Source organism: Burkholderia sp. BCC0322 (genome assembly GCF_902833045.1).
Classification (GTDB): Bacteria; Pseudomonadota; Gammaproteobacteria; order Burkholderiales; family Burkholderiaceae; genus Burkholderia.
Genome location: NZ_CADFDU010000005.1, coordinates 287487 through 344996 on the forward strand (window position 1 = coordinate 287487; position 57510 = coordinate 344996).

The following is a 57510-nucleotide window of genomic DNA, read 5'->3' on the forward strand; positions in this document are numbered from 1 at the left end:
CGTACATCAGGTAGGGCGCGGCGTGCGTGAACAGCGCCTGCAGGCGGTGCAGCAGCGGCGTCGCGAGATGGCCGCCGGTATTCGCGAAGCGGCGGATCCGCGTGCGCGCCGAGTCGCTCCAGCCGGCGGACGCGAGCTGCATCCACAACGGCGGCACGCCGGTGATCGACGTCACGCCGAACGCGTCGCAATGGCGCGGCACTTCCGCAGGCTGCAGGAAGTCGAGCGGTGCGTAACACGCGCCGGACGCCAGCGCGGTCGTGAGCTGGCTCAGGCCCGCGTCGAAGCTGAGCGGCAGCACGCCGAGCACGACGTCGTCGGCGGCCAGCCCCTGGTAAGCGGCAACGCTGTACGCGCCGGACACCAGGTTGCGGTGCGACACGACCACGCCTTTCGGCTTGCCGGTCGAGCCGGACGTGTAGAGCAGCGCGGCGGGATCGTCGTCCACCGGCCGGCCGGCGAGCGCCTGCGCCGGCGTATCGGCGCCGGGAGCGTCGATCGCATCGGCCAGTTCCTCGATCAGCATCGCGCGCTCGCCGACGAGCGCGGCGAGCGCCGGCAGGCGCTTCAAGCGCTGCGCGCCGGTGATGAACAGCGCCGCGCCGCTGTCGACGACGATGTGTTCGATCTGCGCTTCCTTCAACTGCGGATTGACCGGCACGAAGATCGCGCCGAGCGTGTTGGCCGCGAGCATCGCGACCACGGTTTCAATGCGTTTCGGCGCGTAGATGGCGACGCGCTCGCCGGGCTGGACGCCGCGCGATGCGAGCGCGGCTGCCGCGCGCCGAACCGCGCGCGCAAGCTGTTCGTAGGTCATCGTGCCGGCGCCGTCGGCATACGCGGGATGCTGCGGCCAGCGCGCGGCGCCGTGTTCGAGCAGGTCGGCGACGCTGATCAGGGCGTTCATGATCGGCTCCTCTGTCTGGGTGGTCTAGGCGGGCCGCACGTACACGTGCGCGGCGTCGTGGGACAGGAAATGCGCCATCGAATACGTGCGGTGATACGCGCCGCAGCGCGCGAACACGGCGATGTCGCCCACCTGCGGCGGTGCGCCCGTGTCGTCGCGGCCGATCACGTCCGCGCGGCTGCAGGTGCTGCCGACATAGATCGTCGGCACGCCGCGTACCGGCGGCGCTGCCGTGCGGCGCACGAGCGATGGCGCGGCCAGCCGGCGCATCACCGATTCGGTCTGCGCAAGCAGGAACGCATGCGACAGCCCGCCGTCGCAGACCGCGATCGTGCGGTCCTGCCACGTCTTGACCGCGACGACGCGCGTCGCGAACACACCGGCATCCGCGAAGATTGCGCGGCCGGATTCGTGTGCGAGCGAGTACTGGCCGGCCAGCGGGGCGAGCGCGGCGGCATAGCGTTCGAACGCGGCGTCGCCCGGATGATCGTCGGCAAAGCCGCCGCCGAGGCTCAGCGACGCGAGGGGGGCGCCGTTGGCGGGCGCGAGGTCGCGGGCCAGCGCCGCGAGCCGTTCGGGCAGCACGAGCGTGTCGGGCTGCGTCGCGTCCTGGCGGATGAACGAATGCGGGCCGGAGAACACGTGCAGCCCGGCCACGGCCAGGCCGGCGGCGGCGAGCGTGCGCACCGCGCCGTGCGCCTCGTTCGGCGTCATCCCGAAGTGGTCGTGCCACAGCGCGCGCGCATCGTCGCCGGCCAGCGCGCCGGCGTTCACGCGCAGCAGGACCGGGCCCGGCGCGCTGCCGCCGGCCGCCGCCTCGCGCGCGAGCGGCACGAAGCGGGCGACCGCGTCCGGGTTGTCGAACACGAAATGACAGCGCGACGCGAGCCCGGCGCGCATGAACATCTCGTCCATCGACGGGTTGTTCAGGTAGCGCGGCGTCTTGATCCGGCCGATCACCGCGTCGAGTTCGCCGCGGCTCGCGAGTTCGACGCCGTCCTCGTACGCATGCGCGCAGCGGGCGAGCATGTCCTGGTTCGGGTTCGCCTTCAGCGACACGATCAGCCGGGTGCCGAGCCGCGCCTTCAGCGACCGGTAGCGCGCGATCGCGACTTCCGGCTCGTACACGTAGCACGGCGTGCGCAGGTCGGCGATCCACGCGTGGTCGCCGGCGGGCGGAAGCGGGCGCTCAGGCGTCATGGCGACCCACCGGATGGAGCGTCGCGGCCGCGTACGCGCCGCAGTTGGACTGCATCACGCCGAGCACGCGTTGCCCGCGCGCGACCGCGTCGAGGCCGACGTCGGCCAGGTTGATCGGGAAATCCGAGCAGCACGCATGGCCGCGCGCATGGATGTTTTCCGCATAGAGCCGCTCGGCCGGCACGCGCATCGCGCGGCACAGCGCATTCCAGCCGGGCAGGTCGGCGTTGTGCGGCAGCACGAGTTCGTACGCATCGAGCGCATGCGGCTCGAGCGCGACCGCCGCGTCGATCGCCTTGCGCGTGTACGGCCACTCCATCATGATCAGGTCGGCCTCGTTCGCGGCGACGGTATCCGAGCCGCGATGCCATTTCGCATGCGTCTCGATCGCGATGCCGCCGAGCCGGTTCTTCGTGCTGTTGCGCGCGATCAGCATCGCGGCCGCGCCGTCGCACTGCACGCCGGTCATCTGCCGCATCCGGTAGTCCTCGCCGTACACGCGGTCGGACGACACGATGAGCGCCGCGTCGAGCTGCGGATGGCGGCGCATCAGCGCGCGCACCGTCTCGATGCCCGCCGCGACCGACACGCAGTTCAGCTGCGCGACCGAGCCGAGCCACAGCGGCTCGATGCCGAGCTCGGCGGCCAGCTCGTGCGGCAGGCTGCGCGGCGCGGGCGGCACGCTGAACTGCTGTGTGTGCACGTGCACGATCGCGCCGATGTCGGACGGATGCACGCGCGCGGTGTCGAGCAGGCGGCCGGCCGCCGCGATCGCGAGATCGGTCTCGCTCGTGTCGAGCGCCATGTGGAAATAGCGGCTGCCCGAGTGTGCGATCGCCGCGGCCCGCTGCGCCGGGTAGTCGCGCTCGGCGGCCCAGGCCTCGATATCGACGGGCAGGCCCGGCAGCTCGTAGGCCGCCGCGTCGATGCCGATCCAGAAGCCGGCGTCGCGGGATGCTTGGGAGGCGTTCGTCGTCATGGTTCAGTTGAGCGGCATCGCCGCGTAGTCGAGGACATCGAGTTTTTCGAAGGTCGCCTGCACGGTCGGCGTGAGCAGGCCCATCTCGCGGATCGTCGGCACCAGGCGCCGGAAGATCGAGCGGCGGATCGAGCTGGACACCGGCGATTCGCGCACCATCGCGCTGCATTCGCGTTTCGACAGCCCCATCGGTTCCCAGATGTCGTCCGCGCACAGGTGCTCGTACAGCACGGCCGCGCCTTCGCAGACGAACTCCTCGCGTTCGCGCAGCTCGACCGCGCTCATCTCCGCATACACGCGGCACAGCGTGATCCGGCCGACCGCGAAGTGACGGGATTCGTCGCGCTGGATCCGCACGAACAGGTCCTTGATGAACGGATCGGTGCTGTACGCGACCACGCTCTGGAAGATCGACAGCGCGATACCCTCGACGAGCACCTGCATCCCGAGGTTCGTCATGTCGAGCGCGCTGCTCGTGATCGTGTCGTGCAGCAGCCCCTTCAGCGAGCGGCTCATCGGGTAGCTGACGTCGAGCTTCTCGTTGACGAGCTTCGCGTACGCCTCGACGTGGCGCGCTTCGTCCATCATCTGCGCGGCGGCGCACAGCCGCGCGCTCAGGCCGTTCTCGGCCGACGCGAGCTTCGACGCGCAGATCAGCGCGGCCTGCTCGCCATGAAGGATCTGTGACAGCAGCCAGCCCTGCGCGTGATGACGCACCTCGCGCTTGTCGGCATCGGACAGCTTGCCCCACAGTTCCGTGCCGTAGATCAGCAGCGTCGGGTCGGGCATGCCCAGCGGATTCGCCGGATCGAGGTCGTGACTCCAGTCGACGTCGGTCGCGACGTCCCACTGCGCGGCCTTCGCCTTTTCGTACAGCCGGTTCAGCGCCTCTTCGCGCAGCGCGTAATCGTTCGACATCAGTGCGTCGACGGGCATCGACCAGCGGATGTCGGCCGTGTCCTGCATAACGGTGAGCATGTCAGTCATTTCAAGGTCTCCCCGGCCGCGCGGCGGCGCCGGAATCATGGGCGGAATCGGTAAGCGTCGTGACGGCGCCGCGTGGCGTGGCAGGGTGCGGGTCGAGGCGAATCGCATACGACGGCCACGGGCCGCGCAACTGCGCGTCGAAGGCGTCGGCGAGCCGCGCGGGCCAGATCGCGCAGCACACGCGGTTGTCGCCGGCGAACTCCGCATCGCGCAGGATCCGGTCGCCGATCCACACGACCGGTGCGCCGCGCGCGGCATCGCGTAATGCTTCGTCGTACAGGTGCACGCCGAGCAACACGTGCGGCGCGAGCAGTTCGGCGGGCAGCGCACCGAAGTACGGTGCGCAGACTTCGATGAACACGCGCGCGTCCGGATGCACGGCATCGCGAATGCGCGCGGTGACTTCCGCGAGGAACGCGAAGTACTGGACGTGGTCGAGGAGCACGCGGCGCTCGCCGCCGAGCGCATCGCCCGCGTCGTAGAGGTCGCCGGCGCTTTCCGCGAGCGCGGCGCGCGCATAGTCGGCCGGTGTCTCGAGCGGCATCCGGTACGCGCTTGCGGCGACCGCAACCGGCTGCCGCGCATCGCGCGCGATCCGGTAGGTGAAGTGAACGGGTCGCACCATGTCACGCCTCGTCGTCGAGAGAGAACGTCGCGTCCGGCGCGAACGCGACGTCGGCGACCGCGTAATAGCCGTTCAGCGCGAGCGAGCAGACGGCCGCGCGGCGCGGCGTGTCGCCGTCGCGATGCGCGAGCAGCACCGACAGCCACGGATCGCTGCCGAACGCATGGCCGAACAGCCCGTGGCCGTCCGGCAGCAACGGCGTCTTGCCGACCGACGCGAGCAGCGCGCGGCGCGACGTCGCCGGAAAGAACGGCAGCGCCGCCTGCAAGCCGGGGCGGGCCGCGCAGAAAGCGCGGATGTCGCGGCCCAGCCGCACGACCGCGCTGGCCGGCGGGGCCGCATCGGCCAGCACCGACGGCGCCGACGGCGACGCTTCGCGGCCGACGTCGACGAGCAGCGTGCACACGCCGAAGCCCGAGCGTCCCCATGCGGGGTTGCCGTGCCAGTACGTAAAACCGTGCACGTCGACGTCGACGATCTGCAGCAGCAGCGTGCGCGGCCCGGTCTCGGCTGCGGTCGCGAGCGTGCGGCGCAGCACGTAGCCCCAGCCCGCGCATTCGTACGAGCAGGTCATCCAGTCGGGCGTGTAGTCGTTCGCGCCGGCGAGTGCCTGGGCGAACACGCGATGCTGCGGCGAATCGTTCATCAGCAGCATCGACAGGATCGTCGAGCTGACCACGTAGTCGTCCGCGCCGACCGCGCCGCACAGCCGCTCGCGTTCGGCGCACGCGAGCATGCCGATCGCGCGGGCAGTGCCGTCGAGCGGCACGGCCGCGCCGTCGCGCGACGGCGCGACGCGCCGGTACGCGAGTGCCTGCACGGTCAGCGCGGTCGCCGGGGCCGGCTGGGCGGCGGGTGCCGCCACGGTCGCAAGGGGCGCGAGCATCGTCGTATCAGGCGGCGTGCTGCTGGCGGCGCAGTTGTGCGTCGAGCTGCTGCAGCGTCGTGTACTGCGTGATGTTCAGCGCTTCCGGGTCGATCGAACCGTAGAGCTGTTCGCAGAACACGATCAGCTCGACGATGTTCAGCGAATCGATGCCGAGCTCGCCGATGCCGGCGTCGGTATCGACGGTTTCGACATTGAGGATCTTCGCGACTTCGCGGGACAGGATGTCGAGCGCGTCGGCCGGAACGTTCTGGGTCGTCATGAGAGGAGCTCCTGAAAATGAAGTGGGTTGATCGGGATCGATCGGCCTGTCGCGTGGGTCAACTGCCGGCTTCGCAGCGCAGGCTCTTGCGAAGCTCGTGATAACAACGGTACGAACTGCCTTCCATCTTCGAAAACGCCAGCAGGTCGCGCTGGTCGTCGAAAGCGGCGACCCTGCCGTCGCGCACGAGCGCCGTCAGGAACTCGTTCGACAGCAGCTTGATCGCGAGCACGCGCTGCACCTTGCCGAAGCTGTAGTGCGCGTCGTCGGTCTGGCTGCGTGCGGCGTCCGCGATGAACCGGTGTACGGCGCGCGCGTCGGCGTCGAGTTCGACGCGGCCGGTGCGTTCGAGCCAGCCGATGTGTGCCATCAACGCGCGGACGAAGTAGGGGCGCACGACGGTCAGGTACTTGTTGAATACGGTCGGGCCGCCGATCCGCAGGCGATCTTCGGCACTCACGCGCACCTGGCCGCCGACGTTCGCGAGCTGCAGGTTGCCCGCGAGGAACGGTGCGCCGCAGGTCGTGCGCGTGAGCTTCCGGTATTCGTCGGGCCACACGAGGTAGGCGGCCGGGAACATCACGCCCGGCAACCGCGCGGCGACGACGGCCATGCAGTCGCGATGCGCTTCGATGCCCCACACCTTGTCGACGGTGAGCGCGAGGCCGTTGTCGTCGCTGCGCACGACCGTGCGCCATGCGGCGAGCGTCGGGCCGCCGCCGTCGCTCATCAGGAACGCGAAGTTATGGCCGCTGTCGATGCAGTCGCACGCGCGACGGTTCTGGTCGTCGGAGAAGAACAGCCCGAACATGATGCGGATGAAGGCGCGCATGAACGGCTTGAACAGGTGATGGAAGCCTTCGCGGCCGATCTGGTCGAGCAGCGCTTCGGTGAGCGGCGCCTCGTCGTGCCGCAGCGGCGTCGACGCGGACGAATCGGGCAGCACATCCGGCGTGGAGGCGTGCAGCGCGATCACCATTTCGCTGTCGAGCAGCCGCACGGCGGCCGCTTCGACGAGCCGGGCCGCCGCGCGCGGCGGCGTGCCGAGCGACGCGATCGTGTCGAAGTGGCGCAGCACCGGATACGCGGCCTGGTCGGCCACGCGCGGCAGCAGCGGCGGGGTCGCGAGCGGGACGGTGGACGAAGCGGGCATGGAAAGCGTGGACATGGGGCAGGGTTCCTGTCAGAAGCGCACGCGCACGGCGGCGTCGATACGGGTGCCGAGACCGACCATCCGGTACTCGGAGTGGCTGTCGGAGAACGCACGGGTGACCGCGACATCGACGCTGACGCGCCGGTTCACGTCGGCGACGACTTGCGCGATGGCGAGCAGGCCCTTGTCCTGCGGCGAATAGACCCCGCGCAGCGAATACTCGACGCGGCCGATCTTCTTGCCGAGCCGCGCGAACAGGTAGTCGCGCAGGTTGCCGTCGACGCTCACGAAATCGGCCGTGCCGCCGAGGCCGGCCAGCGCCGCGCCGGGTGCGACGGGCAGCAGCGCGTTGTTCGCGCGGACTGCCCCGACCATCTGGCGCCACTGGCTCGCGTCGTAACGCGCCTCGTCGTGCGACCACTCGACGATCAGCGACAGGTTGCCGGGCAGCGCGCTCTGCATGCCGACCGCGCTGCGCCACATGACCTGGCGATCATTGCGGCGATCGACCGCGTCGTAGGCGGCCGGCGAATCGAGCGGCGTGCCGTTCGCGATGAAAGCGGGCAGCGGCCGTGTCGTACCGCGTTCAAGCCACGCGCTCGCATAGACGGTGTTCGAGCGCGCGACGTCGAACGACAGCGTCGCGCCCGCGCCGCCGCGGCCCGCATGACGGCCGGCAAGCAGCGCCGCGGAGCCGCCGGCCCAGTTGTATGCGCCGCGCACGAGCTGCGTCGCGCCCTGCACGTCGCGGTTGTCGACGTCGCTGCGCAGCGTGCGGTTCTCGCCGGCGATGAACTGCAGCGTGGTCTGCTCGCCGGCCCATTTCGCCTCGACGAGCGGCGTGCCTTCGACATCGCCGTAGCGGTCGTAGATGTCGGCCGTCGCGGCGCGCTTCTGGAAGAAGCCGAGCGGAAAGAACGCCTGCGACGTGTCGAGCGGATCGATCCGCTTGCCGGCGGTGAGCGTGATGCCGTTGTCGAACGCATAGCGCACGCCGGCCTCGTTGAAGCGGGTGGCTTGCGCGCCGAGCGAATGGGTGCTGGCGACGGCGCGCGCGTTCATGAACAGGTTCTCGCCGTCGATGCGCGCGAGCAGCCCGGCTTCCTGCTGGTTGCGCGGTTCGTCGCCGATCAGGCTGCCGAGCAGCGCGTGGCCGTCCATGCTGTCGACCGAGCGTGCGTACGCGATGCCGTTCAGCGTGCTCAACTGTTCCATCAGCGATGCTCCGTGCGCGAGCGTGCAGCCGAGCGCGAGCGGGATGGCGAGCGCGACGGCGGGCCGGATGCGGCCGGGTGATGGACGGAGGCGGTCACGATGGGCGTCGACATGGGCGTCGTGGTCACTGGCCATCGGCAAGCGTGTCGGGATTGAACCAGCCCGACGGAATCTTGCGCGGCTGGCCGTCGAGGATGTCGACGACACTTGCGCGCTGCTTCTCGATCTCGTTGCGATACGTGATCTTGCGGATCACCTTGCGCCCGTTCGCGTCGACCGGCGCGGAAAAGTCGGCGCTGCGGAACAGCAGGCCGCTGGCGAGGAAGAACTGCGCGCGCACCGGCACGTCGGTGTCGGGCGTGACCCACAGCTTGATCGTCGGGTAGACGTTGTCTGGGTCGGTCGCGGTCAGGTCGAGCTCGGTGGCCGGCTTGCCGGCGATCGTCGTCGGGCCGGCCGCGGCCGATGCGCGATAGCTGTCCGCCCAGTGGGTGCGCGTGATGTCGCTGATCACGACCTCGCCCTGCAGCCGTTGCATCCCGTTGATGCGGACCGCGCTGCGCGTGTTCGGCACGTAGAACCAGTGGCCGCGCGTCGTCGCGAGGTATTTCTGGCCATCGTTCTCGCCGCTGCGCGTCAGTGCGAGCGTGTCGCCGTTGCCGCGCGTATAGACGAGATAGCGCGTCGCGTCGCCGGACTGTCCGCCGACTTCATTCGTGATCTGGATGTTCGTCTGCGTATCGGCGGCCGTGCTGCGGTATGCGTCCGCCCGGGCGAGCATGGCCTGGGCCGTCGGCGTGTCGGCGGCATGAACGAGCGGCGCGCACGCGACGAGCGCGGCGGCCAGGTGGCGAATGCGAATCATGGGGCGAGTCCTTCGAGGATGTTGCGTTTGGCGAGCCCGAGCGTCGCGAGCAGCGCGGCGGCCACCCCGAGCGCGACGAACGCGCCTTCGACGGCGGCCACGGCGGCCGGCGAGACCGTGAATTCGAGCAGGATCGGCTTCACGCGGCCCGGCGGCGGCGGCAGGTGGATCTGCGCGTGATTGAGCGCGACCATCGTCAGCAGCGCCACCGCGATGCCGGCGGCCGCGCCGAGCAGGCCGAGGAAGGCGGTTTCCTGGATCAGCACGCCGCGCACCGTAGCAGCCGGCACGCCGAGCGCACGCAGCGTCGAGATCTCGCGACGGCGCTCGACGATGCTCATCAGGATCCAGTTGCTCATCGACAGCAGGATGGTCAGGCAGAGAATCGCGCCGAACACCGAGAACTGGTTCTTGTACAGCGCGACGACCTGGTGATAGAGCGACACGAGCTGGTCCCAGGTCTTCACGTCGAGCGTCGGCAGCGCGGCGCGCAGCGTCGCGGCGGCGGCCGGCGTGTGCGCCGTGTCCGACAGGAACACCGCGATACGCGACGCGCGGTCGGTGCGCAGCAGCGCCTGCGCGGCCGTGAACGTCACGTTGACGATCCGCTCGTCGACGTCCTTGTTGCCCGTGCTCATCACGCCGACGATCTGTGCGTCGGTCGCGTTGATGCCGCCGTGCGCGGTCGACGCCATCAGTTGTACGACCGAGCCGACGTGCACGCCGAGCTTGCGCGCGAGTTCGGCGCCGACGACGACTTCGGTGCCGACATTGGTCGGCGACAGGTAGCGGCCCGACAGTACCGTGTGATAGTCGAAGAAGCCGGGCGGCTCGCGGTTCGGCTCGATGCCTTCGCCGACGAAGCCGTCGCTGAGGTCGCCGTTCGAGATCAGCCCGTCGAAGTCGATGCCGCGCGCGGTGGTCGCGACGCCGGGCAGCGCCGCGATCGCGTGCGCTGCGGTGGCCTGCTCGTCGGCGCTCAGCCCGTACTGCAGCGGCCGCTCGCCGATCAGGTCGAGATAGCCGTGGTGCAGCACCTGCACATGGCCGACGCCGCTGTCGATCGACCCTTCGCGCACCGCGTCGAAGGTTGCGATCACGTAGCCGAGCGCGAGGCTCGACGCGAACGCGGCAACGCCGATCATCGCCATCGTGAGCACGGTGCGGCGCTTGTTGCGCCAGAGGTTACGCCACGCAAACGTCGACCAGTTCACGATTCACTCCCGGTACGCCGTCGCGCATCTCGATGCGGCGCGGCAGGTGCGCGCACAGACGATCGTCGTGCGACGCAATCAGAAAGGCGGTGCCCAGCGTGCGGTTGGTGTCGAGGATCAGTTCGGCCACCGCCCGCGCGTTGGTGCTGTCGAGGCTGGCGGTCGGCTCGTCCGCGATCACGATCGCCGGCTCCTTGGCGAGCGCGCGGGCCAGCGCGACCCGCTGCTGCTCGCCGCCGGACAGCTCGCCGGGGCGGTGGCGTTCGCGCGCGGCGAGCCCCACCGCGTCGAGCATCGCGCGGGCGCGCTCGCGGCGCGTGCGCGGCGTGCCCCATGCGAAGCAGCCGAGCTCGACGTTCTCGAGCGCGGACATCACCGGTATCAGGTTGAACTGCTGGAACACGAAGCCGATGCGCTCGCGGCGGATCCGTTCGAGCGTGTCCGGTGCGTCGTCGATCCGGCGGCCTTCGAGCCAGCGTTCGCCGCTGCTCGGCACGTCGAGAAAACCGGCCAGGTTGAGCAGCGTGCTCTTGCCGCTGCCCGACGGGCCGACGAGCGCGACGACGTCGCGCTGGCCGATCGAGATCGTCGCGCCGCGCACCGCGACGACGCGGCCCGCGCCCTCGTACACACGGGTGACGTCGCGCAATTCGAGCACCGGCGTGAGCGTGGCGGTCGTCATGCGTACGCTCCCTGGCCGGCTTCGGCGGCGGCCGCTGCGTGGATGACGGACAGCGCGCCGTTCGCATAGAGGTCGCGGCACTTCAGTCGCTGCAGCTTGCCGCTCGTCGTGCGCGGCAGCGAGCCGGGTTCGACGAAGCACAGGTCCTGCGCGGCGAAGCCGATCCGGGATGCGAGCAGTTGCTGGCACTCGGCGCGCGTCTGCGGCGTCGCATCGACGGGCCGTGCCTCGATCGCGACGACCAGCCGTTCGGTGCCGGTCTCCGGGTCGGGCAGCCCGAACGCGATGCAGGTGCTCTTGCGCAGCGTGCGATGCGACGCAAGCGCCTCCTCGATTTCGTGCGGGAAGTAGTTGCTGCCGCGAATGATGATGACTTCCTTCTTGCGCCCGAGGATATGAAGCTGGCCGTCGGCGACGTAGCCGATGTCGCCGGTGCGGAACCAGCCGTCGGCCGTCAGCGGCGCGGCGATCGAGCCGTCTTCCGGATTCAGGTAGCCGAGCATCACCGACGTGCCGCGGATCGCGACTTCACCGACGGCGCGGTTCGGGAGCGCATGGTCGCCGTCGTCGAGGATCCGGAACGCCATGCCGTCGATCGGCGTGCCCATCGCCAGCACGGTTTCGGTGTCGGTGTCGGCGCCGTCGTTCGCGGCGGCCGGTTGCGCATCGCGGCGCTCGATCAGCGCGCGCCGGTCGAGCGTGTCGGCGATCACGTACGGCGCGCCATCGACCGCGCCGTCGTGCCACGCGCGATGCATCGACACCGCGAGCGTCGATTCGGCCATCCCGTAGCACGGCTGCAGCGCCGAGGCCGCGAGACCGTACGGGGCGAACGTCGCGGCGAAGTCGCGCAGCGTCGCGTCGTCCACGCGTTCGCCGCCGATGAAGATGTTGCGGCACGCGGACAGGTCGACGCCCTCCATCGCGGCGGCGTTGAAACGGCGCACGCAGTAGCGCAGCGCGAAGGTCGGCACCGACGTGGTCGTCGCGCGCGCCGACGCGATGCGCTTCAACCAGCCGAGCGGATTACGAATGAAGCTGTTCGGCTGCATCATCAGCAGCGGCGCGCGGTAATGCATGTTCGACAGCAGCGTGAGCAGCCCCATGTCGTGATAGAGCGGCAGCCACGACGCGGTACCGTCGCCGGCCGCGAGGTCGAAACGCACCGACCCGCCGATGCCGAGCACGTTCGAGATCACGTTCTCGTGGCTGAGCACCGCGGCCTTCGGGTGCGACGTCGAGCCCGACGTGAGCTGGACATGATGCGGATCGCGGCCGTGCTTCGCGCTGATCAGTGCGCGTGCGCCGGCATCCGCCGCGAGCGACAGCGTCTCGAGATCGACGACGCGCGTGGACGAGGCGGGAAACGCGTCGTCGCGCCATGCGGCGGACCGGGCATCCGCGGCGATGACGAGGCGCGGCCGGTACAGCTCGCATGCGACGTCGATCACTTGCCGCCCGGCGGTGGCGCGGCGCGCGGGAACCGGCACGGTGCAGGGCAGTGCGCCCGTCATCACGCAGGCCATCATCGCGGCCGCGTGCTCGATCGACGCGGGCAATGCCAGCATCACCATGTCGTTTTCGCGCACGTCGAGTTCGCGCAGCGCGCCGGACTGGCGAAACACTTCTTCCGCGAAGCGCCGGTACGTGATGCTCGCCTCGTTGCCGGCGTCGTCGACGAACGTCATGCGATGCATGGCGCCGGCGACGTCCTCGAGCGATTCGATCAGGCGATGAATGGTGGATGCGTACTTCGTCACGAGGATTCTCCCCTTGAGGAACACGGCCGCTCGCGCCACGGTGCCGGCGGCGCCGTTCGTCGAGTGAGGGGATTCTTGCCGGATCGACAGGGCGCGACAAACGGAATATTTGCAGGCTATGCATGAGCAGCACGCATCCACTCGGCATGGCGATATACGTGAGCACGTGCGAGGTGACTGGTCGGTACGCATTCGACCGGTCGTCTAGTTCACGATGTGGGGCGCTCATGCGCGGGCGTCATGCAATGCGTTCGGAAAATTCGTTTGTCCGAAGCATCGACTCACAGAAGAATTGCAACCCGGCAGCGCGCCAGCGTCGCCGCGTCATCGTGCCGGGCAAGGTCCGGCTCAAGGAGAGCGTCTTGTCCGTCACCTCATCGCTTGTCGCCCGCCCGAAACCGGTTGCAGACCTGAAGAGCCGCCCGAGCGGCGTTGTCTTCTCGCTGAAGCTGGCGGTCTACGTCGCACTCATCGCGCACGGCATGCTATTCGCGCTGTCGACGTATGTGGTCCTGAAGATTGTCGGCATCCTGCTGATCGGCGCGATGTACGCGCACGGCGTCGAGCTGCAGCACCAGGCGCTGCATTACCAGGGATTCAGGAGCAAGCGGCTCAACATGGTGTTCGGCGTGCTGCTTGGCATGCCGATGCTCGTGTCGTTCCATGCGTACCAGGACAGCCACCTGCGCCATCACCGGCTGCTCGGCACGCCCGGGAACAAGGAGTTCTTCGACTACGGGGACCAGTACGGCGCGAGCCCCGTCGTCAGTCTCGGCCTGTGGGCGTGGCGGTTGTCGATGGCCGCGCACTATATCCAGTTCGCGAAGAACGTCGCGAAACTCGTCGTGCCGGGCGCACGCTTCGGCGACAATCCGCTCGTGTCGCGCGCGATCCGCCGCGATCACCTGCTGATGGTCGCGGTGATTGCGCTGCTGGCCGCCGTGTCGTTCGTGCTGCACACAGGGTTCGTCGTGTGGGTGTGGGTCGTGCCGCTCGTGTTCGTGGCCGCGCCCGTGCATGCGCTGGTCGAGATGCCCGAGCACTACCGCTGCGACCTGACGAGCACCGATCCGTTCCGCAACACGCGGACGATCGAGAGCAATGCGTTCATGACGTGGTTCACGAACGGCAACAACTATCACGTCGAGCACCACATGATGCCGAACCTGCCGATCGAGCGGCTGCACGATCTGCATGGCGCGATCGGGCCGCGCATCCGCTACTACCACCGCACGTATCGCCAGTTCTATTACGCGCTGCTGCGCGGCAGGCTGTCGCCGCGCACGGTGGAAGACGACGCGGACGACCGCGCGCCCGACGCCGACGCGGCGGCGCCGGTATCCACGCAATCGGCATGACCGCGACGGTGGTGGCCGGTGCCGCGCCCGAAAGCTTTTCGACGACGGTGACGACGATGCTCTATCCGGAACTTTTCAGGTCGCTGGAAGCGGTGCGCTGGGACATGGAGAAGGACATTCCGTGGGACACGTTCGACGCTTCGCTGCTCACCGACGAGCAGGCCGAGACGATCAGGATGAACGCGATCACCGAATGGTCGGCGCTGCCCGCGACGGAAATGTTCCTGCGCGACAACCGGCACGACAGCGACTTTTCCGCGTTCATGAGCGTGTGGTTCTTCGAGGAGCAGAAGCATTCGCTCGTGCTGATGGAATACCTGCGCCGCTTCCGGCCGGAGAGGGTGCCGACCGAAGAGGAACTACACGCGGTGCGCTTCGAATTCGATCCGGCGCCGCCGCTCGAGACGCTGATGCTGCACTTCTGCGGCGAGATCCGCCTGAATCACTGGTATCGCTGCGCGGCCGACTGGCATACCGAGCCGGTCATCAAGCACATCTACGAAACGATCTCGCGCGATGAAGCACGCCACGGCGGCGCGTACCTGCGCTACATGAAGAAGGCGCTGAACAACTGCGGCGACGTTGCGCGTGCCGCGTTCGCGAAGATCGGCGTGCTGATGGCGTCGGCGCGCCGCACCGAGAAGCCGCTGCACCCGACCAACCTGCACGTGAACCAGGCGCTGTTCCCGCGCGACACGGTGCAGTCGCGCCTGCCCGATCCGGAATGGCTCGAGCGCTGGCTCGACGAGCAGATCCGTTTCGACGGCGAGTGGGAAAAGAAGGTCGTCGAGCGGATCCTGCACAACCTGTCGATCCTGTTCGAGCGCACGTTCGCGACCGCGCAGGAGCTGAACCGCTATCGCCGCGAAGTGACCGCGCGGACGAACCGGGTGGCCGACAGTGGAGCGGACAGCGTATAGCGACACGCGTTCCGTCCGGTAAAGGGAGGAACCGATTCCGTATGGTGCGCTGGCGCGACGTACGCGGGTTGCCGCGTCCGGTCGGCGCAATATTCATTTCCGGACATAATTGGTTCATCAATTTCCGGGAATTGCATGGTGCAATTAAATTTCATGCGTTTAGTATATTTTAATAAACATGAAATTGAATATTTAAATAGTATTCCGCATGTATGTTGAGATGCGTATTCTTTTCGTAATCCGGGAAGGGAATAAAAATGTTTGGTGAATGAAATTATATTGTAGGAATCGGGGTGCGGCTCTGCTCTGGCATCAAGGTGGCTAGTGGAGCGCGGGTTTGTGCCTGAAATGTCCTGTTCTTGGGTGCCGTTGTCGACCGTTCTTCGCGTCGTTCCAGGTGCTGGCTTATTTACAAAATCACTACTTCATAATGTTAATGTAAGAATATCGGATTGATGAAAAAAGATAGATAAATACGAATGTCACGATTGAAAATAAGAATGATCCGCATCCATGCTTCAATATAAAATCGTTCCCGAATCCAAATAGGAGAAACGATTCAGGGAGACGAGCGGCGATTTGCCTGTCGGTGGGTGCAACTTTGAGGCGGCGGTATGGCTAATGTGAGATTGGCAAAGCGATTGAGAAGTATGCCTTCGCTGGATTTCCTGAGAGGTTTCGAATGCGCGGCGCGTCATTTGAGCTTTACGCGTGCCGGGCAGGAACTGAACGTCACGCAATCCGCCGTGAGTCGGCAGGTCAAGGCGCTCGAGGAGCAGCTCCGGATCGAGCTCTTTCACCGGCACATTCGTTCGCTGACACTGACCGACAAGGGGCGGGAGCTGTACGACGCGATCTCGTTCGCGTTGTCCGACCTGGAGTCGGTGATCGGCAAGCTGTCGTCGAGTGTCGGCCAGCGCGCGATCTCGTTGTCGACCACCGTTTCGTTCGCGGCGCTGTGGCTGATTCCGCGCCTCGGCTCGTTCCGAGCAAGCTACCCCGACATCGACGTACGCGTATCGGCAACGAGCGAAATTGAAGATCTTAAACGCAAACGTTTGCACCTGGCCGTGCGATATGCAGGGCCGTATACGTCGACGGACGAGACGGACGTGCTGTTTCGCGAGCGTGTCGTGGCGGTCTGCAGCCCGAGCCTGATGCCGGCGGCGGGCGATGCGGCGGCGATGAAGCCGGCCGACCTCGACAAGCACGTGCTGCTGCATCTCGACGATCCGCGCGGCGAGTGGCCGTGGCACGGATGGAGCCATCTGCTGAAGGAACTGGGCGTGCCGCGCCTGCGGCCCGCGGGCGCGCTGCATTTCAGCCAGTACGACCAGCTGGTGCAGGCCGCGGTCGACGGGCACGGCATCGCGATCGGGCGGCGGCCGCTGGTCGACGGGCTGCTGAAGCAAGGCAGGCTCGTCGAGCTGTTTCCGCACTGCACGGTCGCATCGGGTAGCTACGTGCTGGTGCAGAACCCGGATGCATGCAACGAGTTCGATATCGCGGTGCTGACCAACTGGCTGCTCGAACAGGCGCGCGATCCGCTCGCGTCGGACCAGGAAACGGGCGGCAGCAACGTGGTGCCGATGTATCGCGTCGGATAGTCCGGTCGTATCGCGCCGCCGCGGCTCGATGCGAGCGTGCCGCTGTGCGTCCGGCCGGACGTCAATCCGGCGGGGCCCCGTGCCATCCGCGTTTCACGACGCGCTGGCGAACCCGCCGGCCGACCGGCTGCGGCAATCGATCGTCCCGCACGGCCAGCCGATCCCCGACGCGACGCCCCGCGGTGTTCGATCGCCGAAATTCGGCGTTCAACGAGAAATGCCGTTTGCCGCGACAACGAAACGTTATCGGTCGGCAGGGTGCTTCGACTGCCCGGGCAACGTTTCGCCGAGCTTTTCCAGCAGGAAATCGGCAAACACCGTGACCGCGGGCGCCAAGGGCGGCCGGCCGGTATAGACGAGCTGCAGCCCGAGGTCCTTGCTCGAGCGTCGGTAGGAAGGCAGCACACGCACCAGCTTTCCCTGCTCGATGCCCGGTTCCGCGAGCAACTGCGGCAGCAGCGCGACCCCGAGCCCGGCGATGCACGCCTGTACCACCACGCGCATGTCGTTGACCGAGAAGCGGCTGTCGATCGAGATTTCCTGGGTGCCGCGCGGCCCTTGCAGGCGCCACATGCTGCGGCCCTGGCGGCCGGAAACCGTCAGGCAGTCGTGGTCGGCCAGTTCGCGCGGCGTGCGCGGCGCACCGCGCCGTTCCAGATACGCGGGGCTGGCGGCGAGGATCATCGTGCCCGGCGCAATCCGGCGCACACGGAAGCTGCCGCCGGTCTCGATCCCCATGCGCAAGGCCAGGTCGATGCGCTCGCCGATCAGGTCCGACGGCGTGTCGTCGAGCAGGAAGTCGATACTGATCTGCGGGTAGCGCGCATAGAACTCCGCCAGCCATTCCAGCCGGAAAATTTCGAACAAGCCGGCCATCGCCGTCATGCGCACGGTGCCGGACGGTTCCTGCCCGTCCGCATGCAGCCGCTCGATCTCGAAGATCCGGTCGAGCGCCGGTGCATAGCGCTCGAACAGCGCCTGCCCCTCGGTGCTCGGCGCGAGCTTGCGGGTCGAGCGATGCAGCAGGCGCGTGCCGAGCTGCCCCTCGAGCTGGTCGATGCGCCGGCTCAGCGTATTGGCAGGCATGCGCAGGCGGCGCGCGGCCTCCGAGAAGCTGCCGGCGCGGACGACCTGGACGAACAGCGCGAGGTCATTCAGATCGAGCATTGGATTCCTCCAAAAATGGATTAATCAAATCCTGTTTATCCATCTAGTGTAAAGCGGCTTCACTCTCCATACTGCTCTCACGCTACAGATGAACCTTTACTTTCCAGGGAGAAAGCGTTTGAAAAAGCAACTGATGATCGCCGCAGGCGCGCTGGCAGCGTCGCTGTCGTTCCCGGCCTTTGCCGAAAGCGTGACGTACCAGTTCGACCCGAGCCACACGTACCCTAGCTTCGAGGCTGACCACATGGGTGGCCTGTCGGTCTGGCGCGGCAAGTTCGACAAGTCGAGCGGCACCGTGACGCTGGACCGCGCGGCGAAGGCGGGCACGGTCGACGTGACGACCGACATCGCATCGATCCACACCGGCAGCGCGAAGCTCGACGAGCATCTGCAGACGGCCGAGTTCTTCGACGCGGCCAAGTTCCCGCAGGCGAACTACAAGGGCGCGATCAAGTTCGACGGCGACAAGCCGGTGTCGGTGGTCGGCAACCTGACGCTGCATGGCGTCACGAAGCCGGTGACGCTGAAGATCGATTCGTTCAAGTGCATGCCGCACCCGATGCTCAAGCGCGAAGTGTGCGGAGTCGACGCCGTCGGCGAATTCGACCGCGGCGATTTCGGCCTCGACTACGGCAAGCAGTACGGCTTCAGGATGAAGACGAAGCTGCTGATCACGGCCGAAGCGCTCAAGCAGTAATCCCGTTCGGAGAACATACGCATGAAACTGCTCCATATCGATTCCAGCATCCTCGGCCAGGGCTCCGTCAGCCGCGAACTGTCGGCGGAAGTCGTCGCGACGTTCCGTGCCAGCGATCCGGGCCTCACGGTCACGCGCCTCGATCTCGCCGCCACGCCGATCGGCCATCTGACGGCGGACCATCTGGCCGCCGCGCAAGGCGCCCCGATTTCTGACGCGCTGAAGGCGGACGTCGAGATCGGCCGGCGCGCGCTCGATGAATTTCTCGCCGCGGATATCGTGGTGATCGGCGCACCGATGTACAACTTCGGCATCGCCTCGCAACTGAAGGCGTGGATCGATCGCATCTCGGTGGCCGGCACGACCTTCCGTTACGGCGAGAACGGGCCGGTCGGGTTGTGCGGCGGCAAGAAGGTGGTGGTCGCGTCGTCGCGCGGCGGCGTGTACAGCGAGGGTTCGCCTGCTGCGGGGTTCGATCATCAGGAAACCTATCTGAAAGCGGCGTTTGGTTTCCTGGGCATCACGGACATCGCGTTCGTCCGTGCGGAAGGCGTGGCGATGGGGCAGGACTCGCGCAACGGCGCCATCGCATCGGCGAAGGAAGCGGCGGCTGCGCTCGCGGCCTGACGCCGCGCGACCGGGACCGACCACAGGAGCGCCACCATGTCACATGCCACGCAGCCCGCCGACGTCGCCGTTGCCGGCCGTCGCGTCATCTTGCGCACGCGCGGCCGCGCGCACGGGCCGATCGTCCGGATGGTGAGCCCGTCCGACGTCGGCGAGATGATCAAGCCGTTCGTCTTTCTCGACTTGGTCGATACGCAAGCGTCGATCGGGTCGGGCTTCGGCTGGCATCCGCATTCCGGGATCGCCACCCTGACGCTCGTGATCGACGGTCGCGGCAGCTACGCCGAATCCACCGGCCACGCAGGCACGATCGTGGCGGGCGACATCGAATGGATGAACGCCGGGCGCGGGGTCTGGCATGCCGGTACCGTCGTGCCGCCGGTCAAGGTGTTCCAGCTGTGGGTTGCGTTGCCGCCGGAGCGCGAGCTGGCGCCGGCCTTCAGCCAGCATCTGTCGATCGCCGACATCCCGTCGGACGGCCCGGCCCGCGTGCTGCTCGGCCGCAGCGGCGACGCGGTCAGCCCGATCGATGCGCCGCCGGGCCTCCACTACGTCGTCGTGCAGCTCAAGGCCGGCGAGCGCTGGACCTGCCGGCCGCAACCGGGCTGCAGCGTCGGCTGGACCGCCGTGATGGACGGCAGCCTGCGCGTACCGGATCCGGTCGGGCAGGGCGAACTGGTGGTGTTCGACCCGTCCGACGCCGCGATCGAATTCGAGGCGGTGACCGATGTGCGCTTCGTGGTCGGCACGGCCGTCCCGCATCCACACGATCTGCACCTGGGCAACTACTCGGTGCACACGAGTGCCGCCGCGCTGGCGGAAGGCGAGCGCGAGATCGTGCGCATCGGCCGCGAACTGCGCGCGAAGGGCGCGTTGCGCTGATCCGGCAGGCGCCGTTGCCTGACGGCGCAGCGGGCGGTGCCAGGGCGTGCATCGCACGCTGCCCGACGGGGGGGTAGCCTCCGCGGCCCGACGCAGCACGATTCTCTGGATGAAGTGGCCGGCGCATTCCCCGAATGCGCCTGCCTTTTCGCGTTCAAAACGACTCGACAGGCGCGCCGAAGCCATCTTCTCGTTGTGCTTAGGTGTTTATACGTATGCCGATTCCGATATCGCTTCAATCCAATATTTCATTGGAAGGTTATCGGGCTTGTTCCTAGACTGATGCGGGGCGTGCGGACCGGGCCGGCGGGAAGCCCCGGCCGGCGCCGCCCCGACCCGCGCCTGCGCCACGAAGAAGCAAAACAGCGCAGCGACAGAGAACGACATCATCGGAGACGAACCATGACATTCATCAGGAAGCTGGCGGCCGGCGCGATCGTTGCCGCGGCGGCGGCGCTGGCTGGCGGCGCGCACGCGCAGCAGAAACCGATCACGCTCGGGTTCTCGCAGGTCGGCGCGGAAAGCGCTTGGCGCACCGCGAACACCGTGTCGGTGAAGGGCGCGGCGAAGGACGCCGGCATCAACCTGAAGTTCTCCGACGCGCAGCAGAAGCAGGAGAACCAGATTCGTGCGATCCGCTCGTTCATCGCGCAGAAGGTCGACGTGATCGCGTTCTCGCCGGTCGTCGAATCGGGCTGGGAGCCCGTGCTGACCGAAGCGAAGGCCGCGCATATCCCGGTGATCCTGACCGATCGCGCGGTCGACGTGAAGGATCCGTCGCTGTACGTGACGATGATCGGCTCGGACTTCCTCGAGGAAGGGCGGCGCGCCGGCCACTGGATGGAAGAGCACTACAAGAACGATCCGGGTCCGGTCAATATCGTCGAGCTGCAGGGGACGGTCGGCTCGGCGCCGGCCAACGACCGGCGGGCCGGCCTGCTCGAAGTGATCAAGAACAATCCGAAATTCAAGGTGATCGCGTCGCAGAGCGGCGACTTCACGCTGGCGGGCGGCAAGCAGGTGATGGAAGCGTTCGCGAAGACCTACGGCAAGCAGATCAACGTCGTCTACGCGCACAACGACGACATGGCGCTCGGCGCGATCCAGGCGATGGAAGAAGCGGGGATCAAGCCCGGCAAGGATGTGAGCGTCGTGTCGTTCGATGCGACGAAGGGCGGCTTCCAGGCGATGGTCGCCGGCAAGATCAACGTCGACGTCGAATGCAGCCCGCTGCTCGGCCCGCAACTGATGAGCGCGGTGAAGGACGTCGTCGCCGGCAAGCCGCTGCCCAAGCGCATCGTGACGAACGAGACCGTGTTCCCGATGAACGTCGCGGCCCAGGTGCTGCCGACCCGCAAGTACTGAGCAACGTACCGACAAGCCGGCACGGGCGGCGGCGTGGCGGCCGCCCGGACGGCAACCGCTCCGAGGGAGGGTTCATGACGCATCCGCCGGTGGTCGAGATGATCGGCATCGACAAGTCGTTTCCGGGCGTCAGCGCGCTGCAGCGCGTGAGTTTCCGGCTGTTTCCGGGCGAGATCCACGCATTGATGGGCCAGAACGGCGCGGGCAAGTCGACGCTGATCAACGTGCTCACCGGCGTGCATGCGCACGACGCGGGCGAGATTCGCGTCGGCGGCCAACCCGTGCGCTTTGCCGCGCCGCGCGAAGCCGAGGCGGCCGGCATCCAGACGCTCTACCAGGAAGTGAACCTCTGCGCGAACCTGTCGGTCGCGGAGAACATCTTCGCGGGCCGGCAGCCGGTTCGGCGCGGTGCGATCGACTGGAACGCGATTCATGCGCGCTCGCGTGCGGCGCTGGCCGAACTCGACCTGTCGCTCGACGTCACGCGCTCGCTCGATGCGTATCCGATCGCCGTGCAGCAGATGGTCGCGATCGCGCGGGCCGTGTCGGTCGATGCGCGCGTGCTGATTCTCGACGAGCCGACGTCGAGCCTCGACGACGGCGAGGTCGCGCGGCTGTTCGACGTGCTGCGCCGGCTCAAGGCATCGGGCATCGCGATCCTGTTCGTCACGCACTTTCTCGAGCAGACCTATGCGGTGTCCGACCGGATCACCGTGATGCGCAACGGCGAGCGCGAAGGCGAGTACCTGGCACGCGACCTGCCGGTCGATGCGCTCGTCGCGAAAATGACCGGCCGCGAGCGGATGCCCGACACGCTGCAGGCGGGCGCCGCGGCCGTCGAGCGCACTGCCGGCGGCGCGGAACCGTTCCTGTCGATGCGGCAGGTCGGCCGGCGCGGGATGATGAACCCGCTCGACCTCGACGTGCGGCCCGGCGAGATCGTCGGGCTGGCCGGGCTGCTCGGCTCGGGGCGCACCGAAGCCGCACAGCTGGCATTCGCCGCGGAACGCGCCGACACCGGCACGATCGAGATCGACGGGGCGCGCACGCGGCTCGCGTCGCCGCACGACGCGGTCCGGCACGGCATCGCCTACTGCCCGGAGGACCGCAAGAAGGAGGGCATCGTCGCCGCGCTGTCGATCCGCGAGAACATCGTCCTCGCGCTGCAGGCGCGGCGCGGCTGGTGGCGGTTGATCGGGCGGGCGCGCCAGCGCGAGCTCGCCGAGACGTACATCGCGCGGCTCGGCATCAAGGCGCGCGACGCGGAGCAGCCGATCGGCCTGCTGTCGGGCGGCAACCAGCAGAAGGTGCTGCTCGCGCGCTGGCTCGCGACGGAACCGAAGCTGCTGATCCTCGACGAGCCGACGCGCGGCATCGACGTCGCCGCCAAATTCGACATCATGGAGCGCGTGCTCGCGCTGTGCGCGCAGGGGCTCGCGATCCTGTTCATCTCGTCGGAAATCAGCGAAGTCGTGCGCGTGAGCCACCGGATCGCGGTGTTGCGCGATCGCCGCAAGGTCGCCGAACTCACCGGCGCGGATGCGTCCGAGGAGCAGGTGTACCGGCTGATCGCGGGAGGTCAGTCATGACGCTGCTGCGCACGCTGTTTCGTCATCCGCTCGCGTGGCCGGCGTTGACGCTCGTGCTGCTGCTCGCGCTCGACGTCGCGCATCGCCCGGGCTTCCTGTCGATCACGCTGCTCGACGGTCACCTGTTCGGTGCGCCGGTCGACATCCTGAACCGCGCGGCGCCGCTCGTGATCGTGTCGCTCGGGATGACGCTCGTGATCGCGACCCGCGGGATCGACATCTCGGTCGGCGCGATCGTCGCGATCGCGGGGGCGGCCGCGGCGATCGTGCTCGACGCGGATCCGTCGCGGGTCGGCCTGGCGCTGGCCGCGGCGCTCGGCGTCGGGCTGCTGGCCGGCGCATGGAACGGGCTGCTGGTGGCGTTCGTCGGGATGCAGCCGATCATCGCGACGCTGATCCTGATGGTGGCCGGCCGCGGCGTCGCGCAACTGCTGACGGGCGGCCAGATCATCCCGATCGGCGCGCCCGGCTACCTCGCGCTCGGCGGCGGCTATCTCGCGGCCGCGCCGTGCGCGGTGTGGATCGCCGTCGCGACGATCGCCGCGACCGCGCTGCTGGTGAACCGCACGGCGCTCGGGCTGTTCATCCGTGCGATCGGCGTGAACCCGGTCGCGACACGGCTCGTCGGGCTGCGCTCGGGCGCGGTCGTGTTCGGCGTGTATCTGTGCTGCGGCGTGATGTCGGCACTCGCGGGCATCCTGGCAAGCTCGAACGTGCGCAGCGCCGACGGCAACAATGCGGGGCTGCTGCTCGAGCTCGATGCGATCCTCGCGGTGACGCTCGGCGGCACATCGCTGCTCGGTGGCCGTTTCAGCCTCGCCGGCTCGGTGCTCGGCGCGCTGATCATCCAGACGCTGACCTACACGACCTATTCGATCGGCGTGCCGCCGGAGGCGACGCTCGTCGTCAAGGCGGTCGTCGTGATCGTCGTGACGCTGATCCAGTCGGACGCGGCGCGCGCGCTGGTCGTCCGGCACGCGTCGCGGTTGCTGTCTTCCGCGCGTTCGCGCGCCACTTCCGGAGCGACGCCGCGATGAACCGATTCCTTGGCCGGCTCGCCGACCCGCGCACGCTGCCGATCGTCGTGACGATCGTGCTGTTCGCCGCGCTGTTCGGCTTCGGGTCCGTGACCTACACGGGCTTTTTCTCGATGCAGGTGCTGACCGGGTTGCTCGTCGACAATGCATTCCTGTTGATCGTCGCGATCGGGATGACGTTCGTGATCGTGTCGGGCGGGATCGACCTGTCGGTCGGTTCGGTCGTCGCGCTGACGACGATCTTCTGCGCGGTCGGCGCCGAGCGGCTGCACTGGCCCGTGTGGGCGATCGTGCCGCTGGTGCTCGCGTTCGGCGCGCTGTATGGCGCGGCGATGGGCGCGTTGATCCATTGTTTCCGGCTGCAACCGTTCATCGTCACGCTGGCCGGGATGTTCCTCGCGCGCGGCGCGTGCTTCCTGATCACGACGCAGTCGATCACGATCAACGAGCCGGTGTTTCATGCGATCGCGGGCTTCAGCGTGCCGGTCGGCGGCGGGATGCTGAGCGCCGGCGCGCTGATCGCGCTCGCGACGCTGGCCGGCGCGATCTACGTCGCGCATTTCACGCGCTTCGGCCGCAACGTCTACGCGATCGGCGGCAACGAGCGTTCGGCGCTGCTGATGGGGTTGCCGGTCGCACGCACGAAGATCGGCGTCTATGCGCTGAGCGGCTTCTGTTCGGCGCTCGGCGGCGTGGTGTTCACGCTGTACGTGCTGTCGGGTTACGGGTTGCAGGCGCAGGGGATGGAGCTCGACGCGATCGCCGCGACCGTGATCGGCGGCACGCTGCTCACGGGCGGCGTGGGCTACGTGGTCGGCTCGGTGTTCGGCGTCGGCATCCTCGGCACGATCCAGGTGCTGATCACGTTCGACGGCACGTTGAGTTCGTGGTGGACGCGGATCGTGATCGGCGCGCTGCTGTGCGTGTTCTGCGTGCTGCAACGGGTGATCGAACGGCACGCAGCGCGGCGGCGCACGGGCGGCACGGGGCTCGGCGCACCGAGCCCGACACGCGACCCGGTGCGGGCGCGGCCGGCATCGCCCGACGAGGGCGACGCGCTGGTTTCGACGATGCGGCGGCTGTAGCGCGCGCATCGTCCGGCGGGCGGAGCGGCACAAGGCGTCCTGACGTGCCGGTCGGCGGTGCGCCGATGCGCGGGCGGTCGCCTCCGGCGGCCGGCCGGTGCCCGATCGGCGCGTGAGCGATGCGGCGGACCGTGCTGTCAGGCCGGCCCGGCGGTGTCGGCTTCAGCGTCGAACGCCGCGGCGGCGCTGCGCGCATGTTTCAGCGAGCCGGCCAGTTTTCCGATCGCGTCCAGGTCCAGGGCATCGAGGTGTTCGTGTACGTCTCGCACGAAGGGCGCGTAATCCGGCTCGTCCGCGTACTGGCCGAGCCATGCCTCGATATCGGTCAGCTGCCCGTTGTCGGCCAGCAGGATCAGGTGGTCGAGCGCCTCGTCGGGCGGGCACGGCATCGCGGGCGCGGGGAGATCCGGTTCGGCATCGCCGTCCGGCTGAAACCGCCGGACGAGTTCCGGCACCGGCACGAGCGCGTGCCCGACGGCCGGCGCGACGATCGCGAACGAGAATGCCGTGCCGACGCCCGGCTGGCTGGCCACGGCCAGCTCGCCCCCCATCGCGCCGACGATGCGCTGCGCGATGAACAGGCCGAGCCCGGTGCCGCCGTTCACGGCCTGCACCTGCTGGTACGCGCGGAAGATGTCGCGGTTTCCGCTGACGTCGATCCCGATGCCCGTATCGGCCACCTCGAACAGCAGGCGCCAGGTGTCGCCTTCGCGCGCGGCATGAATCGACAGCGTGACCGTGCCGTCGCGCGTGAACTTCGACGCGTTGGACAACAGGTTGAGCAACACCTGCTGCAGGCGCATGCCGTCGATCGACACCGTGCGCGGCAGCGGCGTGGCCGGCCGGTAGACGAACCGGTTGTCCTGTTGCGCGCACAGCGCGACCGCGTAGTGGCCGATATCGTCGAGCAGGCCGGGCAGGTCGGTCGCGTCCGGCGACACGCCGAGCGGCTGCAGCTCGGCCTTCGTGAACGCGAGCAGTTCGTCGATCAGCGTGAGCTGGTAGCGGATGCTGCGGTCGATCGACCGGATCAGCCGCGCCTGGCCGCGCGTCGCGCCTTGCAGCAGCAGCTTCGCGTAGCCGTTGATCGTGGACAGCGGCGCGCGCAGGTCGTGGCTGACGTAGCCGAGCGTCTCGATCTTCTGCTGCATGTGGGTCGTCACCTGTTGCAGCGCGTCGTTGAGCGCGAGTGTGCGTCGTGCGACTTCGTCGCGCAGGCGATCCTGTTCGGTGAGCTGCCAATGCTCGAGCCGCTTCCTCGCCTCGGTGCGCTGGCGGCCGACGTGGTGGATCCATGCGGCCAGCACCAGCAGGTGCGTGGCGAGACCGACGATCGCGATGACGGGGTTCGGGAAGATGTCGGATTTCAGCCAGGCGAGCGCGGGCGGCAGCGTGTTCATGCCGTCGAGCACGCGGATCAGCATGTTGAAGGTGGCGAAGGCGATCGCAATCAGCATCACGCGGCCGGTCGGCGTCCGGCGAATCGCGAGCACCAGCGCGACGCTGATGTTGACGATCCCGACCAACGCGTTCAGCCGCAGGCAGAACCACGTGAACGTCAGCAGGTCGCCGCACGCGGCGCCGACCATGCCGACGCCTTCGAGCGCGAGGAATGCCGTGTAGATCGCGCGCATCGGCAGCTTCGCCTGCTCGCGCCGGGCGACCATCAGGATGAACACGATGAAGCAGGAGATCGCCAGGTACGCGAAGACGATTTCGCCGCGCGCCGACCATTCACGCAGCGCAGGCGGCAACGCCGTCGCCAGGTAGCCGCGGTAAGCCGCTTCGAACAGCGTCGTGCCCAGCGCCACCGCGGCCAGCACGTGGAACACGCCGCTGCGCGAAAAGAACCCGATCAGCAGTGCGCACCACACGAGCGCGAGCAGCCCGCCGAAGAAGCCGAAGTCCCACATCGTCGCGCGCCGTTCCAGCGCATCCCATGCCGCGCGCGTGAACGCGGCCGGCGCAAGCCGCATTTCCTTGCGCGACGTGACGCGGATCAGGACGGGGAGGCTTTCGCCGGCGCGCAACGTGACGTCGAGCGTCGGGTAGCGCGAGGGCGGCCCGGCGGCACTACCGCCGGCGCCGGCGGCCGGAAAGCGGCGGTCGAGCGTCCACCGGCCGTTCCGGCCGATATAGAAGTCCGCCTGGTCGACGCGCGCGTCGCGAATCGCGAGCACCAGCGGGTGGGCGGCGTCGTCGCGGTTGGTCAGTGTTGCGCGGATCCACCACGCCGATCGCGAGAACTCGATGTTGAACGACGACGTGCCGGCCACCGGTGTGCGATGAACCGGATCGGCGAGCCGTGCGGCCGCCTGATCGGCGGACATCGTCGTGCTCGCGTCCTCGAATACCGATACGGCGTCCAGTTGCGCGGGGTTCGGCGTCGGCGCGGCGCGCGCCGTCGCGCAGGTGACGGCCATCGCGAGCAGAAGCAGCAGCGTCGCGCGACATCCGGCTGCCCATGCCGCGTGGCGCCTACCCATCGTGATGGTGCTCCGCGGGTGCGACGGCAGGGGCATTGACCGCATGGCGCTGGCGCCGCCAGTCGGACGGCGTGCTGCCGAAGCGTTCGCGGAACGCGGTCGCGAAGTTGCCGGGCGTGGAAAAGCCGATTTCCTCGGCGATGTCGCCGATCCCCATCGACGTCTCCGCCAGGAAGTGCATCGCGGCGCGCAGGCGCGTGTCGCGCAGATATTCGAACACGGTCTGGCCGAGATGGTCGCGGAACACGCGGGACAGGCGCTTTTCGTGCGTACCGACCTGCCTGGCGAGTTCCTCGAGCGCCGGCGGATGGCGCAGGTCGCGCAGCAGGACCTCGGACGCCGCGCGCACGAGGGCCGCATCGGGGTTGTCGGGCAGCTCGGGCAGATGGGCGAACGGCTGGCTGCGCCGCGCCCGTTTCAGGTGATTGCGGATCCGGGCCAGCACTTCGGTCGGCTCGAACGGCTTGATGATGTAGTCGATCGCGCCCGTTTCGAGCCCGGCGATGCGATCCGCGAGATCGCCCGCGGCCGTCAGGATGATGACCGGGATCGATTGCGTCGAAGGCGTCGACGCCAGCAGCCGGCACGCGGCGAAGCCGTCCATGCGCGGCATGCGGACATCCATCAGGATCAGGTCGGGCGCGATCGCCTGGGCACGGTGATAGGCCTGCAGCCCGTCGAACGCGACGCTGATCCGGCACCGTGCGGCACGCAGGATTTCGGTCAGGAGTCGCAGGTCGTTCGGGCGATCGTCGACGACAAGAATATGGGCGTCAGCGAGATCCGGCGTGGGACGAGGCGACGCCGAACTGGACAAGCGGGATGACATGGTTGCGGACGCGTTGGAAGGGTGGCCGGTCAGAGTGAGCGCATCGCTGTCTGTGCGATTGTTGCAAAAAATTATATGCCGACAACAGCGCATGTTGTGAGGATTCCGTGCGACCCGTGGGGGCTTGCGCGACAAGGTGTTGCGTGTCGGCTGCCACCGCGTTCGGCCGAATGAAACGGAAGCGGGAAAACGTGCCGAATTGATTTTTAATGATCGGTCTTTATTTCCGGATCAATTCTGAAAAATTCTATTTTGTACGAGTGAAGAATCAGTTGACCGTGCGGCCGGAGGTTGGCGTGTGCAATGTAAAGCAGATGAAGGGTGTGTAGTTTGACCGATTAATTTTTTGTCGATTCCTGGTTGGAATCATGTTAGTCAGGAAGTCGCTTTTTGCACCGGAATGTATGAATGTAAATGCCGTCCGCTCGGGAAAAGGATTTTTCCGCTCGGGAAAAGATTCGTTCGGACGGATACCCGCACACTAGCCCCGGCGCGGCTGGAATCGGTTCTTCCGATGCGGACGAGATCGCGCGGATCGCATGTCGAAGTTCCATCCAGGTGCATGCGATACCAATGTGACATTGCATGATGTAATTCCCATGATCCGGGATTGCGGCGGTGAACGAATAACTGGCACGAGGGTAATCAAAATTTCATAATTCGCCGAATACGTTGTCATATAAGAGAAATCGGTGAATTCTGGAATTCGGTTGGGTGTGTGATACCGGTCGAGACGAAATCGTCAAGGAAATTCGATCGATTCATTCGGTGCAGGGGTCGTCCGGCAAATCGTCGATGCTGTTCCGGAAATCCGGAAAAAGCGTTTGAATGCCGGACGGAACGGGTGAGTGGCTGCGCGTTGGCCGTCCGAGGGTTCGATCCATCGGGGGGCGGCCGCGCGCGGTGCGCTCTCGAATCAGGCGGGCACGAAAACGATGAGCACAGCAGGCACGACAGGCCAACGCCCCGGTTCGCACGAACCGGCGGCGCATGCTTCAGTCCCGGGGATCGCATGGCGTCATCCTCCTCCTGAATGAAGCAGGGCGGGCCGCCCCCGGGTGCGGGCCGGCTTCCGCCATCCGGCGTCCGAGTGACGCTTTCCCACGAGAGTCAAGATCGTCGCTGATCCGGCGCGATGGCGCACGCGCACGCGCGCGCGGAAGAGCGGCGCGCATGTTGCCGCCCGGCCTGCCGCGTCGGCGTCCATGATTCGATAACTGCGATCGTCGCGTTGCATCGTGTCGACGGACACGGGCGGCGTGCGGTCGCGCGATCGCGAGGTCCATCGCGAGTGTCGTGCAGCGTTACCCGGCTGTTTAGTTAGTGATCCAAAGTGAAAGGCGACGCGTCGCGAGGCGGACGGGAATGTGCGGAGGGTGTTCTCGCCGGCCGCCGCGTTCGACGTTGCGTCATCCAGCACATGAGAACCGAGGGAAGACAAGATGAACAAGTCGTTCAAGTCGATCTGGAACGAAGCATTGGGAGCCTGGGTTGCGGCTTCGGAGCTTGATCGCGCGCGCGGAAAGCGCGTCGCGTCGTCGCGTGGCACGCCGGCGCGTGCCATGGACGGAGGAGTCGCGGCCTGCGCGGGCGCGCCTTCGGCCCCGTCGCTCAGGCGGCTCACCGTGCTGATGGCGTCAGCGTATCTCGCGCTGTTCCATGCCGGCGCGCACGCGCAGTACCAGCCGGATGGCGGCTCGGCTACCGGCGGTGTCACGTCGATCGCGATCGGCGTCGGTTCGAGTGCCGCGCAGCAGAATTCCACGGCGCTGGGCAACCTTTCGACGGCGCAGGGCTTGTCGGCCACGGCGCTCGGCCCGGGTGCGCATGCGATGGCGGACGGTTCGACGGCCGTCGGCATCAACGCGCAGGCGACCGGCGTCAACAGTACATCGATGGGCGTGCAGGCGATCGGGTCGGGCAACTACGCGGTCGCGCTCGGCAACCAGTCGAATGCGACGCAAACCGGATCGGTGGCGCTGGGCAGCGGGTCGTCCGCAACCGGCGTGTCGGCCATCGGGCTCGGCAACAATGCGACGGCTTCCGGCCAGTATGCCGCCGCGCTGGGCCTCGGGGCCGTCTCGTCCGGCATTGCCAGCGTCGCGCTCGGCTATTCGTCGCAAGCCATCAATCAAGGCGCGATCGCGCTCGGCAATCAGTCGACGAGTTCGGGCGCGGCCGGGGTTGCCGTGGGGAGCGGTGCGCTGGCGACCGGCAATTCCGGCGTCGCGATGGGCGTCAATGCCGGCGCGAAAGGCGCGACGTCGATCGCGATCGGCTGGGGCGGGACAGCCGGCGTACCGGGTTCGGGCACGCAGTCGCTCGGCACCAGTTCGATCGCGCTGGGCTCGAAAACGACGGCAGGCGCCGACAACGCCCAGGCGTACGGCTTGAGCGCCAATGCGTCGGGTGTCAGTTCCGTTGCGATGGGCGTTCAGTCGACGGCGACGCAGCAGTTTGCGGTCGCGCTCGGCGATCTTGCGCTCGCGACCGGCGTGTCGGCGACTGCATTGGGCTCGGGTGCGACGGCGTCAGCCACGAACGCGACGGCCATCGGCATCAACAGCGTCGCGGCGGCGGCTTCCACCGTGGCGATCGGCGACAGCAACTCGGTCGCGGCCGCGGCGGGGGCGGGCTCGATTGCCGCCGGCAACAACTCGAAGGTGCTCGGCGGTATCGGCGCCGTCGCGCTCGGCGCGGGCCAGACGGTCAGCGGCAACGGCGCGGTGGCGATCGGCGATCCCAGTACCGCGATCGGCACCGGCGCGGTCACGGCCGGTTCGAACAACACGGCGAACGGCGACGGCGCGGTGGCGATCGGCAATTCGAACAACGCGCAGGGCGCCGGCTCGCTCGCGCTCGGCAACACGTCGACGGCCGCGGCTGCCGGTGCGGTGGCGTTCGGTGCATCGGCGGTGGCGAACAATACCGGCGATGTCGCGCTCGGCTCGGGCTCGACGACGGCCGCGCCGAATCCGACGGCAAGCGCGACGATCGGCGGCGTGACTTACACGTTCAAAGGCACGACGCCGGCGAGCGTCGTCAGCGTCGGCGCGGCGGGCACCGAGCGCCAGATCACCAATGTCGCGGCCGGGCGCATCAACGCCGCGAGCACGGATGCGATCAACGGGTCGCAGCTCGATGCGACGAACCAGGCGGTGAATTCGCTGTCGACGTCGACGGCGTCGAGCGTCGGTTCGTTGTCGACGGGGGTGTCGTCGTTGTCGACCGGGTTGTCGTCGGCCAACAGCTCGATCACGTCGCTTTCCACGTCGGCTTCGACGGGTATCAGCTCGTTGTCGACGGGGTTGAGCTCGACCAGCAGCGCCGTCACGTCGTTGTCGACGTCCGCATCGACGGGCCTGTCGTCGGCCAATAGTGCGATCACGTCGCTGTCCACGTCGACTTCGACCGGCATCGGTTCGCTGTCGACGGGGTTGAGTTCGACCAACAGCGCGGTGACGTCGTTGTCGACTTCGACGTCGACCGGCATCAGCTCGTTGTCGACGGGCTTGAGTTCGACCAACAGTTCGGTGACGTCGCTGTCGACATCCACGTCGACCGGATTGTCGTCCGCCAATAGCGCCATCACGTCGTTGTCGACTTCGACGTCGACGGGCATCACCTCGCTGTCGACGGGGCTGAGTTCGACCAACAGCGCGGTGACGTCATTGTCGACCTCCACGTCGACCGGATTGTCGTCGGCCAACAGCGCGATCACGTCGTTGTCGACTTCGACGTCGACGGGCATCACCTCGTTGTCGACGGGGCTGAGTTCGACCAACAGCGCGGTCACGTCGCTGTCGACCTCCACGTCGACCATCGTCGGTTCGCTGTCCACGGGGTTGAGTTCGACGAACAGTGCGGTGACGTCGTTGTCGACCTCTACGTCGACGATCGTCGGTTCGCTGTCCACGGGGCTGAGTTCGACCAACAGCGCGGTGACGTCGCTATCGACGTCCACGTCGACGATCGTCGGTTCGCTGTCCACGGGGCTGAGCTCGACCAACAGCACGGTGACGTCGCTGTCCACGTCGACGTCGACCAGCATCAACTCGCTGTCCACGGGACTGAGCTCGACGAACAGCGCGGTGACGTCGTTGTCGACCTCGACCTCGACGATCGTCGGTTCGTTGTCCACCGGCGTCGTATCGCTGTCCACCGGCCTGAGCACGACCAACAGCAACGTCACGTCGCTGTCGACCGCGACATCGACGAGCATCGGTTCGCTGTCGACCGGGCTCAGTTCGACGACCAGCTCGATCGCGTCGCTGTCGACTTCGACCTCGACGACCGTCGGCTCGCTGTCCACCGGGCTGTCGAGCACGAACAGCAACTTGACGTCGCTGTCCACCGCGACATCGACGGGCATCGGTTCGCTGTCGACCGGCCTCAGCTCGATCGCCAGCAACAACACCAACCTCGGCAACAGCACGGCGGGCGCGATCGGCGGCGGGGCCACCTACGATCCGACGACCGGGAAGATTTCCGCGCCGTCGTACGTGACGTACAACAGCGACGGTTCGACGACGATCAACAACAACGTCGGCTCGGCGATCGACAACATCAACGCGAACGGCATCAAGTATTTCCACGCGAACTCGACCGCACCGGACAGCCAGGCGCTCGGGCTCGACAGCGTCGCGATCGGCCCGAACGCGGTCGCGAAGGTGGACGGCAGCATCGCGCTCGGCGCCGGCTCGGTGTCCGATCGCGCGACGGTGCCGGCCTCCGGCGTGATCCGCAACGGCAGCGCATCGATTCCGTTCAACACGACCGACCAGACGTTGCTGGGCGCGGTGTCGGTCGGCGACGCCGCCAGCAAGACGTATCGCCAGATCACCAACGTCGCGGACGGCACCGGGCAGCAGGACGCCGTGACCGTGCGGCAACTGGCCGGCGCGTTGCAGTCGTTCGCGGTCACGAGCCAGAAGTACTTCCACGCGAACTCGACGGCGGTGGATTCGCTCGCGGTAGGCGCGGATTCGGTCGCGGTCGGCCCGACGACGGTCGTCAACGGCGATAACGGCGTGGGCATCGGCAACGGCGCGATCGTCGACGCCACCGCGCCGGGCGGCGTGGCGATCGGACAGGCGGCCAGCGCCGCGCAGGCCGACGCGCTCGCGCTCGGCAGCGGCGCGACGGCAACCGGCGCGCAGTCGGTTGCGCAGGGCGCCAACGCGGTCGCGGCCAGCGTGGGCAGCGTCGCGCTCGGATCGGGCGCGCACAGCACGGCGACCGATGCGCTCGCGCTCGGCGCCGGCGCGTCGGCGACCTATGCGAACAGCGTCGCGCTCGGCGCGGGGTCGCTGACGACGGTCGGCGCGCAGACGAACTACATCGCGTACGGCCTGAGCAGCCCGCAGTCGTCGGCCGGCGAGGTCAACGTCGGCAACCGGCAGATCACCGGCCTCGCGGCCGGCAAGAACGGCACCGACGCGGTGAACGTGTCGCAACTCGACTCGGTCGCCAACCAGTTGACGACGCTGATCACCCAGCGCACGTCCAACCTCGGCGGCTCGTACACGACGAATCCGGCCGGCACGAACCTGCCGCCGGGCTCGACGGGGGCGAACTCGTCGGCGGGCGGCTCGGGGGCGGTCGCGTCGGGCTCGAACAGCACGGCGGTCGGCAACGGGGCGCTGGCGTCCGGCAACGGGTCGACCGCGATCGGCGTCGGCTCGAGCGCGACGGGCAGCAATTCGGCCGCGATCGGCACGGGCAGCAACGACGGCGGCCGCTCGAACGTCGTCGCCGTGGGCTCGGCGGATTCGGCGCGGCAGGTCGTCAACGTCGCGGCCGGCACGCAGGGCACCGACGCGGTCAACGTGAACCAACTGAACGCGAGCGTGGGCAATACGCTGTCGCAGGCGAACAGCTACACGGACGGCCAGGTCGCCAGCCTGCGCAACAGCCTCGACAGCTACCGCCGCGACGCGGATGGCGGCACGGCGACGGCGATGGCCGTGGCCGGCCTGCCGCAACCGTCCGGGCCCGGCAAGAGCATGGTCGCGCTGGCCGGCAGCGTGTATCGCGGCCAGTCCGGGCAGGCGCTCGGCATTTCGACGATCTCGGAGAACAACCACTGGGTCTACAAGGCGGCCGTCTCGACCAACACGCGTGGCACGTATGGCGCGGTGGTCGGTGCCGGGTATCAGTGGTGAGCCGCGGCCCGTGCCGTTTCCCTTCCATTCAGACAATGGCAAACATGAACGCAAATCTTGCAAAGTTCGCGGCCGCGGCGCTGCTCGCCGCCGCCGGCCTGACCGGATGCGCCACGCAGCAGGGCGATCCGCCGTTCCCGTCGGCCGACACGGCCACGCTGCCCGAGGGGACGTACCCGAATCTCGCCAACCTGGCGCGGGTCCAGCCGGGCGTGACGAAGAACCAACTGTACGAACTGCTTGGCCCGCCGCATTTCCACGAGTGGATCTTCCACGTGCGGACGTGGAACTACCTGTTCCAGTTCCGCGACGCCGGCAAGGTCGCGACCTGTCAGTACCAGATCCAGTTCGATTCGGATAACCGCGTCGTGAAGACGCGGTGGGACAAGCCGGAGTGCGAGGCCTTTGGCGGGAAGGCGGCGGGCGGCACGGAAGGCTGACGCTGCATGACCGGCCTGCGGGCCGGTTGGCGGGCGCCGATGTCGCGGGGGCATCGGCCCGCCACCGTATTGCCGTGCACGGCCTTGTATGCGCATGAACACGGTTTCCCGGTCATCACCAGCTCGTTGGGCATCTCGCGGTGGAAGAGCATGCAACAGATCAACGATTACGGTGTGCGCGCGGCCTCGCCTTATCCCGACATGCTGTATTGGGAATAAAACTGGCGCAAAGGCGGCGGCTCGGCGCGCATGATCGAGATTCGCAAGCGGGAAAATTTCTACCAGCAAGAACATTGCGGCTGCGTCTACTCGCTACGCGACACCAATCAGCATCGCCTGGAAAGCGGCCGCGAACGCATTCAGCCGGGCGTGAAGTTCTACGGAGACGACGACTCCGCGATCGAGTCCTGAGCTTGCCATCCGTGCCCGGATCAACAAGCGGAACGGCTTTAAGGCAGCGTGCTCGAACAAAACCCCGGTCGCGCTGCGTACCGTCCGACGCATGTTCCGGATCGCCAGGCTGCAGGCCTTTGGCACGGCGCTGGCGCATCGGAAGCGACTCGGTACCGACCTGCGCCCCTTGTCTGCTGCGATTCAGCGCAAGATCGAACCAGCTATCGGCTACTTCATTCGTCGTTCGTCGCCCCTCGCCCCCGCAGTGAGGGACGTCTCTTTCACGCACGCTTCATTTCGCGGTTCGCCGCGCGATTCGATCCGAAGCAAGCGAATCCGCTTGTCGCGCGACGCGTTCGCCACGCGCGCTCCATGACTTTGCCGTTGGCCGAGCGCCGGAGCGGTCAACCTCCCGCAAGCAAGGAAGGGCCCTGAGGCCGATGTTCCTGGACGCGAGAGCGTCGGGACATGAAGCGTCGCATGACCGCGAAGCTGCCTCCATCAGGCCATGACGGGGCGAATGGAGAAGGGCGAGTGCGCGAGAAAACCAACTGGCACGTCGAATCATGAACGTGGCTAATGGATTGATGAGAGAAATTCACTTTTTTTCATGGATGGCCCGGCATAGAATTTCGACTTGAACGCCGATGTGAAACATATTTCTGAGAAAAAATCAGAAAATAAAATCGGACAGCATTGAAAAGTCACGGCCTGAATTCAGGCTTTATCTCGGAAATCAGGGTGCCAGATCAAAATGAGTCAGGATTTTACATTTGCCATCAAGCGCATTTGTTTCGATGAAGACTATCGTCCGTCAGACAGCACGCGTATCACGACCAACTTCGCCAACTTGGCCAGAGGCGCGAATCGCCGAGAGAACTTGCGCAATACATTCAGGATGATCGACAATCGTTTCAATGCCCTGGCGCATTGGGACAATCCCGCAGGCGATCGCTATGCCGTCGAACTTGAAATCATTTCCGTTGAAATGAGCATTGACGGCGAGAGCAGCGGCAGTTCGCTCCCCTTGATCGAGATGTTGAAAACCAATATTGTCGATCGGAAGACCCATGAGCGCATCGAAGGCATCGTAGGGAATAATTTCTCCTCTTACGTGCGGGATTATGACTTCAGCGTTCTACTGCTGGATCACACCAGGAACCAGTCCGAGTTCAGCACGCCGGAGAATTTTGGAGATCTGCACGGGAAGCTGTTCAAGTGCTTCGTGAATTCAAGCGCCTACCGGGCCAATTTCAGCAAGCAACCCGTTATCTGCCTGAGCGTGTCGAGTAGCAGGAACTATTATCGAACCGCCAATCAGCATCCGGTATTGGGTATTGAATACGAGCAGGACGAATACTCGCTGACCGACGAATATTTCAAAAAAATGGGGTTGAAGGTTCGCTATTTCATGCCCCCGAATAGTGTTGCACCTTTGGCATTCTATTTTTCCGGCGATTTGCTGGGCGACTACAGCGATCTCGAGCTTATCGGCACCATCAGCACGATGGATACGTTCCAGAAGATCTACCGGCCCGAGATTTACAACGCGAATTCAGCAGCAGGAAAATCCTATCGGCCAAGTCTGAAGCATCAGGATTTTTCATTGACCCGAATTGTTTACGATCGGGAAGAACGCAGCCGGCTGGCTATCGAGCAGGGAAGGTTTGTCGAGGAGCACTTCATCAAACCGTACCACGCTGTCCTTGAGCAGTGGTCCGCCAACTACGCGCTTTGATTCATCAAAAAACCACGGTCACCTATTGTGAAGAAATTGTTCCCGACTTCAACTGCCGGCAGCTTGCCCAAACCCTCCTGGCTCGCACAACCCGAGACGCTTTGGTCGCCCTGGAAGCTACAGGATGAGGGGTTGATCGAAGGCAAACGAGATGCTTTGCGCTTGTCATTGCAAGAGCAGCAACATGCGGGCATCGATATCGTCAGTGATGGCGAGCAAACGCGCCAGCATTTTGTGACGACGTTCATCGAGCACCTCAGCGGCGTTGATTTTGCGAACCGCAAGACCGTTCGAATCCGTGATCGCTATGATGCAAGCGTGCCGACGGTCGTCGATGCCGTTGCGCGACAAAAGCCGGTTTTCGTCGAAGATGCCAGGTTCCTGCGCCAGCAGACCACGCAACCCATCAAATGGGCGCTGCCGGGCCCCATGACCATGATCGATACGCTCTATGACGATCATTACAAAAGTCGCGAGAAACTGGCCTGGGAGTTCGCAAAGATCCTGAACCAGGAAGCCAGGGAGCTGGAGGCGGCCGGCGTCGACATCATTCAATTCGACGAGCCCGCGTTCAATGTTTTCTTCGATGAAGTGAATGATTGGGGCGTGGCGACCCTGGAGAGGGCCATAGAAGGTCTCAAGTGCGAGACTGCCGTGCATATTTGCTATGGCTATGGCATCAAGGCCAATACGGATTGGAAAAAGACGCTGGGGTCGGAGTGGCGCCAATACGAAGAAGCCTTTCCCAAGCTGCAAAAATCCAGTATCGACATGGTTTCGCTGGAATGCCACAACTCTCGTGTTCCAATGGATCTGATCGAACTCATTCGAGGTAAAAAGGTCATGGTGGGGGCCATTGATGTGGCAACCAATACCATTGAAACGCCCGAGGAAGTCGCCGACACCTTGCGGAAGGCGCTTCAGTTTGTCGATGCCGACAAGCTCTATCCTTGCACCAACTGCGGCATGGCGCCCTTGTCTCGTGACGTCGCGAGAGGCAAGCTGAATGCTTTAAGTGCGGGCGCAGAAATCGTCCGAAGAGAACGCTCGAACGCGTTCTGAGCGAAAGTCGATGCGATGCTCGGCAGGATCGAAGGCGATGGGTTTCAGGGAGTTTATTAGCAGGACTCCCTGAATCTGCTGAAATACGCCGCCCGGGTTGCCCGAGTATCCAGTTGAAGCAAGCATCGTTGTCGACCCCGATCAAGCCGGCAAGCGCAAGCGGGCCTGAAGGTTGTTTCCGATCGAAACGGGTCGGGTGACGCCGCAGAAGAGGGGTTTGCCCCGTTCGAGCCGCCTCCGGCATTCAGTATCTACCATGTCACTTTCCAGCACGGCCATCGAGCCATCGAGCTTTCGCGAAGCGCTCGGGCACTACGCATCCGGCATCACGGTCATTGCCTCACGCGTTGAGGGTGAGCCGATCGGCTTCACTTGCCAGTCGTTCCATAGCGTGTCGATGAACCCGCCGCTGGTGTCGTTCAGCGTCATGTCCGGTTCGGCCAGCTATCCCAGGATTCGCCAGGCAGGTCGATTCGTCGTCAATATCCTGTCAGAGGGGCAAGTCAGTATTTCTAATCAATTCGCCAGGCGAGGCACGGACAAGTGGCATGGAGTCGAATGGCAGGAATCGCCGCTGGGCAACCCGATCATTGTCGGCAGCCTCCACTGGCTTGATTGCGAAATCCACGCCGAACACGCCGCGGGTGATCACCTGATCGTGATTGGTGAAGTGAAGGCGTTGAACCGGCAGGAAGCGGCTGCTGCGCAGCCATTGCTGTATTTCAAAGGGCAATATCGCAACATCGCTGCGCATGGCGCGGTTTGAGCGTTGACTTTCGTTGCCCGCTTCGACGCGTCTATCGATTGAAAGCGTGATCATTGCCGTGAATTCGCCTGGCACCGGCGCAAACGCGGCACTGCACCAATCCGTCAAATGGCGGGCCGGGTGGCGATCACGCCGGGTCATCCGGCGGCGTTGATGACCTGTCTCGGATTCGAGGGAATCAGGAAGGAGGACGTCGGTTGCCGGCCGCTGCTTGACTGTCGAGTCCTCAGGTTTGATTCGACGCAAGCGCGGCGCGATTGCGTCTCGCGTGCCCGCAATGGCGAGTACACTGAAAATGCCTTGGAAACAGGAGAATGCGATGATCGACGCTGGCCCCCAAAGAACCTTCCGAGGGCTGCCGCTGACCGTGGAGCAGGACGCGGAAGTGAGGCACTACATCAAGGATCGAACTCGGCGCGGGCTGCCATGGGACACGCCGGAGTTGAGCGCGATGCTCAAGGACATGCTGCATCCCCCGGGTGACGGCGACGGTGATCCGGCTTCCGCGGCAGACGAAACCCGGGCGGCCGCCGAGCGCGCGACGGCTTCGGTTGACGAAGCGATGGACCCCATCGAGGCGAACGAGGAGTGGCATGCGGCCATGGAGTCGGAGGGCATGAAAGGGCCGAGACGATAGACGCGGCGCAACGACGCTCCGATTCCTGCAGCGCCGCATGCGGGACATACGCGCCGGATGCCAGGCCTTTCAGGAATGGCACGTTCCGCGTAGCGCGTGCGCTGCGTCGCACCGGATGCGGCACGACTGCCGGCACGCACGGCGCCCCCATCGCGAGCCGCCCGACACGTAATCCGTCCGTCTGCAGGTGATTTCGGACGCAGCCAGTCACGGCACCCGCGTCGCATGGCGCCAGCGAAACTGCGAGCGGCATCTCGTCGCCGGGCGCCCGGCAGCGGGCGCCCTGTCAGTGTCTGAGCACGCAGACGGCCACGATTTCGTATCCGGGGTCGGCATGCACGTGCGCGGCCTTTTCCGCTTCCTCATACGAACCAAACGACGTGGCATCTTCAACCGCCGGTGCCATGCCGATATCGCCATCCTCGGCGGTGCAGAGGAACTGCTCGCCGGTCTTCACGACGTAGACGGACAACATGATTCCCTCCATCGTTTGCAGGGGGGAATTCCAGTCTAGCAGGCCAGAAACGGGGTACAGGCGGTTTGCAGCGTCCTTTCCGCGAGGCCTGCGACAGGCGCGAAAAGCCGTGCACAATACCGGCATGCAAAACCCCGACCTCGAACGCCTCGTCACCGTCACCATGCCCTTTGGAAAATACAAAGGCCGGCTCATTGCCGACCTGCCCGGGCCTTACCTCAATTGGCTGGCCCGCGAAGGGTTCCCGCGCGGCGAAATCGGCCGTCAGCTTGCGCTGATGCACGAGATCGATCACAACGGCCTGCGGGACTTGCTGGAGCCGTTGCGCAAACGCGGATAGCGCCGGTCGGATGCCATCGACGCAGCGCGCTGCGCCGGCTTCGCCTCGCAGGCGGAATCACCGCGTTGCCGCTGCTGACATAGAATAGAAAGCAGTCCCCCGAGGACGAGTTGATGGCAAGAAAGGGGTGCCATATGAGACGCCTTTATTTCCTCGTACCCGATACGCAGATGGCGAAGGCTATCGTCGACGATCTACTGCGCGCACGCATCATCTGGCGCCATATCCATGTTCTCGCCGATCACAGTGTCACACTCGATCAGTTGCCCGAAGCATCGTTGCTGCAAAGCAGCGACGTCGTGCATGCGCTCGAACGCGGTGTCGCGCTCGGCGGCGCGGCCGGTGCGCTGATCGGACTCGTCGCGCTGGTATTTCCCCCGGCGGAGCTCGTGATTGCGGGCGGCGCCGTCGTCGGGCTGACGTTGGCGGGAGCGGGTTTCGGGGCGTGGACCGCCGCGATGATCGGCATCGCCGAGCCGAACGCGCGACTCCAGCGGTTTCGCGAGGCCATACAGGAAGGCCAGATCCTGATCATGGCCGACGTGCCGGCATTGCGAGAGCAGGAAATCGAAGAGATGGTCGCCCAGCATTTTCCGAAGGCGGACCTGGAGGGCGCCGAGCCTACTACACCGATCTTCCCCTGACGCGCGACAGCAAGCCGGCCTGCCCGACAGCCTGGTTCATCGATGCGTTTCGCCAAGTGCGCCGTTGCATGGCCGCGGCCTCGCGTCGCCACGCGCCGACAGCCCACCGATGCGCCGATCCGGAACCGCGAACGGAACGCCGCCGCCGTGCCATGCGACGAGCGGATCGTTCGCCGATTGTGCAGGCGACCCTGTCCGCCATGCCGGATCGGGCCAGGGACGCAGGGCCGGCACGCGTGACGCCTTCGGATCGGAAGCGCCGACGTCGAACCGTCGGCAAGGAGGTCGTATGGAACTGCACATTCAATCTCACCATTGGGAGCGTCGTACGCCCGACTGGGTCGCCGCTGCCGTGGCCGGACTCGCGGGCGGTGCGCTGGTGATCGCGCTGGAATTCGTCTGGTCGACCCTCGTGCTCGGCACAAGCCCGTGGCAACCGACCCACAAGATCGCGGCGATGGTGATGGGCCGCAGCGCGCTCGGCCAGCTGACGCAATTCAACCTTGAAATCGTGGCGATGGCGCTGCTGCTGCACTACGTGCTCGGCGCGATCATGGGGATGATGCTCGCCGCGATCATGGCGCCTTTCCGCTTCGATTCGAGCGTGGGCATGGAAGCCGCGATCGGGCTGGCGTTCGGGATCGTCGCGTATGGGTGGAACTTCTACGTCATGACGGCCGTGTTCCCGTGGTTCGTCTCCGAGCGCGGTGCCGGGCCCTTGCTGGCCAACCTGTTGTTCGGCGTGGTTGCGGCCATCACCTACGGCCGGCTGGAACGATTGCGCAAGCAGAACGGGGACGACTGACCCATCGCGTTTCCCGCCGCGCCGAGCTTGAACGCGCGGCGCCCGCGGGAGACCCGGAACCCGGTGTCGGCGGCTCTGGCGAGTGATACACGGCGAGGCGGCCTATGGCCCTTGCGATTGCCCTGATCCTGATCATCCTGTTGGCGGTGGGGTTTCACTTTGCCAGTCCGTGGTGGATCACGCCGATCGCGTCGAACTGGGTGCGCATGGACGACATGCTGACGATCACGCTCGTCATCACCGGTGCATTCTTCATCGCCATCAACCTGTTCATCGTGGTCGCACTGGTGCGCTATCGCCACCGCGGCGGGCATCGCGCCGCCTACGAACCGCACAACCGGAAGCTGGAATGGTGGCTGATCGGCCTGACCGTCGTCGGTGTGGCGGCGTTGCTCGCGCCGGGGCTGTTCGTCTACGCGGACTACATCCGGCCGCCGCGCAACGTGCTGCAGATGGAAGTGCTCGGCCAGCAATGGCAATGGCGATTCCGCTTCGCCGGCCCCGGCGGCAGGCTGGGCACGACCGACGTGCGCTACATCAGCGACGACAATCCGTTCGGCCTGAATCCCGCCGACCCGAACGGCCGTGACAACTACCTGATCGAGAGCCCCGAGGTGCACCTTCCGCTCAACCGGCCGATCCAGGTCCTGACACGGTCGCGCGACGTGCTGCACGACTTCTACGTCCCGCCGTTCCGCGCGCGAATGAACATGGTGCCGGGCATGGTGACCACCTTCTGGTTCACGCCGACCAGGGCAGGCCGTTACGACATCCTGTGCGCGCAGCTCTGCGGGATCGGACACTCCGGCATGCGCGGCGTGGTGGTGGTGGAAGACGAAGCCGCGTTCTCGCGCTGGCTGGCGCGGCAGACCACGTTCGCGCAGCAGCAACTGGCCCGCGTGCAGGCTGCACCGGCCGCGGCGGGCGGCAGCGCGCAGGCGCTTGCCAACCTGGGCAAGACGCTCGCGGCGGCCAAGGGCTGCATCGCGTGCCATACCGTGGACGGCAGCCCGCTCGTGGGCCCGACCTGGAAAGGCCTGTACGGCAAGACCGAAACGATGGCCGACGGCAGCACCGCGAAGGTGGACGAAGCCTATCTGCGCGCGTTCATCCGCAATCCGACGGCCCGCGTCGTGAAGGGCTTCTCGCCGATCATGCCGCACTTCGACCTGAGCGAGCAGGAACTGGCCGCGCTGGTGGCCTATATCGAGGCACAGGGCGGGACACCGGCCCGCACCGCGGCCCAGCCAGCGGAACAGACGGAGCAGACGGAGCAGACGCCATGACCTATGCGCACACCGACCACGTCCCGCGCAGCTTCTGGACCCGCTACGTGTGGAGCCAGGACCACAAGGTCATCGCCGTGCAGTACGCGCTGACGGCCATCGCGATCGGCCTGGTCGGCCTCGTATTGTCGGACCTGATGCGGCTGCAGCTCGGCTTTCCGGGCAAGTTCGCGTTCATCGACGCGAACCACTACTACCAGTTCGTCACCATGCACGGCATGATCATGGTGATCTACCTGCTCACGGCGCTGTTCCTCGGCGGCTTCGGCAACTACCTGATCCCGCTGATGCTCGGTGCGCGCGACATGGTGTTCCCGTTTCTCAACATGCTGAGCTACTGGGTCTACCTGCTGGCCGTGCTGGTGCTGGTGTCGAGCTTCTTCGTGCCGGGCGGGCCGACCGGCGCCGGCTGGACGCTCTATCCGCCGCAGGCCATCCTGCCGGGCACGCCGGGCGTGGAATGGGGCATCGTGCTGATGCTCGTGTCGCTGGCGATCTTCATCGTCGCGGCCACGATGGGCGGCCTGAACTACGTTACCACCACGCTGCAGGCACGCACGCGCGGCATGACGCTGATGCGCATGCCGCTCACGGTGTGGGGCATCTTCATCGCGACCATCATGGCGCTGCTGGCGTTTCCGGCGCTGTTCGTGTCGGCGGTGATGATGCTGTTCGACCGGACGCTCGGCACCAGTTTCTTCATTCCGGCCGTGGTGTCGATGGGGCAGACGCTCAAGCACGCCGGCGGCAGCCCGCTGCTGTTCCAGCACCTGTTCTGGTTCTTCGGGCATCCGGAGGTCTACATCGTCGCGCTGCCGGCCTTCGGCATCGCGTCGGATCTCATCAGCACGCACGCGCGCAAGAGCATCTTCGGCTACCGGATGATGGTGTGGGCCATCGTCATCATCGGCGCGCTGAGCTTCGTGGTCTGGGCGCACCACATGTTCATCGCCGGCATGAATCCGTACTTCGGCTTTTTCTTTGCCACCACCACGCTCATCATCGCCGTCCCGACCGCCCTCAAGGTCTACAACTGGGTGCTGACGCTGTGGCGCGGCGATATCCACCTGACCGTGCCGATGCTGTTCGCCATCGGCTTCATCAGCACCTTCGTGCTGGGCGGCCTGACCGGCCTCTACCTCGGCAATGTGAGCGTGGACATCCCGCTGTCGAACACGTACTTCGTCGTCGCGCACTTCCATATGGTGATGGCCGTGTCGCCGATCCTGGTGGTGTTCGGCGGCCTCTACCACTGGTACCCGAAGGTGACGGGCCGCATGCTGGACGACACGCTCGGTCGCGCGCACTTCTGGATCACCTTCGTCGGCACCTATGCGATCTACTTCCCGATGCACTATCTCGGCATCCTCGGCATGCCGCGGCGGTATTACGCGTATCAGGGCTACAGCTTCATTCCGCATTCCGCGCAGACGCTCAACGCGTTCATCACGATCGTCGCGCTGATCGTCGCGGCGGCGCAGTTGCTGTTCCTGTTCAACCTCGCGTGGAGCCTCGTGCGCGGCCGGCGGGCCGACGGCAACCCGTGGCGGGCCACCACGCTCGAATGGCAGACGCCGCAAACGCCGCCCGTGCACGGCAACTGGGGCGCGACGCTGCCCGTCGTCTATCGCTGGGCATACGAATACAGCCCGCCGGGGCAACAGGAAGACTTCGTGCCGCAGAACCAGCCGCCCGAGACCGCGCCTGAACCTGAAGCGGCCCACCCGACACTACACCCCGGCGAGGCGCACGAATGACCACGCTGCCGCGCCCCTTCGTTCCCGATGCGCCACCCGGCTTGCCGAATGCGGGCCGTACCGGCCTGGCCGTGTTCATGGCGGTTGCGACGATGCTGTTTTCGCTGCTGCTGCTCGCCTATGCGATGCGCATGCGTGAATCCGACTGGCAGCCGATCCCGCATCCGGCGCTGCTGTGGTGGAACACCGGCGCGCTCGCGCTGGCCGGCATCGCGATGCAGCGCGCCCGGCAACCGACCCTGCACCGTACGGCGTGGCTGGTGGGCGGCGGCGTGCTGGCGGCCGGGTTCGTGATCGGGCAACTCGCCGCGTGGCACGTGCTGTCGGCGGCCGGGCAGACCGTCACCGTCAATCCGTCCAACAGCTTCCTCTACCTGCTCACCGGCCTGCACGGGTTGCATGTACTGGGCGGGCTGGCGGCGTGGGGCGTGACGATCGCGCAGCTGCGGCGCGCCGACCCGTTCCGGGCTCGACGCGCCATCGCGCTGTGCGCGCTCTACTGGCATTTCCTGCTCGCGGTCTGGCTCGTGCTGCTGGCGGCGATGTGGTGGTTGACCCCCGGGATCGTCGCCGCGATCTGCGGGCCGGTGTATGGAGCCGCGCCATGACCGCGCCCACGATCCACACCGAATCCTCGGCCGAATCGCCTGCGGCCCCGCCCGTCGATGCCCGGCCCGACGGCTGGCGCGGCATCGTCACGGACTGGTCGTCCGACCGCGAAGCCTTCAGGGTGCCGTGGGGCAAGGCGATGATGTGGATCTTCCTGCTGTCGGACACGTTCGTCTTCAGCAGCTTCCTGATCGGCTACATGACGGTGCGCATGTCGACCACGGCGCCGTGGCCCGATACCGCGAAAGTGTTCGGGCTCAGCGTGGGCGGCGTGGAAGTGCCGTTGCTGCTGATTGCCATCATGACGTTCACGCTGATCAGCAGCAGCGGCACCATGGCGATGGCCGTCAACTTCGGCTACCGGCGCAACGCGAGGCCCGCCGCCGCGCTGTTGCTGGCGACCGCGCTGCTGGGCGCGACCTTCCTGTCGCTGCAGGCGTTCGAATGGAGCAACCTGATTTTCCGTGAAGGGATTCGCCCGTGGGGCAACCCGCTGGGCGCGGCGCAGTTTGGCGCGTGCTTCTTCACGATCACCGGGTTCCACGGCTTCCACGTGACCTGCGGCGTGATCTACCTGCTGCTGATCGCACGCAAGATCCTGCAGCCGGGGTTCACCGAACACGGCAACTTCCAGATCGTCGAGATCGCCGGCCTGTACTGGCACTTCGTCGACCTGGTGTGGGTGTTCATCTTCGCGCTGTTCTATTTGTGGTGAGGCAGGCCATGGAACATATCGATCCCGCCGATCGACCCGACGCCGCGCACGGCCAGCAGCATCCGATCGGCCTCTACCTGAAGATCTGGGGCCTGCTGTTCGTGCTGAGCACGTTCTCGTACCTGGTCGATTACTTCAACGTGCAGGGCCTGATGCGCTGGGTGCTGATCGTCGTGCTGATGATTGCGAAGGCCGGGCTGATCGTGTCGATCTTCATGCACATGATGTGGGAGCGCCTGGCGCTGGTGTACGCGATCCTGATACCGCCGCTGTGCCTGCTGGTGCTCATGGTGCTGATGGCGGCGGAAGCGCATCACACGTTCGGGATGCGGGCGCTGTTCTTTCGCTGATGCGTTCGCCGGGTGATCCACCGGCGACGGGCGCCGTGTCGGAGCGGGCGGCATTGCGTCTTTTGGGGAACGACGCGTCCCGGACATCCGTTCACGCAAACCTGAAGGGAGGCCCCCCATGAAATTTTCACGCCGACGTTTTATTGCAGTGACCAGCGTTCTCGCCTCCGCGCTCGCCGTCGGACGCCGCACGGCGGCGGCAGATGCCGGTGCCGGTGTCGTTCAGGAAACCGATGCAAATGCCCAGGCGCTCGGCTACAAGACGGACGCCAGCCGGGTCGACCGCGCGAAGTACCCGAAATTCCGGGCGGGCGAGGCCTGTGCGAATTGCCAGTTCTTCCAGGGCAAGGCCGGCGCCGCGACGGGGCCGTGCGCGATTTTCGGTGGCAAGCAAGTCAATGCGAAAGGGTGGTGCAGCACTTATGCGAAAAAGGCGTAGCCGGAGAGCGAGCGCCTGGCGATGTCGACATTCACGTCACGCTGAATTTTCGCCATTCGACTCGGAACCCGGAACTCGGCGCTGTACTGCGCCGACCGGCGGCCGACAGTCATCAGGCGCACGCGTTGCAACCGGAGCCATCGACTGCGGGGCTGGGCCGAACCTGATGCAGGGAGCGACGCGGACGCCGGGTTGTCCGGCTCATTTCGGCCACAAGTAGACACCCGGAAGCCTTCGGTGAACGGCAGTTAGCGAGAAATGAACCGTCACCCATCGATACGCGGCGAACGCATGGCTGAAATGCTGCGACATCATTCAGCGCGTGTTACGTCGACGCTTTCGCCAAACTCGTCCAGCAAGAAATTGATGAAGGCGCGGGCCGCCGCCCGGGTCGCGCGACCGAGGGGGAAATAGGCATGCACGTTGGTGCCGACCATCGACCAGTCGGTGAGGATCGGCACGAGCGATCCTTCCTCGAGCTCCCTGCGGCAGGCCCAGTATCCTATCGAGGTGATACCCAAGCCGGCCTTCGCGGCTGCAACCGCGCCTTCGTTGTCGCTGAACGATATATTGGGTTCGATCGGCACATTGCTGGTTATTCCGTTGTGCGTAAATGTCCAGGCGGTGCTGACAGTGGCCGCCGGTCCATAGACGATCCGGTGACCGACGAGCGCGTCCGGCGACAGGGGCGTGCCGCATCGCGCGAGATATGCAGGGGAGGCGACGATCAGCCGTGCGTAGCTCGTGAGCAGACGCGCTGTCGCATTGGAGTCTGGCAGGGTGCCTATCCGGATGGCGACATCGACCGCGTCCCGGACAAGGTCCTGGCGACGGTCGTCGAGCACCACGTCGATCCGCAGCCGCGGATGACGTTCAGCAAAACGGGGAAGTCGGGGGATGATCTCCCGCACCCCGGCACTCGTCGGCATCCCGACGCGCAGCGTTCCGCGAAGTTCGTCCTGCCGGACGCTCTGTCCGGCATCGTCAAGCTGGTCGAGCACGGCTTCGATGCGGATGAGGTAGTCGGCGCCTGCTTCCGTCGGAATCACGGCGCGCGTCGTCCGCGCCAATAGCAGCGTGCCCAACTCGGCCTCGATGTCCGACACGGCGCGCGATGCCTGCGATTGCGAGATGGACAGCTCCCGCGCGGCGGCCGAAAAACTTTGCAGTCGGGCGACCCGGCAGAAAATCCGCAACGCGTTGATGTCCATCGTCTTCCTCCATGCGTCCTACGTTCTATCTATGCACATTCCGGATAGGTCATAACCGCGTTTCATGGCTAGTGCATGGCGAGTCCGCCTTCTATATTGACACCGTAGCAGCACGAAACCGTCAATTCCGACAGGCCGCCACCTTCCTGGTTAGCGCGTTGGAGCATAGAGGATTAAACCATGAACAGCATCAATTACGATACGGCACCGACCCAATTCGTCGAGGCCAACGGCATCCGTTTCGCCTACCGCCGGTTCGGCAAGCACGGCGGCGTGCCGCTTGTCTTCAATCAGCACTACACCGGCACCCTCGACCACTGGGATCCGGCGGTAACCGATGGTTTTGCAAAGGATCGCGAGGTGATCCTGTTCAACAACGCCGGCGTCGCCAGTTCCTCGGGCGAGACCCCGACGAGTTTCCAGGAGATGGGGGCCAATGCGATCGCCTTCATTCGCGCGCTGGGCCTGACCCAGGTCGACGTGCTCGGCATTTCGATCGGGGGCTTCGTGGCCCAGGAGATCGCGCTGCAAGGCGGCGACCTGGTCCGCAAGATCATCCTCGTCGGCACCGGGCATCGTTCACAGGACATGTCGGAAAGCCGCTCCGCGGAAATCTTCGCCGGCAGCTACGACCCGCCCGAACATCTGTGGCTTGCTGTCCATTTCGGACCTTCCGAAGCCAGCCAGAAGGCCGGCCTCGCCTTTCTCGAGCGCAAGCTGCGTCGTCAGGATCGCGATCCGCAAGTGAGCGAGCAAACCATTGCCGCTCAGGGCGAGGCGATCGGCAAATGGCACGTGCCGAACGATCGCGCGCTGGCGTATCTGAAAGAGATCCGGCAGCCCGTGCTGATCGTCCAGGGCAGCAACGACGTCATTATTCCGACGAGGCATTCGTTCACGCTCCAGCAGCATCTGCCGAACGCGCAACTGATCGTCTATCCGGACTCCAATCACGGGTCGATTTATCAGTATCCGGAGACGTTCGTCGCCCATGCGACGACCTTCCTCGACGCCTGAAGCCCGCCGCTGGCTCGTCAATCGAGCCGGCGGCACCTGACGCGACGGAGCACCATATGACCAGACATCGCCAACTCCACCTCGGTGCATTCATGCGGCCGGCGGCCATCCACACGGGTGCGTGGCGCTATCCAGGCGCCGATCCGCATGCGAATTTCAGCCTCGACCAGATGCGTCGCTCGATCCGGCGACTGGAAGCGGCGAAGTTCGATGCCTTCTTCATGGCCGACCATCTGGCGTTATTGAACATGCCGATGGCGGCGCTGATGAGGAGCCACACGGTGACGTCATTCGAACCTTTCACGCTGCTCTCGGCGCTGTCGGCGGTGACCGAGCGGATCGGGCTGATCGCAACAGCGTCGACAACCTTCGATGCGCCGTACCACATTGCCAGGCGGTTTGCGTCGCTGGACCACATCAGCGGCGGTCGGGCGGGCTGGAACGTGGTGACAACGGCGAACCCCGACGCGGCCCTCAACTTCGGCTACGAGTCCCAGATGGGGCATGACGATCGCTACGAGCTTGCACGGGAGTTTGTCGATGTCGTCACCGGTTTATGGGACAGCTTCGCCGATGACGCCTTCGTCAGGAACACCGAAAGCGGGGTCTTCGTCGATCCCGCACGAATCCATGCGATCAGTCACACAGGTCCCTCGCTGAAAGTGCGCGGCCCGCTCAACATCGCACGGCCTCCGCAGGGCTGGCCTGTGATCGTGCAGGCCGGTGCGTCGCCGGCAGGGCGGCAGTTCGCGGCGGAAACCGCCGAGGTCATTTTCGGCGCCCCGCCGACGATAGAGGCCGCCCGCAGCTTCAATGCCGATGTCCGTACCCGCATGGCAGCGATCGGCCGCGCCCCCGACGCGCTGCGTTACTTGCCCGGCGCATTCGTGGTCGTGGCCGACAGCAAGGATGAGGCGCTCGAGCGCCGCGCGACGCTCGACAGTCTCATCCACTACGACAGTGGCATCGGCTCTCTGAACGCGATGCTCGGATTCGACGTGTCTGGCCATGATCCCGATGGACCACTACCGGAGATTCCGGAGACTGAAGCCGGCCGCTCGCAGCGCGAGCGCATGGTCAATCTCGCGCGGGAGAAGGGTCTGACGATCCGGGAACTGGCGCGAGCCGCCGGCAGCTATTCGGGCTTCGCCTTCGTCGGCACCGCCGCATCGATCGCCGACGAGATGCAGGAGTGGTTGGAGACTGAAGCCGCCGATGGCTTCAACGTCATGTTTCCCTGGATTCCAGGCGGCCTCGACGAGGTGGTCGACAAGCTCGTCCCGGAGCTCCAGCAGCGCGGTTTGTTCAGACGCGAATATGAAGGGCGCACATTGCGCGAGCATCTCGGCCTTCCACGGCCATCCAACCGTTTCTTTCCGCACGAGCCCAGTGCGGCCTTCTGATCGCATTTTCCGATAAAGGATTTCACCATGGCACGCATCGTCACATTTGCTGAATATGGCGCACCCGATGTTCTGAAGATCGAGGACGTCGCATTGCCGGAACCGGGACCGGATGAGATTCGCATCGCCGTCAAGGCGATCGGTTTGAACCGTGCGGAATCGATGTGGCGCACCGGCGTCTATGTCGAACCGGTCAATCTTCCCGGCCGGCTGGGCTATGAGTCCGCAGGCGTTGTCGAAGCCGTCGGAGAAAACGTCACGCACCTCGCGGTGGGCGATGAGGTTTCCACCATGCCGGCTTTCTCGATGAACGATTACGGCCTGTATGGCGACCATGTGTTGGCGCCAGCAAGTGCCGCCGTGAAGAAGCCAGCGTCAATCTCGTTCGAAGAAGCGGTTTCAATCTGGAATCCCTTCATCACGCCGTGGGGAGCGTTCATCGAAAGCGGCATCGTGACGCATAGCGATACGGTGATCATCACTGCCGGTTCGAGCAGCGTGGGCATCGGTGCGATCCAGGTTGCGAAGCTTGCAGGGGCGAAGGTCATCGCAACGACGCGCACCAGGGAGAAGGTCGCGCCAATCAGAGCGGCCGGTGCGGACCATGTCGTCGTCACCGACGACGAGGATCTGGTGGTCGAGGTCGAACGGATAACCCAAGGCGCGGGTGCAACCGTCGCGTTCGATCCGGTCGGTGGTCCCGCTTTCCCCAAGCTTGTCGACGCCCTGGCGCCGGGCGGCACGGTCATGATCTATGGCGCATTGAGCGACGAAGTGACACCGCTCCCGATGCTCCGGACGCTCGCAAAGGAGGTCGTGATCCGGGGCTATAACCTGTTCTCGATTACGACCACCCCGGCCCGTCAGGCCAAGGTAGCCAGATTCGTTTATGAAAATCTCGAAGCGGGCAAGCTGAAGGCAACCATCTCGAAGTACTTCCCGTTCGAACGAATCGTCGAAGCGCATCGCGAGCTGGAGAAGAACCGGCATATCGGCAGGATCGTCATCACGCTGTAAGTTGCGGCAGTCGTCCGCAGCGAACTTCCGCGCAACGCTTTTTCAACTCGTCTTTGCAGCGTTTGAACAGCATCGGGCGATTGCTATGCGCGTGACTCACCCTCTACTCAATGGACAGCATCATGGCAAATACGCTTCAAGGAAAGATCGCTCTTGTGACGGGCGGCTCACGCGGTATCGGCGCGGCAACCGCCATCCAGCTCGCTGCGGAAGGCGCGACCGTAGCGCTAAGTTATTCCAGCAGCGAGACCGCGGCCAGAGAGGTCATTGCAACGATCGAAGCGTCCGGTGGCAAGGCTATTGCCCTGAAGGCCGACCAGGCGGACGCAACTGCGGTTAAAGCATTGATTGCCGACGTTGTCGAGCGGTTGGGACGGATCGACATTCTGGTCAACAACGCCGCCGTTTTCGTGACGGGCACGGTGGCCGAGACCACCGACACATCGGGCTTCGAGCGACAGCAGAAGATCAATTATGAAGCCGTGGTAACCGCAATTCGGGAAGCATCGCGGGTAATGGATAGCGGCGGCAGGATTATCTCGATTTCCTCGGCCCTCGCGTGGCGATCGACCTGGCCAGGCCTTGCTGACTACAGCGCAACAAAGCGCGCGATTGAGGGCTACAGCAAAGGTGCTGCGCGGGATCTGGGCCCGAAGGGCATTACCGTGAACGTTATCGGAACCGGTTCGACGAATACCGAGATGAATCCAGACAACAGTCCCTTTGCCGAGGCGCAGGCAGCCGCCACTGCGCTTGGACGCTTTGGCCGGCCTGAAGAGATCGCTTCCGTGGTCGCCTTCGTCGCCAGCCCGGCGGCGAGCTTCATTACCGGCGCGATCATTCCCGTTGACGGGGGTTACAGCGCGTAACGCAATACGAGCCATGTGACGCGATGTTCGCGTTTGGTGGCTCGGATAACCTTGAATCTTTTTCGTAACGGGTTACCGAAGGAGTCTGAACATGAGTCATTCGCCAGTAGTACTTGTGACGGGAGCGCTTTCTGGAATTGGTCGCGCGACAGCAATTGCCTTCGCTAAAGAGAAAGCGCGGCTCGTGATTTCGGGCCGTCGGCTCGAAGAAGGCAGGAAGTTCGCAGAGCAACTGCGTTCGTCTGGTGCCGATGTGGAATTTGTGCAGGCAGACGTGCGTTTCGAGGATCAGGTCCAAGGCTTGGTCGACCGCGTCATTTCCCGTTTTGGTCGTCTCGATATTGCGGTGAACAGCGCCGGTTACGAGGGCGACCCGGCGCCGATCGTCGAGCAGAACGTCGATCAATATGCGTTCGTTTTCGATACGAATGTTCTCGGCACGTGGCTGGCGCTCAAGCACGAAATCCGCGTGATGACGGCCCAGGGCAGCGGAAGCATTGTCAATGTATCGTCAACGATGGGTATTCGCGGCGCCCCCCGTAACGCACTTTATGTCGCCAGCAAGCATGCGGTCGAGGGCCTGACGAAATCCGCCGCACTCGAGACGGCGGCGCACAATATTCGAGTCAACGCGGTGGCTCCGGGGCCCATACAGACTGAAATGCTTGACCGCATAACGGGTTCCGAATCGAGCAAGGCCGCGATGCTCGCCACCGTGCCGCTTAAACGTGCGGGAACGCCCGAGGAGATTGCAGATGCCATCGTTTTTGTGGCGTCGGATAAAGCGAGTTTTATGACCGGAGAAGTGCTTCGGGTCAACGGGGGGCGCACTGCTGCGTGAGACTTGCTCACAGCCCGCTCGTGATTGGATGACCTCGCTGCCCGCGCTGCGGGCTCGAGATTTTGTGCCATTCAACACCTGAAGTTCAGGCCGCGTTGGCGGGTCTGCGCCCCCTTTGCCTTGCATGCTCAGACATCCTATGCAAGCTCCCGCTCTTCCACTTTCTCTTTGAACAAATCCGTTCCAATGGCCGGGGCCGCGTCATAAGCACCGAAGTTGTAACCGGCATAGCGCGCGAACATTTGAATGTCGTTCCCTTCGGTGAGACACTTTTGCAACGCGTATGCTCGAGCGGATTCGGAAAGGAAAAACCTATGTTCGCCGTTATTCGGCTCCACACTCACCAACGACTTCTCAGTCAGTTCAGCAATGCCGCTGACAACTTCAGACAGCGTATACGTCGTATCACACGCTAGCGCACACAACGCTTCAAAAGTAAAAGCACTCCGGAATGCCGCAACTTGACCGAAAAGTTTCTGACTTGATGGGCTCAGCGACGCAAAGCTCCAGTCGAAGCTGGCCCGTAACGTCTGGTGGTGCGCAAGAGCGGTCCTGTATCCCAGCGTCAGCAACTCGAAGCGATTGTCGAGAAATCCGTGAACACCTCGAACGCCCAATGCACCGACACGTCCGACTGCCATTTCGATCGCCAGTGGATTACCGTCGAGCCGACGACAGATATCACCAACGAGATGAGCGCTTTTTCTCAAATTATCAACGTCGCAACCTGACTGTTGCGCGCGCTGCAAGAACATTTGTACTGCCGCACTATCCAGAACCTCTGTGGTGGATGATCCCGGAAGCGGCACTTCAAGTGGGTGTACCTGGAAGACAACCTCACCTAATACCCGCAACGGTTCGCGGCTCGTTACGAGTACCTGTAAGTTGTCACGCCGCATGCCAAGTGAATCGACAAGTCGAGCGACTGCATCGATGACGTGCTCTGCGTTGTCCAGCACTAGTAGAGTGCGGTCTTGCGGCAATGTTGAGACTAGCTCGTCAACCCCCGACCTGTCGTCCCGTATCGATACGCCGAATGCCGCAGCAACTTTTTGCAGAACCATTTCTGGAGAGGCAGCAGCGGCAAGCTTGACGAAACGTGTGACGCCAAAGCGGCCGCATACTGCCGCATGAGCCACTTCAATTGCCGCGCTGGTCTTCCCGACTCCGCCGGCGCCCACCAGTGCCAATACACGCGTCGTGTCCAGCATTGCCGCGATATTGGAGACCAGTTTGTCGCGTCCCGTGAGTGCCCTGTGCCGTAGCGGGATATCGCCGTCGCTCTGCCTGACCGGTGTCGCCGCCGTCAAATTCGCGCCAGGGGCCTGCGTCTGCCTGAGTTGGTAACCGCGACCGGGTACGGTCACGATCAGGTCGCGCTGCGGTCCGAGCAATTTTCGCAACGTGGAAAGGTGCACATGCAGATTGTTTTCTTCAACTACTGTTCCGGGCCAGACCGCGTCCATCAACTCGTCTTTCGTTACGAGACGTCCCGCCGCAGACAAAAGTACCGCGAGCACGTCAAAGGCACGTGAACCGACATGGATCGCTTCCCCGTCACGTCGCAATGAGCGCGTCGGCAAATCGACTTCGAGTGTGCCTAGCAGCATGGCATCAGGCCTCGTCAATCAGACAAACCGGGCCACTGAGCCAGCAACCCCTGCCTTCATCGGCCGGATCGCGGAAGTTCACCGTGATTGCGGACGGACGTCCCATCGCGACGCCCTGACGCACGACGATGCCGCGTACTCCCCTGGCGACGAGCCCATAGCGACGCGCGCCGAACAGCAGCGCTGCCGCTGCGATGCCGGTCGCCGCGTCCTCCGGATAGCCGGATGCGCGCGGGAATTGCCGTGCCTCGAACACGTGCGGTGCATGAGCATCGAACGAAAACGGATACAGACCGGTCGACGACAGGGCGTCGCATAGAGCTTTGATGAGGTCCAGTTTGGGCGTGATCGCATTCAGCCGTGAGGTCGTGCGGACCGGCACCAGCGTTTTGGTGCGGCTCGTCGTCGCGTTGGCGATGCCATGAGGCAGCAGATCGCTCGCATCGAGATTCAATGCATCGAGTGTTCTGGCGATTAGCGCCGCGTCAATGACCGGCTCGACGCGCCCCGCAGGCTGGCTGACTTCGATCCGCGCGTCGGACGCGTCATATCGCGCTTCGACGCTTCCGCTCAGCGTCTCGATCAGGGCCGTCTTCGTGCACCATGCGCCCGTGTGACGCAGCAGCCACAATGCGCCCAGCGCCGCGTGTCCGCACATCTCCATCTCGTGGTTGGGCACGAAAAAGCGGAAGCGGAAATCGTGGCGCGGGTCGACGGCGCGCATCACAAACCCGCTTTCCAGACCATAGGCGCGGGCCACGTCTTTCATTTGCGCCTCGGTCCAGCCGTTCGCGTCGAGGGCAACCGGGGCCGGGTTGCCGCCTTTGTCTGTGGTCGAAAATACCCGTACAAGTCGTACTCGTTGTACGATGCTCATGCGCTTGTTCCGAAATTAATCCTGCTCATCGGCGTGCTGCCCTTTGTGAAGCCGGCGCGAAGGCCAGTCCGTCATCTCTCGCAGCATGCACGATCGGCGTTTTTTCTTCGCTTCCGTTTGGGCCGGAACATGCTCACTATTGGGCCATGGCGGTTTGCGTTAGTGCGTTGCTACAATCCACCGGAAAATCCCAAGTCGCAGGTTCGCGTTATGTTTTATCAAACGTCTAAATCGCACATTCCCGCCGACCGCGTGGCTGCGCCCCGTCGCATCACGATGGCCGATTACGTGACGTCGTGGCACGAGCACGAAGAGTTCATGTTCCTGCTGCCACATCAAGGCGCGCTGACGCTGACCTCGGAGCGTTCGAAGCACGCGCAGCGCATCAGCGCCGGCGTGCTTGCGATGGTTCCGGCCGGGATTTTTCACGACACGGCGAGCAATCGCGGAGAGCATTGCCATACAGCGGTATATGTGGAGCGCGACTTCGTTTCGTTTTGTGCGCGCAAATCCAATGGTCGGATCGCCAAGGGAGAGGCACCGCGCTATTGCGCGCCGCCACATGCACTGCTTGGCGCGCTGCGTATGCAAAGACAGTTCAACGCGGCCGACAAAACGGGGGAAGCAGATGATATGTCGCGGTATCAACACGATCTGATCGATCGGCTGATTGCATCAGCGTGCGTGGAGGCCGTGCTAAGTGCCGCGCCGAGCGGTACCAATCCGAAGGTTTCGCGCGGGCAACTGGTCAGTGAGATTAAGGCGTATCTTGACGTCATGCTGGCGGAGCGAATTGATATAGACGCAATCGCTTCAGAATTCGCCATATCGCGACGTCATCTCACTCGGATCTTCCGCGAGGAGACAGGCGAAAGCCTCACCGCTTATCAAGTCCGACAACGTGTAATGCGTGCGCGTTCGCTCTTGGATGTTCCCGGCACGACCGTGCTGTCGGCGGCCTTGAGCGTAGGGATCGAATCGCCGTCCTACCTGGCAAGGCTATTTAACAAGTTCGGTATGCCTTCGCCCCGCGATCTAAAGACATAAGATGTGCTCGATGCAACTGACGCTTCTTTCCTTTAGTCAACACCGTCAGACTCAAACCATTCATCCCGTAAATCCTGGAGTAACTGACGGCTCGCGATAAGGTTGCCGCCGGCGGTTTGGACGAGTCTGTTCCACACTGTGACGCCGAACGGCCGATTCTGATGGCCGTTATCGTGAATCTCGAAAGTCTGCTCAGGGTCGACCGCATCAGCCAGTCGCCCGCCATCAACCGTCATTGGCCCTCGACGGGCCTGACGGCCGTCCGCCGGCGCGAAGCGGACGGTGGTGCCGAGCGCCCGACCGGCGCCAACGTAACCGGCGCATTGCGACTTGCCGAACGGCTTGGCCCGGCCGCCACGATCGTGACGATCATGTGCGACACGGGCATGCGGTATCTGAAGTCGTTCGCGCAAGCGATCGGCTGATGGCCTTCGGGTGGATCGGAGCGGTCGATCAGTCGATCAGTCGAACCTGATCAGGTCCTTGAAGATCAGGTGTCCCCAGCTTTTTCCACGCGCGTGCACCAGCCATCCGCCTTTCGACAGCCCGCCAAGCTGGATCGGCGCGAAACCGAGTTTTTCCGCAAGCGCACCGACCTCCGCAGCGGCACCGTC

The 57510-nt window shown here is 65.4% G+C and carries 54 protein-coding genes and 1 pseudogene (2 of these 55 running past the window's edge); 34 read left to right on the top strand and 21 right to left on the bottom strand.

Annotated features, from left to right (window positions below):
• The 13 genes in view from HWX39_RS17195 to HWX39_RS17255 are tightly spaced (at most 58 nt apart) and all read right to left on the bottom strand, a layout consistent with a single transcriptional unit that may run on beyond the window.
• A protein-coding gene (locus tag HWX39_RS17195) for an acyl-CoA ligase (AMP-forming), exosortase A system-associated (RefSeq protein ID WP_175969192.1) crosses the window boundary here: on the bottom strand, positions 1–907 show its 5' portion. Its footprint begins 668 nt before the window's first position; 907 of the gene's 1575 nt are visible here — the first part of the coding sequence; it begins with the start codon at positions 905–907; its stop codon lies beyond the left edge, outside the window.
• Between the two features lie 24 nt (positions 908–931).
• Positions 932–2107, bottom strand: coding sequence for a PLP-dependent decarboxylase (locus HWX39_RS17200; RefSeq protein ID WP_175969193.1), 1176 nt, complete (start codon positions 2105–2107; stop codon positions 932–934).
• A complete protein-coding gene (locus tag HWX39_RS17205) occupies positions 2097–3086 on the bottom strand; it encodes a 3-oxoacyl-ACP synthase (RefSeq protein ID WP_175969194.1) in 990 nt (329 codons plus the stop codon). The genes HWX39_RS17200 and HWX39_RS17205 overlap by 11 nt, the downstream gene beginning before the upstream one ends.
• Before the next feature lie 3 nt (positions 3087–3089).
• Positions 3090–4073 carry a ferritin-like domain-containing protein gene (locus HWX39_RS17210; RefSeq protein WP_175969195.1) on the bottom strand — a complete coding sequence of 328 codons (984 nt, stop codon included), beginning with the start codon at positions 4071–4073 and terminating at the stop codon, positions 3090–3092.
• 1 nt (position 4074) lies between these two features.
• The gene (locus tag HWX39_RS17215; RefSeq protein WP_175969196.1) at positions 4075–4698 is read right to left on the bottom strand and encodes a hypothetical protein; all 624 of its coding nucleotides are present in this window, start codon (positions 4696–4698) and stop codon (positions 4075–4077) included.
• A 1-nt stretch (position 4699) separates the two neighbouring features.
• A complete protein-coding gene (locus tag HWX39_RS17220; protein WP_175969197.1) occupies positions 4700–5584 on the bottom strand; it encodes a hypothetical protein in 885 nt (294 codons plus the stop codon).
• A gap of 7 nt (positions 5585–5591) precedes the next feature.
• A complete protein-coding gene (locus HWX39_RS17225) occupies positions 5592–5846 on the bottom strand; it encodes an acyl carrier protein (RefSeq protein ID WP_011350104.1) in 255 nt (84 codons plus the stop codon).
• Positions 5847–5904: 58 nt separating this feature from the next.
• Positions 5905–7014, bottom strand: a complete 1110-nt coding sequence (locus tag HWX39_RS17230) for a hypothetical protein (RefSeq protein WP_175969198.1) — start codon at positions 7012–7014, stop codon at positions 5905–5907.
• Positions 7015–7029: 15 nt separating this feature from the next.
• A complete protein-coding gene (locus tag HWX39_RS17235) occupies positions 7030–8349 on the bottom strand; it encodes a hypothetical protein (protein WP_175969199.1) in 1320 nt (439 codons plus the stop codon).
• Positions 8339–9079: an outer membrane lipoprotein-sorting protein gene (locus HWX39_RS17240; RefSeq protein ID WP_175969200.1), complete on the bottom strand. Its 741-nt coding sequence runs from the start codon at positions 9077–9079 to the stop codon at positions 8339–8341. The genes HWX39_RS17235 and HWX39_RS17240 overlap by 11 nt, the downstream gene beginning before the upstream one ends.
• Complete coding sequence (locus tag HWX39_RS17245) at positions 9076–10293, bottom strand: ABC transporter permease (protein ID WP_175969201.1); 1218 nt, start codon at positions 10291–10293, stop codon at positions 9076–9078. The genes HWX39_RS17240 and HWX39_RS17245 overlap by 4 nt, the downstream gene beginning before the upstream one ends.
• Positions 10265–10975: an ABC transporter ATP-binding protein gene (locus HWX39_RS17250; protein WP_175969202.1), complete on the bottom strand. Its 711-nt coding sequence runs from the start codon at positions 10973–10975 to the stop codon at positions 10265–10267. Before HWX39_RS17250 ends, HWX39_RS17245 begins: the two co-directional genes overlap by 29 nt.
• Positions 10972–12735: a fatty acyl-AMP ligase gene (locus HWX39_RS17255; RefSeq protein ID WP_244135033.1), complete on the bottom strand. Its 1764-nt coding sequence runs from the start codon at positions 12733–12735 to the stop codon at positions 10972–10974. The genes HWX39_RS17250 and HWX39_RS17255 overlap by 4 nt, the downstream gene beginning before the upstream one ends.
• A gap of 410 nt (positions 12736–13145) precedes the next feature.
• Here HWX39_RS17255 and HWX39_RS17260 point away from each other — a divergent pair, with 410 nt between their 5' ends.
• From HWX39_RS17260 to HWX39_RS17270, 3 genes are all read left to right on the top strand, one after another.
• Complete coding sequence (locus HWX39_RS17260; protein WP_175969393.1) at positions 13146–14093, top strand: fatty acid desaturase; 948 nt, start codon at positions 13146–13148, stop codon at positions 14091–14093.
• A gap of 56 nt (positions 14094–14149) precedes the next feature.
• The gene (locus HWX39_RS17265; protein ID WP_175969394.1) at positions 14150–15013 is read left to right on the top strand and encodes a ferritin-like domain-containing protein; all 864 of its coding nucleotides are present in this window, start codon (positions 14150–14152) and stop codon (positions 15011–15013) included.
• Between the two features lie 614 nt (positions 15014–15627).
• Positions 15628–16620, top strand: a complete 993-nt coding sequence (locus HWX39_RS17270; protein ID WP_175969204.1) for a LysR substrate-binding domain-containing protein — start codon at positions 15628–15630, stop codon at positions 16618–16620.
• A gap of 243 nt (positions 16621–16863) precedes the next feature.
• Here HWX39_RS17270 and HWX39_RS17275 read toward each other — a convergent pair whose 3' ends face one another.
• On the bottom strand, positions 16864–17787 hold the full coding sequence (locus HWX39_RS17275) for a LysR family transcriptional regulator (RefSeq protein ID WP_175969205.1): 924 nt from the start codon (positions 17785–17787) through the stop codon (positions 16864–16866).
• A gap of 118 nt (positions 17788–17905) precedes the next feature.
• On the opposite strand from HWX39_RS17275, the gene HWX39_RS17280 reads away from it, so the two are divergent.
• The 7 genes from HWX39_RS17280 to yjfF all read left to right on the top strand — a co-directional run bounded on the left by HWX39_RS17280 (position 17906) and on the right by yjfF (position 25069).
• Positions 17906–18484, top strand: a complete 579-nt coding sequence (locus HWX39_RS17280; RefSeq protein ID WP_175969206.1) for a YceI family protein — start codon at positions 17906–17908, stop codon at positions 18482–18484.
• Positions 18485–18505: 21 nt separating this feature from the next.
• On the top strand, positions 18506–19111 hold the full coding sequence (locus HWX39_RS17285; protein WP_175969207.1) for an FMN-dependent NADH-azoreductase: 606 nt from the start codon (positions 18506–18508) through the stop codon (positions 19109–19111).
• Between the two features lie 36 nt (positions 19112–19147).
• A complete protein-coding gene (locus tag HWX39_RS17290) occupies positions 19148–19993 on the top strand; it encodes a pirin family protein (protein ID WP_175969208.1) in 846 nt (281 codons plus the stop codon).
• Positions 19994–20395: 402 nt separating this feature from the next.
• Complete coding sequence (locus HWX39_RS17295; RefSeq protein ID WP_175969209.1) at positions 20396–21358, top strand: ABC transporter substrate-binding protein; 963 nt, start codon at positions 20396–20398, stop codon at positions 21356–21358.
• Between the two features lie 74 nt (positions 21359–21432).
• Complete coding sequence (locus HWX39_RS17300) at positions 21433–22947, top strand: sugar ABC transporter ATP-binding protein (protein WP_175969210.1); 1515 nt, start codon at positions 21433–21435, stop codon at positions 22945–22947.
• On the top strand, positions 22944–23984 hold the full coding sequence (locus HWX39_RS17305; RefSeq protein WP_175969211.1) for an ABC transporter permease: 1041 nt from the start codon (positions 22944–22946) through the stop codon (positions 23982–23984). Before HWX39_RS17300 ends, HWX39_RS17305 begins: the two co-directional genes overlap by 4 nt.
• Positions 23981–25069 carry a galactofuranose ABC transporter, permease protein YjfF gene (gene yjfF, locus HWX39_RS17310; RefSeq protein WP_175969212.1) on the top strand — a complete coding sequence of 363 codons (1089 nt, stop codon included), beginning with the start codon at positions 23981–23983 and terminating at the stop codon, positions 25067–25069. The genes HWX39_RS17305 and yjfF overlap by 4 nt, the downstream gene beginning before the upstream one ends.
• A gap of 137 nt (positions 25070–25206) precedes the next feature.
• Here the strand turns inward: yjfF and HWX39_RS17315 are convergent, their stop codons facing one another.
• Together HWX39_RS17315 and HWX39_RS17320 are read right to left on the bottom strand one after the other, a co-directional pair.
• A complete protein-coding gene (locus HWX39_RS17315; RefSeq protein ID WP_175969213.1) occupies positions 25207–27555 on the bottom strand; it encodes a sensor histidine kinase in 2349 nt (782 codons plus the stop codon).
• Complete coding sequence (locus HWX39_RS17320) at positions 27548–28384, bottom strand: response regulator (protein WP_175969395.1); 837 nt, start codon at positions 28382–28384, stop codon at positions 27548–27550. The genes HWX39_RS17315 and HWX39_RS17320 overlap by 8 nt, the downstream gene beginning before the upstream one ends.
• A 1442-nt stretch (positions 28385–29826) precedes the next feature.
• Here HWX39_RS17320 and HWX39_RS17325 point away from each other — a divergent pair.
• From HWX39_RS17325 to HWX39_RS17360, 8 genes and pseudogenes are all read left to right on the top strand, one after another.
• Positions 29827–34548: a YadA-like family protein gene (locus HWX39_RS17325; protein WP_175969214.1), complete on the top strand. Its 4722-nt coding sequence runs from the start codon at positions 29827–29829 to the stop codon at positions 34546–34548.
• A 44-nt stretch (positions 34549–34592) separates the two neighbouring features.
• The gene (gene bamE, locus HWX39_RS17330) at positions 34593–34988 is read left to right on the top strand and encodes an outer membrane protein assembly factor BamE (RefSeq protein WP_175969215.1); all 396 of its coding nucleotides are present in this window, start codon (positions 34593–34595) and stop codon (positions 34986–34988) included.
• A gap of 78 nt (positions 34989–35066) precedes the next feature.
• Positions 35067–35399: pseudogene (locus tag HWX39_RS17335) on the top strand (epoxyqueuosine reductase QueH); the annotation flags it as partial.
• Positions 35400–35490: 91 nt separating this feature from the next.
• Positions 35491–35757, top strand: coding sequence for a hypothetical protein (locus tag HWX39_RS17340; RefSeq protein ID WP_175969216.1), 267 nt, complete (start codon positions 35491–35493; stop codon positions 35755–35757).
• A gap of 378 nt (positions 35758–36135) precedes the next feature.
• Positions 36136–37119 carry a DUF1852 domain-containing protein gene (locus HWX39_RS17345; protein ID WP_175969217.1) on the top strand — a complete coding sequence of 328 codons (984 nt, stop codon included), beginning with the start codon at positions 36136–36138 and terminating at the stop codon, positions 37117–37119.
• 27 nt (positions 37120–37146) lie between these two features.
• Positions 37147–38181, top strand: coding sequence for a methionine synthase (locus tag HWX39_RS17350; RefSeq protein WP_175969218.1), 1035 nt, complete (start codon positions 37147–37149; stop codon positions 38179–38181).
• 256 nt (positions 38182–38437) lie between these two features.
• Positions 38438–38947: a flavin reductase family protein gene (locus HWX39_RS17355; protein ID WP_175969219.1), complete on the top strand. Its 510-nt coding sequence runs from the start codon at positions 38438–38440 to the stop codon at positions 38945–38947.
• Between the two features lie 319 nt (positions 38948–39266).
• A complete protein-coding gene (locus HWX39_RS17360) occupies positions 39267–39584 on the top strand; it encodes a hypothetical protein (RefSeq protein ID WP_175952372.1) in 318 nt (105 codons plus the stop codon).
• 286 nt (positions 39585–39870) lie between these two features.
• Here HWX39_RS17360 and HWX39_RS17365 read toward each other — a convergent pair whose 3' ends face one another.
• Positions 39871–40059 (bottom strand): hypothetical protein, encoded by a 189-nt coding sequence (locus HWX39_RS17365; RefSeq protein WP_175952373.1) that lies wholly within the window; start codon positions 40057–40059, stop codon positions 39871–39873.
• Positions 40060–40183: 124 nt separating this feature from the next.
• On the opposite strand from HWX39_RS17365, the gene HWX39_RS17370 reads away from it, so the two are divergent.
• The 9 genes from HWX39_RS17370 (at position 40184) to HWX39_RS17410 (ending at position 47004) form a co-directional block, all read left to right on the top strand.
• The gene (locus HWX39_RS17370; protein WP_175969220.1) at positions 40184–40399 is read left to right on the top strand and encodes a DUF3820 family protein; all 216 of its coding nucleotides are present in this window, start codon (positions 40184–40186) and stop codon (positions 40397–40399) included.
• Between the two features lie 134 nt (positions 40400–40533).
• Complete coding sequence (locus tag HWX39_RS17375; RefSeq protein ID WP_043184322.1) at positions 40534–41043, top strand: hypothetical protein; 510 nt, start codon at positions 40534–40536, stop codon at positions 41041–41043.
• Between the two features lie 289 nt (positions 41044–41332).
• Complete coding sequence (locus HWX39_RS17380; protein WP_175969221.1) at positions 41333–41848, top strand: hypothetical protein; 516 nt, start codon at positions 41333–41335, stop codon at positions 41846–41848.
• Between the two features lie 104 nt (positions 41849–41952).
• Positions 41953–43134, top strand: coding sequence for a cytochrome c oxidase subunit II (locus HWX39_RS17385; RefSeq protein WP_175969222.1), 1182 nt, complete (start codon positions 41953–41955; stop codon positions 43132–43134).
• Positions 43131–44891, top strand: a complete 1761-nt coding sequence (ctaD, locus tag HWX39_RS17390) for a cytochrome c oxidase subunit I (protein ID WP_175969223.1) — start codon at positions 43131–43133, stop codon at positions 44889–44891. Before HWX39_RS17385 ends, ctaD begins: the two co-directional genes overlap by 4 nt.
• A complete protein-coding gene (locus HWX39_RS17395) occupies positions 44888–45499 on the top strand; it encodes a cytochrome c oxidase subunit 3 (RefSeq protein WP_175969224.1) in 612 nt (203 codons plus the stop codon). Before ctaD ends, HWX39_RS17395 begins: the two co-directional genes overlap by 4 nt.
• On the top strand, positions 45496–46215 hold the full coding sequence (locus tag HWX39_RS17400; RefSeq protein ID WP_175969225.1) for a heme-copper oxidase subunit III family protein: 720 nt from the start codon (positions 45496–45498) through the stop codon (positions 46213–46215). The genes HWX39_RS17395 and HWX39_RS17400 overlap by 4 nt, the downstream gene beginning before the upstream one ends.
• Before the next feature lie 8 nt (positions 46216–46223).
• A complete protein-coding gene (locus HWX39_RS17405; protein WP_175969226.1) occupies positions 46224–46565 on the top strand; it encodes a cytochrome C oxidase subunit IV family protein in 342 nt (113 codons plus the stop codon).
• A 118-nt stretch (positions 46566–46683) separates the two neighbouring features.
• A complete protein-coding gene (locus HWX39_RS17410) occupies positions 46684–47004 on the top strand; it encodes a high-potential iron-sulfur protein (RefSeq protein ID WP_175969227.1) in 321 nt (106 codons plus the stop codon).
• A 311-nt stretch (positions 47005–47315) separates the two neighbouring features.
• Here HWX39_RS17410 and HWX39_RS17415 read toward each other — a convergent pair whose 3' ends face one another.
• On the bottom strand, positions 47316–48215 hold the full coding sequence (locus HWX39_RS17415) for a LysR family transcriptional regulator (RefSeq protein ID WP_175969228.1): 900 nt from the start codon (positions 48213–48215) through the stop codon (positions 47316–47318).
• Between the two features lie 180 nt (positions 48216–48395).
• On the opposite strand from HWX39_RS17415, the gene HWX39_RS17420 reads away from it, so the two are divergent.
• From HWX39_RS17420 to HWX39_RS17440, 5 genes are all read left to right on the top strand, one after another.
• Complete coding sequence (locus tag HWX39_RS17420; RefSeq protein WP_175969229.1) at positions 48396–49232, top strand: alpha/beta hydrolase; 837 nt, start codon at positions 48396–48398, stop codon at positions 49230–49232.
• A gap of 56 nt (positions 49233–49288) precedes the next feature.
• Positions 49289–50635: an LLM class flavin-dependent oxidoreductase gene (locus tag HWX39_RS17425; RefSeq protein WP_175969230.1), complete on the top strand. Its 1347-nt coding sequence runs from the start codon at positions 49289–49291 to the stop codon at positions 50633–50635.
• Between the two features lie 27 nt (positions 50636–50662).
• On the top strand, positions 50663–51652 hold the full coding sequence (locus HWX39_RS17430) for a zinc-dependent alcohol dehydrogenase family protein (RefSeq protein WP_175969231.1): 990 nt from the start codon (positions 50663–50665) through the stop codon (positions 51650–51652).
• A 122-nt stretch (positions 51653–51774) separates the two neighbouring features.
• Entirely contained in the window at positions 51775–52521 is a 747-nt protein-coding gene (locus tag HWX39_RS17435) for an SDR family oxidoreductase (protein WP_175969232.1), read from the top strand.
• Between the two features lie 91 nt (positions 52522–52612).
• The gene (locus HWX39_RS17440; RefSeq protein WP_175969233.1) at positions 52613–53362 is read left to right on the top strand and encodes a glucose 1-dehydrogenase; all 750 of its coding nucleotides are present in this window, start codon (positions 52613–52615) and stop codon (positions 53360–53362) included.
• A 137-nt stretch (positions 53363–53499) separates the two neighbouring features.
• Here HWX39_RS17440 and HWX39_RS17445 read toward each other — a convergent pair whose 3' ends face one another.
• Positions 53500–54972: a winged helix-turn-helix domain-containing protein gene (locus HWX39_RS17445; RefSeq protein ID WP_175969234.1), complete on the bottom strand. Its 1473-nt coding sequence runs from the start codon at positions 54970–54972 to the stop codon at positions 53500–53502.
• Positions 54973–54976: 4 nt separating this feature from the next.
• On the bottom strand, positions 54977–55849 hold the full coding sequence (locus tag HWX39_RS17450) for a PhzF family phenazine biosynthesis isomerase (protein ID WP_175969235.1): 873 nt from the start codon (positions 55847–55849) through the stop codon (positions 54977–54979).
• On the opposite strand from HWX39_RS17450, the gene HWX39_RS17455 reads away from it, so the two are divergent.
• Together HWX39_RS17455 and HWX39_RS36305 are read left to right on the top strand one after the other, a co-directional pair.
• Positions 55835–56896 carry an AraC family transcriptional regulator gene (locus tag HWX39_RS17455; protein ID WP_244135036.1) on the top strand — a complete coding sequence of 354 codons (1062 nt, stop codon included), beginning with the start codon at positions 55835–55837 and terminating at the stop codon, positions 56894–56896. The two genes, HWX39_RS17450 and HWX39_RS17455, sit on opposite strands and share 15 nt — an antisense overlap.
• A gap of 116 nt (positions 56897–57012) precedes the next feature.
• On the top strand, positions 57013–57321 hold the full coding sequence (locus tag HWX39_RS36305) for a hypothetical protein (protein ID WP_244135037.1): 309 nt from the start codon (positions 57013–57015) through the stop codon (positions 57319–57321).
• Between the two features lie 36 nt (positions 57322–57357).
• On the opposite strand, the gene HWX39_RS17465 is transcribed toward HWX39_RS36305, so the two are convergent.
• Positions 57358–57510, bottom strand: partial view of an NADPH-dependent F420 reductase gene (locus HWX39_RS17465; protein WP_175969236.1) — the final stretch only. It continues 444 nt past the right edge of the window; the window shows 153 of its 597 coding nt (coding positions 445–597); the start codon falls outside the window, past its right edge; its stop codon occupies positions 57358–57360.

Bases quoted from the DNA above. Each gene is read 5' to 3' on its own strand.
- HWX39_RS17200 (WP_175969193.1), bottom strand. From the start codon at position 2,107: ATGACGCCTGAGCGCCCGCTTCCGCCCGCCGGCGACCACGCGTGGATC.
- HWX39_RS17205 (WP_175969194.1), bottom strand. From the start codon at position 3,086: ATGACGACGAACGCCTCCCAAGCATCCCGCGACGCCGGCTTCTGGATC.
- HWX39_RS17210 (WP_175969195.1), bottom strand. From the start codon at position 4,073: ATGACTGACATGCTCACCGTTATGCAGGACACGGCCGACATCCGCTGG.
- HWX39_RS17215 (WP_175969196.1), bottom strand. From the start codon at position 4,698: ATGGTGCGACCCGTTCACTTCACCTACCGGATCGCGCGCGATGCGCGG.
- HWX39_RS17220 (WP_175969197.1), bottom strand. From the start codon at position 5,584: ATGCTCGCGCCCCTTGCGACCGTGGCGGCACCCGCCGCCCAGCCGGCC.
- HWX39_RS17225 (WP_011350104.1), bottom strand. From the start codon at position 5,846: ATGACGACCCAGAACGTTCCGGCCGACGCGCTCGACATCCTGTCCCGC.
- HWX39_RS17230 (WP_175969198.1), bottom strand. From the start codon at position 7,014: ATGTCCACGCTTTCCATGCCCGCTTCGTCCACCGTCCCGCTCGCGACC.
- HWX39_RS17235 (WP_175969199.1), bottom strand. From the start codon at position 8,349: ATGGCCAGTGACCACGACGCCCATGTCGACGCCCATCGTGACCGCCTC.
- HWX39_RS17240 (WP_175969200.1), bottom strand. From the start codon at position 9,079: ATGATTCGCATTCGCCACCTGGCCGCCGCGCTCGTCGCGTGCGCGCCG.
- HWX39_RS17250 (WP_175969202.1), bottom strand. From the start codon at position 10,975: ATGACGACCGCCACGCTCACGCCGGTGCTCGAATTGCGCGACGTCACC.
- HWX39_RS17265 (WP_175969394.1), top strand. From the start codon at position 14,150: ATGCTCTATCCGGAACTTTTCAGGTCGCTGGAAGCGGTGCGCTGGGAC.
- HWX39_RS17270 (WP_175969204.1), top strand. From the start codon at position 15,628: ATGGCTAATGTGAGATTGGCAAAGCGATTGAGAAGTATGCCTTCGCTG.
- HWX39_RS17275 (WP_175969205.1), bottom strand. From the start codon at position 17,787: ATGCTCGATCTGAATGACCTCGCGCTGTTCGTCCAGGTCGTCCGCGCC.
- HWX39_RS17285 (WP_175969207.1), top strand. From the start codon at position 18,506: ATGAAACTGCTCCATATCGATTCCAGCATCCTCGGCCAGGGCTCCGTC.
- HWX39_RS17290 (WP_175969208.1), top strand. From the start codon at position 19,148: ATGTCACATGCCACGCAGCCCGCCGACGTCGCCGTTGCCGGCCGTCGC.
- HWX39_RS17295 (WP_175969209.1), top strand. From the start codon at position 20,396: ATGACATTCATCAGGAAGCTGGCGGCCGGCGCGATCGTTGCCGCGGCG.
- HWX39_RS17300 (WP_175969210.1), top strand. From the start codon at position 21,433: ATGACGCATCCGCCGGTGGTCGAGATGATCGGCATCGACAAGTCGTTT.
- HWX39_RS17305 (WP_175969211.1), top strand. From the start codon at position 22,944: ATGACGCTGCTGCGCACGCTGTTTCGTCATCCGCTCGCGTGGCCGGCG.
- yjfF (WP_175969212.1), top strand. From the start codon at position 23,981: ATGAACCGATTCCTTGGCCGGCTCGCCGACCCGCGCACGCTGCCGATC.
- HWX39_RS17315 (WP_175969213.1), bottom strand. From the start codon at position 27,555: ATGGGTAGGCGCCACGCGGCATGGGCAGCCGGATGTCGCGCGACGCTG.
- HWX39_RS17320 (WP_175969395.1), bottom strand. From the start codon at position 28,384: ATGTCATCCCGCTTGTCCAGTTCGGCGTCGCCTCGTCCCACGCCGGAT.
- HWX39_RS17325 (WP_175969214.1), top strand. From the start codon at position 29,827: ATGAACAAGTCGTTCAAGTCGATCTGGAACGAAGCATTGGGAGCCTGG.
- bamE (WP_175969215.1), top strand. From the start codon at position 34,593: ATGAACGCAAATCTTGCAAAGTTCGCGGCCGCGGCGCTGCTCGCCGCC.
- HWX39_RS17340 (WP_175969216.1), top strand. From the start codon at position 35,491: ATGTTCCGGATCGCCAGGCTGCAGGCCTTTGGCACGGCGCTGGCGCAT.
- HWX39_RS17345 (WP_175969217.1), top strand. From the start codon at position 36,136: ATGAGTCAGGATTTTACATTTGCCATCAAGCGCATTTGTTTCGATGAA.
- HWX39_RS17355 (WP_175969219.1), top strand. From the start codon at position 38,438: ATGTCACTTTCCAGCACGGCCATCGAGCCATCGAGCTTTCGCGAAGCG.
- HWX39_RS17360 (WP_175952372.1), top strand. From the start codon at position 39,267: ATGATCGACGCTGGCCCCCAAAGAACCTTCCGAGGGCTGCCGCTGACC.
- HWX39_RS17365 (WP_175952373.1), bottom strand. From the start codon at position 40,059: ATGTTGTCCGTCTACGTCGTGAAGACCGGCGAGCAGTTCCTCTGCACC.
- HWX39_RS17370 (WP_175969220.1), top strand. From the start codon at position 40,184: ATGCAAAACCCCGACCTCGAACGCCTCGTCACCGTCACCATGCCCTTT.
- HWX39_RS17375 (WP_043184322.1), top strand. From the start codon at position 40,534: ATGAGACGCCTTTATTTCCTCGTACCCGATACGCAGATGGCGAAGGCT.
- HWX39_RS17380 (WP_175969221.1), top strand. From the start codon at position 41,333: ATGGAACTGCACATTCAATCTCACCATTGGGAGCGTCGTACGCCCGAC.
- HWX39_RS17385 (WP_175969222.1), top strand. From the start codon at position 41,953: ATGGCCCTTGCGATTGCCCTGATCCTGATCATCCTGTTGGCGGTGGGG.
- ctaD (WP_175969223.1), top strand. From the start codon at position 43,131: ATGACCTATGCGCACACCGACCACGTCCCGCGCAGCTTCTGGACCCGC.
- HWX39_RS17395 (WP_175969224.1), top strand. From the start codon at position 44,888: ATGACCACGCTGCCGCGCCCCTTCGTTCCCGATGCGCCACCCGGCTTG.
- HWX39_RS17400 (WP_175969225.1), top strand. From the start codon at position 45,496: ATGACCGCGCCCACGATCCACACCGAATCCTCGGCCGAATCGCCTGCG.
- HWX39_RS17405 (WP_175969226.1), top strand. From the start codon at position 46,224: ATGGAACATATCGATCCCGCCGATCGACCCGACGCCGCGCACGGCCAG.
- HWX39_RS17410 (WP_175969227.1), top strand. From the start codon at position 46,684: ATGAAATTTTCACGCCGACGTTTTATTGCAGTGACCAGCGTTCTCGCC.
- HWX39_RS17415 (WP_175969228.1), bottom strand. From the start codon at position 48,215: ATGGACATCAACGCGTTGCGGATTTTCTGCCGGGTCGCCCGACTGCAA.
- HWX39_RS17420 (WP_175969229.1), top strand. From the start codon at position 48,396: ATGAACAGCATCAATTACGATACGGCACCGACCCAATTCGTCGAGGCC.
- HWX39_RS17425 (WP_175969230.1), top strand. From the start codon at position 49,289: ATGACCAGACATCGCCAACTCCACCTCGGTGCATTCATGCGGCCGGCG.
- HWX39_RS17430 (WP_175969231.1), top strand. From the start codon at position 50,663: ATGGCACGCATCGTCACATTTGCTGAATATGGCGCACCCGATGTTCTG.
- HWX39_RS17435 (WP_175969232.1), top strand. From the start codon at position 51,775: ATGGCAAATACGCTTCAAGGAAAGATCGCTCTTGTGACGGGCGGCTCA.
- HWX39_RS17440 (WP_175969233.1), top strand. From the start codon at position 52,613: ATGAGTCATTCGCCAGTAGTACTTGTGACGGGAGCGCTTTCTGGAATT.
- HWX39_RS17445 (WP_175969234.1), bottom strand. From the start codon at position 54,972: ATGCTGCTAGGCACACTCGAAGTCGATTTGCCGACGCGCTCATTGCGA.
- HWX39_RS17450 (WP_175969235.1), bottom strand. From the start codon at position 55,849: ATGAGCATCGTACAACGAGTACGACTTGTACGGGTATTTTCGACCACA.